Raw genomic sequence first — 57,671 nt, 5'->3', positions numbered from 1 at the left:
GCGCACGCAGGACTACGCGCGCATGAGCGAGATCCAGTACGGGCGCATTCCCGAACTCGAAAAGCAGCTCAAGGCGGCGCAGGAGGCCGAGACCCAAGGCTTCACCCTGCTGCAGGACAAGGTGACCGCCGAGGAGATCGCCCAGGTCGTCGCGCGCTGGACCGGCATTCCGGTCAGCAAGATGCTTGAGGGCGAGCGCGAGAAGCTGCTGGCGATGGAATCCCAGCTGCACACGCGCGTGATCGGCCAGGAGGAAGCGATCAAGGTCGTGTCCGATTCGGTGCGCCGCTCGCGCGCCGGACTCAGCGATCCCGATCGCCCGACCGGCTCGTTCCTGTTCCTCGGCCCGACCGGCGTGGGCAAGACCGAACTGTGCAAGGCGCTGGCCGAGTTCCTGTTCGACAGCCAGGACGCCATGGTCCGCATCGACATGAGCGAGTTCATGGAGAAGCACTCGGTCGCGCGCCTGATCGGTGCGCCTCCGGGCTACGTCGGCTACGAGGAAGGCGGGTATCTGACCGAGGCCGTGCGGCGTCGCCCGTACAGCGTGATCCTGCTCGATGAAGTGGAGAAGGCGCATCCGGACGTCTTCAACATCCTGTTGCAGGTGCTTGACGACGGTCGCCTGACCGATGGCCAGGGCCGCACGGTCGACTTCCGCAATGTCGTCATCGTGATGACCTCGAATCTCGGCTCGCACCAGATCCAGGAGATGAGCGAGCGCGGCACCGATGCCGACAGCGCCGAGGGCTACACGCAGATGAAGGCGGCGGTGATGGGCGTGGTGCAGGCGCACTTCCGTCCGGAGTTCATCAACCGGCTCGACGACATCGTCGTGTTCCACCCGCTGCAGAAAGCGCAGATCCGCGAGATCGCGAAGATCCAGCTGCGTGGTCTCGACAAGCGTCTGGCCGAACGCGGACTGCGCATCGAAGTCTCGGATGCCGCGTTCGATCTGCTCGGCAATGTCGGTTTCGATCCGGTCTACGGCGCGCGCCCGCTCAAGCGCGCGATCCAGCAGCAGCTGGAGAACCCGCTGGCGCAGCGCATCCTCTCGGGCGCGTTCGTCAGTGGCGACACCATCAAGGTCGATGCCGTTGGCGGGCAGCTGGCGTTCGAACAGGGCTGATCGCGTCCGCGTCTGCGCCGGTCCATCGCATCCGCGGTGACCGGCGCTCGGGCACGATGAGGTCGTTGAAAGCGCAGCGCCTTGACGCGTGCTCACGCGGCGGCTGCCACGATGGCGTTCGTCCGCAGTCCGAGGCACGTCCATGCGCATCCTGATCACCGGCGGCAGCGGCTTCATCGGCAGCGCGCTGACCGCCCGTCTGCAGCGCGACGGCGCGCACGTCACCTGGTTGTCGCGGCGCGCGTCGACGCCGTCGCCCGAAGGTGTGGATGTCCGCGACTACGCTTCGCTCTGGGCCGACGACCGCTTCGATGCGGTGGTCAATCTCGCCGGCGCCGGCATCGCCGACAGCCGCTGGAGCGCGTCGCGCAAGCAGACGCTGCGTGACAGCCGGCTGATTCCGACGGGCGTGCTGACCGACTGGATCCGCTCGGCGCACACGCCGCCCAGGGTCCTGCTCAGCGGCTCTGCGATCGGCTGGTACGGCGCGCAGGGCGATGCGCCACTGGACGAAGACAGCGCGCCGCACGACGAATTCCAGCATCGGCTGTGCGCCGACTGGGAAGCCGCGGCGCGAGTTGCCGAGGATCGCGTGCCGGTGGTGCTGCTGCGTACCGGCGTCGTGCTGCATCCGGCCGGCGGCATGCTGCAGCGTCTGCGGATGCCGTTCCAGTTCGGACTCGGCGCGCGTCTGGGCGATGGTCGCCAGGTGCTGAGCTGGATCGCGCGCGAGGACTGGATCGATGCGGCGGTGTCGCTGCTGCGCGCGCATCTCGAGGGCGCAGCCGATGCGCCGACCGGCGCCTTCAATCTCACCGCGCCCGAGCCGGTCGCCAATACCCGGTTCACCCGCGCGCTGGCCGATGCCCTGCGGCGCCCGGCGCTGTTGGCGGTGCCGGCCAAGGCGCTCGAACTCGGTCTGGGCGAGATGGCGACACTGCTCGTCGACGGCCAGTGCGTGCTGCCCGCGCGTCTGCAACAGCGTGGCCACGCGTTCGCCTGGCCGACGCTGGAGCCGTATCTGGAATCCGTGCTGCGCTGAGCCACGTTACGCCGAGGCCGCGCTGCGCAAGATCGGGTACGCGTACCGTCCGCCGGAACCGGATACTCGTGGCAAGCCCATCGCGAGCGCTGCCATGAAAGCCGACACCCGGACCCGTCTCGCACCGCGTATCGCCGCTGTCGCCGGGCACCTGCACGACATCGTCGCCGAGGGCGCGGCGCTGCCGCCGCTGGAGACGCTCGCGCGCCAGGCCAGCCTGTCGCCGTTCCATTTCCATCGTGTGTGGCGCGCGGCGACCGGCGAAACGTTGGGCCGCACCCTGACGCGACTGCGCCTGTCCCGCGCGCTGCAGTTGCTGGCCGCGGGCGAGACGGTCACGCACGCTGCGCTCGCGGTCGGTTATGCCAGTCCGCAGGCTCTGGCCCGCACGTTCCGGCAGACGCTCGACGTCACGCCTGCCCAGTTGCGCGGCCGGACAGCGCAGGCGACTGCGTTGCTGGATCGGCTGCAACCGCCTTCGCCGCAGACGTTCGAACCCGTGACCGTCGAGCTGGTTGAGATCGCGCCGTTCGAGGTCGTGGCGCTGCGCGCGCGTGGCGCGTTCGACGATCTCGACGATGCCTTCGGCCGTCTGTTCGGCTGGGCCGAAACGGCCGGCGTGGTGGAAGGGATCGAAGCGCTGATCGGCGTGCCCTTGGGCGATCACCGCGACCTGCCACCGCACGCGTTGCAGTTCGATGCCGCGCTGCAGCTGTCGATTCCGGCGCGTGTGCCGCGGCCGCTGCGCAGGCTGACGATCGGCGGTGGCCGCCACGCCCGCGTGCGCCACGTCGGTGCGTACTCGGGGCTGGAAGACATGACCGATCGTCTGCTGGCGCAGTGGTGGCCTGCAAGCGGCGAACGCCTGCGCGATGCGCCGCTGCATTACCACTTCCTCGACGATCCCGAGCAGGTGGCCGAAGCCGATCTTCGCGCCGACATCCTGTTGCCGCTGGTCGACTGAGGCGCGGCGCTCAGTCCGCAAGGACGCGCATTGGATCGTCCGGCGTCTGCTGCAGACGCGCCCGCAGTCGCGCCATGCCGGCGGTCGCGGTCAATGACCAGTGCGCGGTCGCACGTGACGACAGCGGCGTCGCCCGCGGATTGATGTCGAGCACCGGCGTGCCTGCGCGCAGTGCGCGTTCGGGCAGGCCGGCGGCCGGCCACACCAGTGACGCGGTGCCGACGACGACCAGCAGATCGCAGGCGTCGACCGCCGCTTCGGCCGCGTCCCAGGCCTCGGCCGGCAATGCTTCTCCGAACCACACGACATCGGGCCGGAATGCTGCGCCGCAGGCCGCACATGCCGGCGGGGTTTCACGCGACCCGCCTTCCGGTGGCGAAGGCGGCGCGAGAATCGGGTCTGGCGTGATGCGTGCACCGCAGCCGATGCAGCGCGAGGCCAGCAGCCGGCCATGCAGGTGCAGCACGTCGCGTGCACCGCCGCGTTCGTGCAGATCGTCGACGTTCTGGGTGATCACGGTCAGCGCGTGCCCGTCATCGGCGAGCGCGGCGACATCGACGTGGGCGGCATTCGGCGCGGCCGCGGCGACCATTGCCGCGCGCCAGCGGTACCAGCCCCAGACGAGCGCGGGATCGGCGCGGAATGCGTCTTCGGTGGCCAGGCGCTCGGCGTCGAAGCGCGCCCACAGGCCGGTCAGCGCATCGCGGAATGTCGGAATGCCGCTCTCGGCCGAGATGCCGGCACCGCTGAGGACGACCAGGCGCATCGTCAGCCCGGCTGCGGCGCCTCGACCGGCACCGACCCCGGACGCACCGGACGGAACGGCGGCGTCGACATCACCATCTCGGCCAGCGAATACGCGAGCTCGCGTTCGGCCAGCACCGCGCCGTCGGCGCCGTGCTGCAGCAGATGTTTGACCTCGCCGTCGCTGTGCGCGCGGGCCAGCACGGTGAGCGCCGGATTGACCGCCTTCATGCGCTCGATCGCCTCGCCGGCCTCCAGCGCCTGCGGAATCGCGAAGATCGCCAGCGCCGCGCGGTCGGGTGCCGCGTCGAGCATCACCGGTTCCGACGCGATGTTGCCGCGCACGACGGTGAAGCCACGTTCGCGACCGCGGCGCACCAGTTCGTTGTCGTCCTCGACAACGACCAGCGGCACGCCGCGCTGCTTGAGCAGATCGGCCAGCTGGCGGCCGACGCGGCCGTAGCCGACGAGGATCGCGTGGCCGTGCAGATCGTCCGGCACGCCGTGTTCGGGCGGCAGCGGCGCTTCGTGCGCGGCCGACGCAGCACGCGCGGCGAGCTCCTGTTTCGCCTGCCAGCGGTCGAGCCAGCCGAACAGCAGCGGATTGACCACGATCGACAGCAGCGCGCCGGCCAGCACCAGATCGCGCCCGGTTTCGGGCAGCAGCTTCAGCGCGACGCCGAGGCCGACGAGGATGAAGGAGAACTCGCCGATCTGCGCGAGGCTGGTCGAGATCGTCAGCGCCGTCGAACGCGGATGCTTGAACAGCCGCACGATGTAATACGCGGCGATCGACTTGCCGACCACGATGATCAGGAAGGTCGCCAGCACCTGCCACGGGTGTTCGACGAGGATCATCGGGTTGAACAGCATGCCCACCGAGACGAAGAACAGCACCGCGAACGCGTCGCGCAGAGGGAGCGAATCGTTCGCGGCCTCGTGGCTGAACTCCGATTCGTTGAGCACCATGCCGGCGAAGAACGCGCCCAGCGCGAACGACACGCCGAACAGCGCGGATGCACCGAAGGCCACGCCGAGCGCGATCGCCAGCACCGACAGGGTGAACAGTTCGCGCTGGCCGGTGCCGGCGATGCGCTCGAGCACCCACGGAATCACCCGGCGGCCGACCAGCAGCATCACCGCGACGAAGGCGCTGACCTTGACCAGCGTCCACAGGATCATCAGCGTGATCGCGCCGGCGCCCGGCGGCGTGTCGCCACCGCGATCGGTGTAGATGTCGGCCAGCACCGGCAGCAGCACCAGCGCCAGCACCATGACCAGATCCTCGACGATCAGCCAGCCGACCGCGATCTTGCCGCGCCGGGTATCCAGCAATCGCCGCTCTTCCATCGCGCGCAGCAGCACCACCGTACTGGCGACCGACAGCGCGAGGCCGAACACGAAGCCGCTGACCATCGGCCAGCCCATCAGCCACGCCAGCACCCAGCCCAGCACGGTCGCGACGGTGATCTGCGCGATGGCGCCGGGAATCGCGATGGACTTCACGTCCATCAGATCCTTGAGCGAGAAGTGCAGGCCGACGCCGAACATCAGCAGCATCACGCCGATTTCGGCGAGCTGGTTGGCGAGGTCCTGATCGGCGACGAAGCCGGGGGTGAACGGTCCGACGATGATGCCCGCGACCAGATAGCCCACCAGCGGCGAGAGCCGCAACTTGTTGGCGAGCGCGCCGAACACGAAGGCCATGCCGAGGCCGACGGCGACGATGTTGATCAGGTCGGTGTTGTGCGGCATCGAGGCTTCGCGCTGGACTGGTCTTGCAGTGTCGCCGACGCATTGCGACAGGGGCAAGCAGCAATGTGTGCGTTCTTCGTCGAATTTCGGTGTTGGCGGCGGGAAAGGTCGGGAACGGGCGGGAATGTGCCGGTCAAACGGACGGGACCGATATTGCAGCGAGCGCCTGCGCTCGGCCTCGGGCATGCGCGGCTGCTGCCAAGTCTCTCTTCGGGGTCCGATGGCAATCGATAAACCAAAGCACCCGAAGCAGTGAACCTGACGACCCGACAGCGGCTGGGCGGGCGCGGGCCGCGCCGAGCGCGCCATGGAGGGCGCGCGCCCGAGTCAGGGCACGACGCCCTGACCGAGGGACGAGCGGTCTGGGCCCGCCCTGCCGCTGCGTTTCCGAAGTGATGTCTTTGGATCTGAGCTCACGAAGCACTCAGGAGAAAATCCGGAACCCCGAAACGACGATGCCCCGGCAAGCCGGGGCATCGAAGCGCAAACGACGAAGCCGATTACCAGTTGTAGGCGACCTTCGCGTAGGCGAACGCGCCGCCGAATCCGAACGGCGAGAGGTTGCTGTAGGGGAACTGCCCGTTGGTCGAGTTGCCGAAGATGTTCTCGTCCGGGTACTCGTTGAGCACGTTGTCCGCGCCCAGTGTCAGGGCCCAGTTGTCGCCCGGCTTGAACGTCGCCGACAGGTCGAGCAGCCACTTGGCGCCGTACTTCTGGTCGAGCGCCGCGTTGTTCGGCGTCGTGCGCACGCTGCCGTAGCGCGTGGTCGACACCGCGAGCGCCCAGTCGTCCACGTTCCAGGTGCCCGACAGCAGCAGCTTGTTGCGCGGGAAGCCATCCTCGATGCGGCCGATCTCGACGCGATCGATGCGCTCGAGGTTCAGACCGTTCTGCGCCAGCTCCTCCGGATTCGCCGCGATGCGGGTGATCTCGGTCTTGGTGTGGTTGTAGCCGGCGGTCAGATCGAGGCTGCTGGCGGCGAGATCCCAGCGGTAGCTGCCGACGACGTCGATGCCGCGCGTGCGCGTGTCGATGGCATTGGTGAAGTAGCGGCCGCCGGTGATGCCGAAGATGCCCTGCGATTCGAGCAGGCGACGCACCGCATCACCGGTGAGGTTGGACGACAGCGCGATACGGTCGTCGACGTCGATCTGGTAGGCGTCGACGGTGACGTAGAGATTGTCGACCGGCTGCAGCACCAGGCCCAGGCTGTAGGACAGCGATTCCTCGGGCTTCAGCGCCTCGGCGCCGAAGGCCTGCGCGACCGGGCTGCTGGCCGGGAAGGTGCGGATCTCGAACGGCGTGGTGATGCCGGCGATGAAGGTCGTGCTGACGGTCTGGAAATACTGCTGCGCCAGCGACGGTGCGCGGAAGCCGCTCGACACCGTGCCGCGCAGCGCGATCGCATCGTTGAACGCGTAACGCGCCGAGAGCTTGCCCGAGACCTGGCTGCCGAAATCGTCGTAGTCCTCGTAACGCGCTGCGGCGCCGGCCGAGAACTGTTCGGTGAGATCCGCTTCCAGGCCCGCGTACACCGCGTGGCTGTCACGGTCGAACGCACCGGCGACTTCCGGCGCGAAGCCGCCGAAGCCCTGCGCACCCGCGCCCGCACCGGGCACGCCGCGGCCGGCGTTCGCGTACGAACCGAACTCGCCCGGCGACTGGTTCCACTTCTCGTTGCGACCTTCCACGCCGAACGACAGCGTCGCCGGATAGGCCAGGCCGAGTTCCAGCGGGCGGCTGATGTCCAGGTTGACGATGTTCTGCGTGGTCTCCAGCGCGCCGTCGTAGAACGACGTCGGCGAGGTCGCGCCCAGGCTCGCGTTGAGCGTGTTACGCGTATAGAACTCGAGATGGTTGTAGCCGTAGTTGTAGCTCAGGTCCCAGTTCCACTCGCCGGCGTGGCCCTTGACGCCCGCGACCAGCGACCGGTCCTTGGAGATGTTGTTGATCTCCGGCAGGAAGCCGTCGGGATAGATGCTGCGGATGTTCTGCGCGGTGTTGCCGGGCGCGCGGAAGAACGCGAACGAGGTGATGTCGCGATTGCTCGCGGTACCGAAGCCGTAGACGCTGATGCTGTCGGTCAGGGCGATGTCGGTGTTGAAACCGACCGCGCCGAAATCGACTTCCGGCTCGCCGATCACGAAGGCCTTCTGGCCGAGCGCGGGCTGGGTGACGCCGGGCGTGCCCGCGAACGGACGCGCGCGGTTGGTTTCTTCCTGCTGGCCGACCTGCGCCGACAGATGCAGGAAGCCGCGCTCACCGAGCGCCAGGCCGGTGTCGCCGGCGATCTGGGTCTGCTTGCCGTCGCCGGCCGAGTACTGGCCCGCGCTCACCGACAGGCTGCCGCCTTCGGACGATCCCTTCAGCACCACGTTGACGACGCCGGCGATCGCATCGGAACCGTACTGCGCCGAGGCACCATCGCGCAGCACTTCGACGCGGTCGATCGCCGAGATCGGAATGGTGTTGAGATCGACCGGCGACGAGCCGCGGCCGATCGTGCCGTTGAGGTTGAGCAGCGACGAGGTGTGGCGGCGCTTGCCGTTGACCAGCACCAGCACCTGGTCGGGCGCGAGGCCGCGCAGCTGCGCCGGGCGGATCGCCGAGGTGCCGTCGGTCAGCGCGGGGCGCGGGAAGTTCAGCGAGGGCAGGGCGCGGGCGAGCGCCGTCGCAAGTTCAGTGGTGCCGGAGGCGGTCAGCGTCTCGGACGTGATGATGTCGATCGGCGATTGCGACTCGGCGACGGTGCGGTCGCTGACGCGGGTGCCGGTGACGATCAGCGTGTCGAGCGTGGAGGTGCGTGCCTGCGTGTCGGCGGGCGACTGCTGGGCGAACGCGGCGGTCGGGAACACCAGTGCCGCGGCGACGGCGAGGGTCAAACGGTGGGGGCGAAGCATCGGGGGAGGCCTGTTGTTGGAAATTCGTAAAGGCGATTGGAGCGCGTCGTCCTGAAAACGTCAATGATGATAAAAATGCGATCCAATCGTTCCTTGTGTAGAACGAAGGTATCGGCCGCACACGACGACGCCCCGGTAGGCCGGGGCGTCGAGGATTCGCGGCATGACGCGCGGGTTTACCAGCGGTAGGCGGCGTTCGCGTAGACGAAGGCGCCGTTGAAGCCGAACGGCGAGCTGCCGCTCCACGGCAGCTGGCCGCCTGTGGAGTTCGCGAACAGCACTTCGTCCGGATACTCGTTGAGCACGTTGTCGCCGCCGACGGTGAACTTCCACTTGTCGAGCGCGTAGGAGAACGCGAGATCCAGCGTCCAAGCCGCGTCGAAGGTCTGGTCGAGCGCGGCGGTGCTGCCGAGCACGCTGAACTCGCCGTAGCGCGTGGCATTGGCCGTCGCTTCGAACCCACCCGCCGTCCAGGTGCCGCCGAGCAGGACCTTGTCGCGCGGCGCGCCGACCTCGAAGCGGCCGCGTTCGACCCGGTCGAAGCGCACCGCGGTCGGATCGATCGCGGTCAGCGTGGCCGGGTTCTCGGCCACCCGGTCGATCGTGGTCTTGTTGTAGTTGTAGCCCAGCGTCAGATCGAGCTGGCTGTTCGCCAGCGCCCAGCCGTAGGTGCCGACCAGATCCACGCCCTTGGTCGTGGTGTCGATGGCATTGGTGAAGTAGCGACCGCCGCCGACGCCCGCGAAGCCGTTGGCCTGCAGGTAGTTGCGCACCGGCGTCGATGTCAGATTGGCCGACAGCGAGATGCGGTCCTCGACCTTGATCTGGTAGGCGTCGACGGTGACGTAGAGGTTGTCGACCGGTTGCAGCACCAGACCCAGGCTGTAGTTGGTCGACTCCTCGGCGCGCAGCGGTTCGGCGCCCAGCGCGATCGCCGCCGGGTTGGTCACGCGGAAGGTCACGATGTCGAACGGCAGCGTGCCCTGCGGCGTCGCGATGAAGTTCGTCGCGGTCGACTGGAAGTACTGCTGCTGCAGCGACGGCGCGCGGAAGCCGGTCGAGGCCGTCGCGCGCAGGGCGATGGCATCGGTGAACTCGTAGCGGCTGGAGATCTTGAAGTTGCTGGTGTCGCCGAAATCGCTGAAGTCCTCGAAGCGACCGGCCACGCCCAGCGACAGCTTGTCGGTGAGGTCGGCTTCCAGGCCCGTGTAGAACGACAGCGCGTTGCGGTCGAACTCGCCGCCGTCGCCGGGACGGAAGCCCGCGAACACCTGCGCGCCCGGCAGCGGCGTGGTCTGGCCGGGCGCGACGACGCCGCCGTTCGCATACGACGCCGGTGCGCCCGGCGATTGGATGAAGCCGTCGCCGCGCCACTCGGCGCCGTAGGACCAGGTCACCGGATAATCGAGGCCCCATTCGAGCTGCTTGCTCAGATCGAGATTCAGCACGTGCTGGCGGACTTCCAGTGCGCCGGCGTAGAACTCGGTCGGCGACGTCGGCCCCAGGCTCCGGTTGAGCGTGTTGAGGATGTCGAACGTCATCTCGCTGTCGCCGTAGGTGTAGCTGAAGTCGATCGCGGTGCCGCCCGCGGTCTCGGCCTTGAAGCCGGCGGTGAAGTGGTGGTCGGTGGTGACGTTGTTGATCTGCGGCAGGAAGCCGTCGGGATAGATCGACGGGATGTTGCGCGGGTCGCCGGCCGGGCGGAAGAAGCCGTTCGAGAGCGAATCGCGCTTGGTATAGATGCCGGTGCCGTAGAACTGCAGGTATTCGGTCACCGGCAGTTCGGCGTTGAACGTCACCGAGCCGTGGTCGACTTCGGGATCGCCCTGGCGCTGCACGACGCGACCGAGCGGCGCGGTGGTCGGGCCGGGCGTGCCGATGAAGGGCCGCGCGCGGTTGGTCTGGTCCTGGTGCGCGCCCTGCGCGGACAGGTGCACGAAGCCGTCGTCGCCGATGCCGAAGCCGGCATCCGCCAGCACCTGGTACTGCGCGCCGTCACCGGCGCTGTACTGGCCGTAGCGCGCGGACACGCCACCGCTGCCGGCGCGTCCCTTGAGCACGATGTTGATCACGCCGGCGATCGCGTCCGAGCCGTACTGCGCCGACGCACCATCGCGCAGCACTTCGACGCGTTCGATCGCCGAGATCGGAATGGTGTTGAGGTCGACCGGCGACGAACTGCGGCCCTGCGAGCCGTTGACGTTGACCAGCGCGCCGGAGTGGTAGCGCTTGCCGTTGACCAGCACCAGCACGTGGTCCGGCGACAGGCCGCGGATCTGCGCGGGGCGCACCGCGTCGGTGCCGTCATTGATTGCCGGGCGCGGGAAGTTCAGCGACGGCAACGCGCGCGACAGCGCGGTCGCCAGTTCCGGCGTGCCGGTGGCGGTGAGCGTCTCCGGCGTGAGGATGTCGATCGGCGATTGCGATTCGGCCACCGTGCGATCGGACACGCGTGTGCCGGTGACGATCAGGGTGTCGAGCGTGCGCGGGCCTTGCCCGGCGGGTGTGTCCTGGGCGAGGACGGGGCCTGCGGCGAGCGATGCGAGCAGGGCCAGATGCAGCGGGTGTCGGGTCATGCGGCGGTCCTCGTGGGGGTAGGAGAGCGATGCGTGCGAAACGACTGCCCTTCGGCTTTAACACGCACGTAACAAACCGGTCAAAGGTTTCATCGGTATCGATGGCCGCTTCTGCCCCGGTTCCGCGTTCAAGCGATCCACGCACGGAATCCGCCGCCGGCACGTGCCGGAAAGCCGCCCGACAGGCGGCGTCCGGTAGAATCAGCGCCATGATCTCTTTCAAGAATTTCGCCCTGCGGCGCGGCGAACGGCTGCTGCTGTCCGAAATGGACCTGACCATGCATGCCGGCTGGCGCGTGGGCGTCGTCGGCCGCAACGGCACCGGCAAGTCCTCCCTGTTCGCGGCCGTGCGCGGCGAGGTCGAGGCCGACAAGGGCGATCTCGACCTGCCCAACCGCCTGCGCCTGGCGAGCATCGCCCAGGAAATGCCGTCGCTGCCGGACCCGGCCATCGACTTCGTGCTCGGCGGCGACGCCGCCGTGGCCGCCGTGCTCAAGGCCGAGGCCGATGCGCTGGCCGCGGAAGACTGGGAAGCCGTCGCCGACGTGCACCTGCGCATGGCCGAAGTCGGCGCCTACGATGCCGGCGCGCGCGCCGGCAAGCTGCTGCACGGTCTGGGGTTTCCTGCGGAGACCCACCAGCGCGCCGTCGCGACGTTCTCCGGCGGCTGGCGCGTGCGCCTGAATCTCGCCCGCGCGCTGATGACGCCCAGCGACATGCTGCTACTCGACGAGCCGACCAACCATCTCGATCTCGACGCGGTGCTGTGGCTGGAGCAGTGGCTGCTGAAGTACCCGGGCACGCTGCTGCTGATCTCGCACGACCGCGAGTTCCTCGACAACGTCTGCACCCACACGCTGCATCTGCATGGCGGCAAGGCCAAGCTCTATTCCGGCGACTACACCTCGTTCGAGCGCCAGCGCTCCGAGCAGTTGCGCCTGCAGCAGATCACCCACGAGAAGTCGCAGGCCGAAAAGGCGCATCTGCAGAAGTTCATCGACCGCTTCAAGGCCAGCGCGGCCAAGGCCAAGCAGGCGCAGTCGCGGGTCAAGCGCCTGGCCAAGATGGCCGACACCGAAGCGGTGCGCGCCGAGCGCGAGGTGCAGATCGATTTCCCCGCGCCGGTGAAGCTGCCGCATGCGCTGCTGCGCATCAATCACGGCACCTGCGGCTATCCGGCCGCGGACGGGCAGGTCGTCATTCTCGACAACGTCGGCTTCGGTCTCGAAGCCGGCGACCGCATCGGTCTGCTCGGCCCGAACGGCGCGGGCAAGTCGACGCTGGTCAAGACGCTGGTCGGCGAACTGCGGCTGCTGGCCGGCGAGCGCTATGCGCACCCGGACCTGCGCATCGGTTACTTCGCCCAGCACACGGTGGAATCGCTGGTCGCCGGCACGTCGCCGATCGACCACCTGCGCGAGATCTCGCCGACCGCGTCGATCCAGTCGTTCCGCGATTTCCTCGGCAAGTGGAGCTTCCCCGGCGATCGCGCATTCGAAAGCATCGACGGCTTCTCCGGCGGCGAACGCGCGCGTCTGGCGCTGGCGCTGATCGCGTGGCTGCAGCCGAACGTGCTCCTGCTCGACGAACCGACCAACCATCTCGATCTGGAAATGCGCGAGGCCTTGGCCGAAGCGCTCAGCGACTTCGCCGGCGCGATCGTGCTGGTCTCGCATGACCGTCACCTCATCGGCCTGGTCAGCGACACCTTCTGGCGTGTGTCCGACGGCGTGGTGATTCCGTTCGACGGCGACCTCGACGAATACGCCGCGTGGCTGCGCGCGCGCGGCAATGCCGGCGAACTGCGCACGCCGCCGCCGACCAAAGCCGCCGCGCCTGTACCTGCCGCCGCACCGGCCGCGGCGCGTCCGAAGGCCAATCCGCACAAGCTGCAGAAGGCCGAAGGGCGCGTGGCCGAACTCGAGCAGGCGCTGTCGGAGATCGACGGCGCACTCGCCGATCCGGCGACCTACGCCGATCCCGACAAGGCCACGTCGCTCGGCCAGCGCCAGGCCGCGCTGCGCGCCGAACTCGAACAGGCCGAGGGCGATCTGCTGGCGCTGTACGAGGCCGCGTGATCACGATCCCCGGGTTCGCCCGGGTTGCCGCTCCTGCGGGTGCCGGTTAGGGTGATGCGATGAACCCGAATCCGCTCCGACTCGCCCTGCTCGCCACCGTGATTTCGCTCGCCGCCTGTGGTGGGAAGGAATCCGCCGAACCCGCGCCGCCCGCCGCGGCCAATCCCACCGCCGATGCCGCCGCCGCTGCCGCGGCGGTCGATGCCGCCACCCAGCGCGTGCCCGCCGACGAATTCCTCGCCGCGATCGCGCGCCACTGCGGCGAAGCCTTCGCCGGCCGCATCATCACCAACGAGCCGGCGCCTGCGCCGGGCGCCGAGCCTGATCCGTTCGAAGGCAAGGAACTGGTGATGCACGTGCGCGACTGCAGCAACCGCAAGGAAGAGCTGCGCATCCCGTTCCATGTCGGCGACGACCACTCGCGCACCTGGATCCTGACCCGCACCGAACACGGCCTGCGTCTGAAGCACGACCACCGCATGCCCGATGGCAGCGACGATCCGGTGACCATGTACGGCGGCGAATCGCAGAACGCCGGCACCGCGCAGCGCCAGGAATTCCCGGTCGATGCCGAATCGATCGCGCTGTTCGAGAAGGAAGGCCTCGACGCTTCGGTCACCAATACCTGGGCGATGGAAATCGAGCCCGGCAAGCGCTTCGTCTACGAGCTGGCCCGTCCGGGCGGCCGCAAGTTCCAGGTCGAGTTCGACCTGACCAAGACCGTCGCCGCCCCGCCGACACCCTGGGGCTACTGATCCGGCACGGGCGCCCTCGATGCGGCGCCCGCTCCGATCCCGCACAATCGCGCCCCCGGCCGGCTTGAACCGGCCCGGGGCGTCCTCATGTCCGTCTCCCTGAATTCCTCGCAGCGTCCCGCCATGCCGATCTATGCCTTCCAGTGCGCCGAATGCGGCCACAGTTTCGACCGTCTGCAGAAGATGTCCGATCCCGATCCCGACACCTGCCCGGAATGCGGCGCGTCCGCGGTCAAGCGGCAGCTCACCGCGCCGTCGTTCCGCCTCGCGGGCAGCGGCTGGTACGAGACCGACTTCAAGAAGGACGGCGACAAGAAGCGCAATCTGGTCGAGAGCAGCGGCACCACGTCCGGCGGTGACAAGCCGGCGGCCGATGCACCTGCGGCCAAGACCGAGTCCAAGCCCGCGGCCAGCGAATCCAAGCCGGCGGCCAAGCCTGCCGCGAAGCCCGCTTCGGCGGACTGACGCCCCGTCAGCCGCGCGTGCCGCGGCGACGCCTTAAACTAGCGGGCTTCCATCCAGCACGACCGTCGCCACGGCGGCCCGTGCGCCCGCGCTTTCGTGTCCGGAGTTCCCATGCGTACCCATTTCTGCGGCCTGATCGACGAATCGCTGATCGGCCAGACCGTCACCCTGTGCGGCTGGGCCGACGTCGCCCGCGACCTCGGCGGCGTCTGCTTCATCGACCTGCGCGACCACGAGGGCATCGTGCAGGTGGTCGCGGAATCGTCGGATGCGGACGGCAACGCCGCCGTCGTCGCGACCGCGGAGCAGGTGGGCTACGAGGATTGCCTGCGCATCACCGGTACGGTGCGCGCGCGGCATTCGGTCAACGCGAAGATCCGCACCGGCCAGGTCGAGATCGTCGCCACGCAGATCGAGGTGTTGAACAAGGCCGAGCCGCTGCCGTTCCACCATCACGAGAACCCGGGCGAGGAAACGCGCCTGAAGTACCGCTATCTCGACCTGCGCCATCCGGAGATGCAGCGCCGGATGCGCACGCGCACGAAGCTGGTCAGCGCGCTGCGCCACTGGCTCGACGACAAGGGTTTCCAGGACATCGAAACGCCGATCCTGACGAAGGCGACGCCGGAAGGCGCGCGCGACTTCCTGGTGCCAGCGCGCATGCATCCGGGCGAGTTCTACGCATTGCCGCAGTCGCCGCAGCTGTTCAAGCAGATCCTGATGATGGCGGGCTTCGACCGCTACTACCAGATCGCGCGCTGCTTCCGCGACGAGGCGCTGCGCGCCGACCGCCAGCTGGAATTCACCCAGCTCGACATGGAGTTCGCGTGGGTGTCGGAGCGCGACGTGCAGGATCTCGTCGAGGCGATGATCCGCGACGTGTTCCGCGATGTCGCCGGCGTCGAGCTCGCCGCCGAATTCCCGCGCATGACCTACGCGGAAGCCATGCGCCGCTACGGGTCCGACAAGCCGGACCTGCGCATCGCACTGGAGCTGGTCGACGTCGCCGATCTGGTCAAGGACAGCCAGTTCGCGGTGTTCACCGGTCCGGCTGCTGATGCCGGCGGCCGCGTGTGCGCGCTGCGCATTCCGGGCGGCGCGAGTCTGAGCCGCAAGCAGATCGACGAGTACGCCGCGCACGCCGCGAAGTACGGCGCGAAGGGCCTGGCCTACATCAAGATTTCGGAGGCGGGCGAGGTCAGCTCGCCGATCCAGAAGTTCTTCGACGAGGTCGCGTTCGCCGCGCTGGTGTCGCACGTCGGCGCCGGCAATGGCGACCTCGTGTTCTTCGGCGCCGGCAAGTATTCGACCGTCAGCGACTTCATGGGCGCGGTGCGACTGAAGGCCGGCAAGGATTTCAACCTGGTCGCCGACGGTTGGGCGCCGCTGTGGGTCACCGACTTCCCGATGTTCGAATGGGACGACGAGGCGCAGCGTTACGTCGCCCTGCATCACCCCTTCACCGCGCCGTCGGTCGACGACGAGGCCGACCTGCGCGCGAACGCCGCGACGGCCGTGTCGCGCGGTTACGACATGGTGCTCAACGGCAACGAGATCGGCGGCGGTTCGATCCGTATCCACCGCTCCTCGATGCAGTCGGCGGTGTTCGAGCTGCTCGGCATCGGCGCCGAGGAAGCGCAGGCGAAGTTCGGCTTCCTGCTCGACGCGCTGAAGTACGGCGCGCCGCCGCATGGCGGCATCGCGTTCGGCATCGACCGCATCGCCGCGCTGATGGCCGGTACCGAATCGATCCGCGACGTCATCGCATTCCCGAAGACCACCGGCGCGCAGTGCCTGATGACCGATGCGCCGTCGCCGATCGCGGATGCGCAGCTGGCCGAAGTGCACATCCAGGTCCGGCCGGTCGCACCGAAGCCGGCGGCCTGATCGCGCGATGACGACGCTCCGCCGCGCCACCGTCGACGATGCGCAGACGCTGTCCACGCTGGCCGCGCGTACGTTCACCGAAACCTTCGGCCATCTGTATCCGCCGGCGGATCTCGCGGCGTTTCTCGCCGATGCGTACGCGGTGGAGAAGCAGTGCACGATCCTCGCGCATCCCGACTACGCGGTCTGGCTGCTGGAACACGAGGGCGAGGCGATCGGCCACGCGGCGGCCGGCCCATGCGGACTGCCGCACGCTGACGTTGCGCCCGGCGACGGTGAGCTCAAACGCCTGTATCTGGTGCAGGGCCACCAGGGCGGCGGCAACGGCACGCGGATGATGGACGCCGCGATGGATTGGCTGCTGCGAGACGGTCCGCGCACGCTGTGGGTCGGCGTGTGGTCGGAGAACCTCGGCGCGCAGCGCTTCTACGCGCGCCACGGCTTCGAGCAGGTCGGTGACTACTTCTTCCCGGTCGGCGCGATCAACGATCTGGAATTCATCCTGCGCCGTCCGGCGCAGGGCTGAGCGGGACGCGCCAGGCGCGTCCCACCCACCTGCGACTTACTCGGCGATCGACAACGTCACGTCGATGTTGCCGCGGGTCGCATTCGAGTACGGGCACACGATGTGCGCGGCGTCGACCAGGGTCTGCAGCTGCTCGCGATCCACGCCGGGCGCCGAGATGGTGAGATCGGCCTGGATGCCGAAGCCGGTCGGAATCTTGCCGATGCCGACCTTGCCGGTCACGGTGGTCTCGGCCGGCAGCGTGACCTTGTGCTGGCCTGCGACGAACTTCAGCGCGCCGAGGAAGCAGGCCGAGTAGCCGGCCGCGAACAGCTGCTCGGGATTCGTGCCCGGGCCGCCGGCGCCGCCGAGTTCGCGCGGGGTCGACAGGGTGACGTCGAGGACGTTGTCGGACGAGGTGGCGCGGCCTTCGCGGCCGCCGGTGGCGCTGGCGGTGGCGGTGTAAAGCACGGTGTCGATGGACATCGGAAAATCTCCTGTCGGACCGGTCACGGGATGCGCCGGCGAGGTGGCCATCGTGCACGGTCGCGGACGACGATTGGTGATACAAAGTCCATCAAACTTGTCCCGGAGTCCTGTCATGGTTGATCGTCTCGCGGCATTGCTCGACCGCTTTCCGATCACGGCGCGTGTCGATCCGCTCGGCGACGGCGCGCCGGGCGCCGCGCTGTGGTTGCTCCGCGACGGCGCCATCGCGCTGCCGGGTACCGGCGCGTGGACGGGCCCCGGGCTGCTGTTGCAGCCGCGCATCGAGGCCCGCGACGCGGTCAGCCCCGAAGCCGGCGCGGCCTGGATGCGCGTGCGGCTGTTGTTCGAAGGCGGCGCCGACAGCCCGCTGGCCACGGCATTGCCGGGCGCGCTGTGGGTCTCGCCGGATGCGTTGCCGGGTTCGCAGGGCCTGCTGGCATTGCTGTTCGAGGAGGCCTTCGACGGGCGCTGCGGGCGCACCGCGCTGATCGAGCGGCTGGTCGAAGCGTTGCTGGTGCAGGTGCTGCGCCAGCAGATGGAGGCGGGCGCGTTGCAGGGCGGATTGCTGGCCGGCATGGCGCATCCGCGGTTGCGGCGCGCGCTGGTGGCGATGCACGAGGCGCCGGCGCAGCCGTGGTCGCTGGAAACACTCGCGGACGCGGCCGGCATGTCGCGCAGCGCCTTCGCCGATGCGTTCCGCGAGGCGATCGGGCAGACGCCGGGCCAGTATCTGCAGGCCTGGCGCATCGGCCTCGCGCAACGCGCGCTGCGCCGCGGGCGGCCGCTGAAACTGATCGCCGACGAGGTGGGTTACGGCAGCGAGGCGGCGCTGTCGCGCGCGTTCAAGGCGCACAGCGGCGTATCGCCGCGGGCCTGGCGACAGGCGCGGGTGGCAAGCGAGGCCGTCGCGTGAGCGCTGCGCCGACGCGCGTGCTGCTGCTGCACGGCATCTGGATGGTCGGCCTGACGATGCGCCGATTCGCGCGTGGCCTGGCCGAGGCCGGCTTCGAACCTGAGATCATCGGTTACCCCAGCATCGCGGGTGGCCCGGATGCGGCGGCCGAACGCCTCGCCGATGCCTTCGCGCAAGGCCCGGCGCACGTCGTCGGCCACAGTCTCGGCGGCCTGTCGGCGCTGCGGGCGGCGGGCGCGGCGCTGGATCTGCCGGTGGGCCGTATCGTGTGCCTGGGCTCGCCGGTGTGCGGCAGCGGCGCGGCGCATGCGCTGTCGCGGGTGCCGATGTCGCATCTGTATTTCGGCCGCAGCGCCGACCTGCTGCATGCCGGCTGCGTCGAATGGCCGGCCGGCCTCGAGGTAGGCATGGTCGCCGGCTGCGTGCCACGCGGACTGGGCGCGCTGCTGGCGCGGTTCGACGGGCCGCACGATGGCACGGTGTCGGTCGAGGAAACCCGGGCGCCCGCGCTGGCCGACCACATCGTGGTGCAGGCCAGCCACAGCGGCCTGCTGCTGTCGGCCGACGCGGTGCGGCAGACCGTCGGATTCCTGCGCCACGGCCGCTTCGAGCACGCGCGACCCGGGCATGCGGAGTAAAATCGCCGGCTTCCAACGCCAACAGACCTGACGACCCATGGGACGAGGACCTTCGATCGAGGCCCGCAAGAACGCGACCGACGCCAAGCGCGGCAAGATCTTCACCAAGATCATCCGCGAAATCGGTGTGGCCGCGCGTGCCGGCGGCGGTGATCCGTCGAACAACCCGCGCCTGCGCACGGCGATCGACAAGGGCATGGCGCAGAACATGACCAAGGATGTGGTCGAGCGCGCGATCAAGAAGGCGACCGGCGAGCTCGAAGGCGTCGAGTACGAGGAAATCCGCTACGAGGGCTACGCGCCCGGCGGCGTCGCGGTGATCGTCGACACGCTGACCGACAACCGCGTGCGTACCGTGGCCGAAGTCCGCCACGCGTTCGGCAAGTGCGGCGGCAACATGGGCACCGAAGGCTCGGTCGCCTTCATGTTCAAGCGCCTGGGCGTGCTGAGCTTCGAGGGCATGGACGAAGACGCGGTGACCGAGGCCGCGATCGAGGCCGGCGCCGACGACGTCGTGGTGTATCCCGAGGACGGCGCGATCGACGTGGTCACCAGCGCGGACGCGTTCGAATCCGTGCGCGATGCGATGGCGGCCGCGGGCATCGTCGCGGGCCACGCGGAGGTGACGTTCCGCGCCGACAACGACATCGCCGTCGACGGCGAGACGGCGGAGCAGGTGCGCAAGATGCTCGACCTGCTCGAGGATCTCGACGACGTACAGGCCGTCTATTCGAACGCGCAGTTCGAGGGCTGAAGACCCCCGTGACCCGCATCCTGGGCATCGATCCCGGTTCGCAGCGCACCGGGGTCGGCATCATCGACGTGGATGCGGCCGGCAAGGTCACGCACGTGTTCCATGCGCCGCTGGTGCTGGTGACCGCGGGTGAGTTTCCTGCGCGCCTGCGACGCCTGCTCGACGGGCTGACCGCGCTGATCGTCGAGCACCGGCCCGACGAGGTCGCGATCGAGAAAGTGTTCATGGCGCGCAATCCGGACTCTGCGCTCAAGCTCGGCCAGGCGCGCGGCGCCGCGATCGGTGCAGTCGTGTTGCGCGATCTGCCCGTCAGCGAATACGCCGCCACCGAGGTCAAGCTGGCGGTGGTCGGGCGGGGCAGCGCCGAGAAGGCGCAGATTCAGCACATGGTCGGGCTGATGCTCGGCTTGAGCGGCAAGTTGCAGGCCGACGCCGCCGACGCCCTGGCGGTCGCGATCACCCATGCGCACGTCAGCGCCACCGCGAAGCGGCTCGGCGTCGGCGTGAAGCAGGCCTGGGGGCGCAAAGGATGAACGCCGGCGCCATCGGACACGCGCATCGCGCTGAATCCATCGCGTGCTGGCCCGTTGCTTGCGTGCCTGTCGTACTCCAATCCCCCTGTTCCATTCGCCCCGAGAGGCACCGCCGATGATCGGACGACTGCGCGGCAAATTGGCCCACAAGGCACCGCCCTGGCTGGTGATCGACGTCAATGGCGTCGGCTACGAACTCGAAGCGCCGATGAGCACGTTCTACGACCTGCCCGAGGTCGGTCGCGAGGTCGCGCTGTTCACGCACTACGCGCAGAAAGAGGACAGCGTGTCGCTGTACGGCTTTCTGCACGAGTCGGAGCGGCGGCTGTTCCGCGACGTGCAGAAGGTCACCGGCATCGGCGCGAAGATCGCGCTGGCGGTGCTGTCGGGCGTCAGCGTCGATGCGTTCGCGCGGCTGGTGCAGACCGGCGACGTCGCGGCGCTGACCAAGATTCCCGGCATTGGCAAGAAGACCGCCGAGCGCATGGTGGTCGAACTGCGCGATCGCGCGGCCGATCTGGCGGGCGCGGGCGGGGCGATCGGTGGCGTGCAGGTGCCGGCCGATCCGATGTCCGAAGCGGTCGTGGCGCTGCAGCAGCTGGGCTACAAACCCGCCGATGCGGTGCGGATGGCGAAGGCCGCGGCGAATGAAGGCGACCCGCCGGAAATCATCATCCGGAAAGCGCTACAGTCCGCGCTTCGCTGACCCCCACTCCCACATCCGTCGGCAAGGTCGACACTACATGTCACACGCCAGCAGCCAGCCCGGCACGGGCCCGCGTACCCACGGTTCGGGACATGGCAAGGTGGGTCTCGCCGGGCTGATCGCCGGTGCGATCGGTGTCGTCTTCGGCGACATCGGCACCAGCCCGCTGTACACGCTACGCGAGGCGTTCTCGCCGCACTACGGGCTGGTGGCCAACCACGACACCGTGCTCGGTGTGCTGTCGATGATCTTCTGGTCGCTGATGATCGTGGTGACGCTCAAGTACGTCACGATCATCCTGCGCGCCGACAACGACGGCGAGGGCGGCATCATGGCGCTGATGGCACTGGCCCAGCGCTGTCTCGCCAAGGGCGGCAAGTCCGCGTATCTGGTCGGCATCCTCGGCGTGTTCGGTGCGTCGCTGTTCTTCAGCGACGGCGTGATCACGCCGGCGATCTCGGTGCTCTCCGCGGTCGAGGGTCTGGAGGTCGTCGCGCCCGGACTGCACGCCTGGATCATTCCGATCACCGTCGTCGTGCTGACGGCGCTGTTCGCCACCCAGCGTTACGGCACCGCCAAGGTCGGTCGCGTGTTCGGTCCGATCACGATGCTGTGGTTCCTGTCGCTCGCCGCGCTCGGCGTGCTCAACATCCTGCACGAGCCGGAAGTGCTCAACGCGATCAATCCGCTGTGGGCGGCACGCTTCTTCTGGGAACACAGCTGGGGCGGTGTCTTCATCCTCGGCGCGGTGGTGCTCGCGGTAACCGGCGGTGAGGCGATCTACACCGACATGGGTCACTTCGGCGCCAAGCCGATCCGCTACGCCTGGTACTTCTTCGTCCTGCCGTCGCTGATGCTCAACTATCTGGGGCAGGGCGCGCTGGTGCTCGAAGACCCGGCCGCGATCCAGAACCCGTTCTACATCGGCGTGCCGCAGTGGGCGCGCTGGCCGATGATCGTGCTGGCGACCTGCGCGACCGTCATCGCTTCGCAGGCAGTGATCACCGGCGGCTTCTCGGTCGCCCGCCAGGCGATGCAGCTGGGTTACATCCCGCGCATGCACGTGCGCCACACGTCCAGCGACACCATCGGCCAGATCTATATCCCCGGCATCAACTGGGCGATGGCGATCGTCGTGATCGCGCTGGTGCTGACGTTCCAGACGTCCTCGGCGCTGGCGGCGGCCTACGGCATCTCGGTGTCGCTGACGATGCTGATCGACACTCTGCTGCTGATCGTCGTCGCCCGCGCGTTGTGGCCCCGCTGGCGGCGCTGGGTGCTGCCGTGCTGCGCGGGCTTCATCCTGATCGACGTGGCGTTCGTCGTCGCCAACGGCGCCAAGGTGCTGCAGGGCGCGTGGTTCCCGCTGGTGCTCGGCATCACGCTGTTCACCCTGCTGCGCACGTGGCGCCGGGGCCGTCAGCTGCTGCACGCCGAAATCCAGAAGGACGGCATCCGCCTCGACACCTTCCTGCCGGGCCTGATGCTCGCCCCGCCGGTGCGCGTGCCCGGTACCGCGGTGTTCCTGACCAGCGACCGCGGCATCGTGCCGCATGCGTTGATGCACAACCTTAAGCACAACAAGGTGTTGCACGAACGCAACGTGTTCCTGACCGTCGAAACGCTGACGCTGCCCTATGCGGCGCCGGACCGGCGCCTGAAGATGGAGTCGATCGGCGACGACTTCCACCGCGTCACGATCCGTTTCGGCTTCATGGAAACGCCCGATGTGCCGATGGCACTGATGCGCTGCGGCGATGTCGAAAGCGGCATCGTCATCGATCCGATGGACACGACCTACTTCACCAGTCGCGAGACGGTTGTGGCGAGTCCGCGGCGCGGCATGCCAGTGTGGCGTGACAAGCTGTTCGCCTTCATGCACCGCAACGCGGCGCCGGCGACGGTGTTCTTCCGGATTCCGGGGAATCGGCTGGTGGAGTTGGGGTCGCAGGTGCAGATCTGATCTGGCTTTGTTTTTCGCATCAGCGCCACGATGCGTGCGACTGGCGCTTCGCTGCCTTTGATTGGCCTTCATGAGGCGTAACGCCGTGCTGCAGCGGCCGACCCATAGGGCGCCGCCCATGGATGGGCGGCGTTTTCCGACCGAGGCAGGATGCCGAGTCGGAAAATCCCTGCGGACTACGAGTCGCGGGCTTCGGACGTGTCGGGGAGACGTTTTTCTTTGGTTCCGTTTCTTTTGGCGTCTACCAAAAGAAATGAACTCGGCCGCGTCAGCGGACGAAAGCAATTAACGTTGCTGTTCTGATCTTTGCCTAGAGCGAACAGGCAAAGTCAAACGCTTCCACTCGCCTTGCGGCGAGCGGGTTCATTTCTTTTGCTGGCCCAAAAGAAACGGAACCAAAGAAAAGGGCCAGCCCCGACGGAGCGAACCCGGCATTTCATTCGTTCCGGGATTTTCCGACTCGCCATCCTGGCTCGGTCGAAAAACGCCGCACATCCATGTGCGGCGCCCTGCGGGTCTACGTGCTTTGCCGGCTCGTCAGCGCCGCGAAAAATCCAGAGCAAAAGCCAGAGCAGAAGCAGATACGGCCCATTGCCTCTTTGACGAGGTGCTCGCCATGGGTGGCCCCGTACGCTGCGATCCGCGTTGAAGGAAGCAAGAGCGCGGCAATGTAGACGCACTGCGGCGCACGGCACCCGCCGAGCTGATCTGGAACAGAGCACCCCACCTCCCACGCTGGTGTTCCCGTCCGGCCGCCCCAAGGTTGAGGGCATCCCCCAGGATGTCCTGCCATGATTCCCTTCTCGATTCTCGATCTCGCCCCGGTCACCGAGGGCAGCACGCCGGCCGAATCCTTTGCCCGGTCGCTCGATCTCGCCCGGCACGGTGAGGCGCTCGGCTACGCGCGCTACTGGCTCGCCGAACACCACAACATGCCCGGTATCGCCAGTGCGGCGACGGCCGTGCTGATCGGGCACATCGCCGGCGGCACGTCGACGATCCGGGTCGGCTCGGGCGGCGTGATGCTGCCCAACCACGCACCGCTGCAGGTGGCCGAGCAGTTCGGCACGCTGGCGTCGCTGTATCCGGGGCGGATCGATCTCGGGTTGGGTCGGGCGCCGGGCACCGATCAGCCGACGACGAAGGCGCTGCGCCGCTATTACGCCGGCGCGGATGCGTTTCCGTCCGATGTCATGGAACTGCTGCGCTACTTCGAGCCCGCGCAGCCGGGCCAGCCGGTGCAGGCCGTGCCCGGCGCGGGGCTCGACGTGCCGGTGTGGATCTTGGGGTCCAGCCTGTTCGGCGCAGGACTCGCGGCCACGCTCGGCCTGCCGTATGCGTTCGCCTCGCATTTCGCGCCGGCGGCGATGTCGGAAGCGCTGGCGCTGTATCACCGCGATTTCCGCCCCTCGAAGCACCTGCGCCAGCCGCACGCGATGCTCGCGCTCAACGTGGTCGCGGCCGATACGCGCGCCGAGGCGCAGCGCTTGTTCACCACGCAGCAGCAGAGTTTCGTGCGCCTGCGCCGCGGCGCGCCGGGGCTGATTCCGCCGCCGATCGACGACATCGAGGCGTTCTGGACGCCGGCCGAGAAGGCGATGGTCGCGCAGTCGCTGGCGTGTTCGGTGATCGGCGATCCGGCCGACGTGCGCGAAGGCATCGCCGAATTCGTCGCGCGCCATCGTCCGGACGAGCTGATGCTGACCGCCAACATCTTCGACCACGGCGCGCGCAAGCACAGCTTCGCGCTCGCCGCGGAGGCGATGCGCGTCTGATCGGGCCCTGTGGGAGCGCCCTTGGGCGCGATGGAGATCGCAGTGCAGGATCACGCCCAGGGACGCCCCCACAGGCGATGCCATGCCCGCGGCGTGCGATCATGCGCGAATGACCGCAGACCGCATCATCGCCGCCGACGCCACCCGCGAGGACGACGCCATCGAGGCGAGCATCCGGCCGCAGCGGCTGGACGATTACCTCGGCCAGGTGCCGGTCCGCGAGCAGATGTCGATCTTCATCGAAGCCGCCAGGCAGCGGCGCGAGGCGCTCGACCATGTGCTGATCTTCGGGCCGCCGGGCCTGGGCAAGACCACGTTGAGCCACGTGATCGCCAATGAACTCGGCGTCGCGCTGCGCGTGACGTCGGGGCCGGTGATCGAGAAGGCCGGCGATCTCGCCGCGTTGCTGACCAATCTGCAGCCGCACGATGTGCTCTTCATCGACGAGATTCACCGCCTGTCGCCGGTCGTGGAGGAAGTGCTGTATCCGGCGATGGAGGATTTCCAGCTCGACATCATGATCGGCGAAGGCCCCGCGGCGCGTTCGATCAAGATCGACCTGCCGCCCTTCACCCTGATCGGTGCGACCACGCGCGCGGGTCTGCTGACCGCGCCGCTGCGCGACCGGTTCGGCATCGTGCAGCGCCTGGAGTTCTACAGCACCGAAGAGCTGACCCGGATCGTGCGCCGCTCGGCGCAGATCCTCGGTCTGTCCTGCGAACCCGATGGCGCCGCCGAAATCGCGAAGCGCGCACGCGGCACGCCGCGTATCGCCAACCGTCTGCTGCGCCGCGTGCGCGACTACGCGCAGGTGCGCGCCGGGGGCCGCATCGATCGCGACGTGGCCAATGCCGCGATGCAGATGCTCAAGGTCGATCCCGAGGGCTTCGACGAGCTCGATCGCCGGCTGTTGCATCTGATCATCGAGAACTTCGACGGCGGCCCGGTCGGCGTCGAGTCGATGGCGGCCGCGCTCAGCGAGGAGCGCGGCACGCTCGAGGACGTCATCGAGCCCTATCTGATCCAGCAGGGCTACCTCGTGCGCACCGCGCGCGGGCGCATGGCGACGGTCAAGGCCTGGCGCCATCTGGGCCTGGAACCGCGCCGCGACGCCACCGCGACCCCCGGCCACCTGTTCTGATGTCCTGCGAGGTGCGGCTTTGACAGTGATTTCCAGCCCTGCGACCGGTCTATTCAGTTGGCCGACACGCGTCTATTGGGAAGATACCGACGCAGGTGGCGTCGTCTATCACGCGCAGTACGTGGCGTTCATGGAACGCGCGCGCAGCGAGTGGTTGCGGGCACACGGCTACGGACAGCAGATGTTGCGCGAGATGCACGGCACGGTGTTCGCGGTCCGTGCGATGCGGATCGATTTCCGCGCACCGGCGCGGCTCGACGATGCGCTGGAGGTCAGCGTGGCGCTGCGACAGTGCCGGCGTGCGAGCGCGGTGTTCGTGCAGGAGGTGCGTCGTGACGGTGATCTGCTGCTCGATGCCGAGGTGCGCGTCGCCGCTTTGTCGGCATCCGATTTCAGGCCGCGTGCGATTCCCGACGCGCTCTACACACAACTCAAGTCACTCGAAACGTCAGCGGAGTAATCCTGGATGAGTCTCATGCCCGTGCTGTTGCAGTCCTCCGCCCAGGTGCAGGCGTTGCCCGAAGAGGCCGCCGCAGGCGCGACCGAGCTCGCGAACACCGGTGCCGCCGCGGCCGCCACCGCACCGCTGCCCAATGACCTCAGCATCCTCGAACTGATCCTGCACGCCTCGATTCCGGTGCAGCTGGTGATGCTGTTGCTGCTGTTCGCGTCGGTGTCGTCGTGGGTGATCATCTTCCGCAAGAAGCGCCTGCTCGATCGCGCCGAGAAGGAAGCCGACCGCTTCGAAGAGCGGTTCTGGTCCGGCGCGGAGATCAGCAAGCTCTACGCCTCGGCGACCGAGCGCAACCGCGAGATCGAAGGTCTGGAAGCGATCTTCGAGGCCGGCTATCGCGAGTACTCGCGTCAGCGGCAGCGACGCGGCGTCGATGCGCGCACGCATCTCGAAGGTGCACAGCGCGGCATGCGCGTCGCCGGCGCGCGCGAACTCGACGGCCTGGAAAGCAATCTCGAGTACCTCGCCAACGTCGGTTCGATCGCGCCCTACGTCGGTCTGCTCGGCACCGTGTGGGGCATCATGATTTCCTTCCACGGCCTGGCCAGCGTCAAGGAGGCGACCATCGCCACCGTCGCGCCGGGCATCTCCGAAGCGCTGATCGCGACCGCGATGGGTCTGTTCGCCGCGATCCCGGCGGTGTGGGCCTACAACCGCTTCGCGACCAAGGTCGAACGCGTCGCCACGCGCTTCGAGGCCTTCTCCGACGAGTTCTCTTCGATCCTCGAACGCCAGAGCGGCACCGACTGATCCGCGCGGCGCGCTCCGGCGCGCCCGACCAGTCCCGTTCGACCGTCCCCGCATCCGGATTCCGCCATGTCGTCGATCTCCCTTCGCCGTTCCAAGCGGCGCAAGCTCAAGAACGAAATCAACGTCGTGCCCTACATCGACGTGATGCTGGTGCTGCTGATCATCTTCATGGTCACCACGCCGCTGATGAATCTGGGCACCGACATCAACCTGCCGGATTCGCGCGCGATGTCGCTCGGCTCGCCGCAGGATCCCGTCGTGGTCAGCGTCTATCCCGACGGCCAGCTGGCGCTGATGGTCGAGCAGCAGAACACCTCGGTCTCGCGTGAGGATCTGGTCGCGCGCCTGCGCGGCATCCACACCCAGAACCCGGACGCGACCATCCTCGTCAGCGGCGACGGCGCGGCCAGCTACCAGCGGATCATGAACGCCATCGACCTCATCAACGAGGCCGGCATCACCAAGGTCAGCCTGATCAGCCGTCCGGCGGAAAGCGCGAACTGAGATGCGCGAGTCGCGTTCCGACAATGTGGTGGCGATCGGACTGTCGATCCTGGTCCATGTGCTGCTGTTCGGGCTGATCATCCTCGGCGCGCTGTGGAGCGCGTCGTCGCGGCCCGAATCGGCGATGGGTTCGCCGGTCTCGGCGGACATCATCGATCCCAATGCGCTGAGCGCCGCCGACCGGCGCGCGCTGGCCAGCAAGCCCGAGCCGCTGCCCGATCCCGAGCCCGCGCCCGAACCGGTTCCCGATCCCGTGCCGGAGCCGGTACCCGAGCCGGTCGAAGAACCCGCGTCCGCGCCGCCGCAGCCGCTGCCCGAACCGCGCCCGGAAGACGCCGTCGAGCAGCGCCAGCCGCAGTTGCAGGAAGTCGTGCCCGAGCCCGATACCGTCTCGCAGGCCGCCGTGCGCCGCGACGCGCTGGCCGCCGAGCAGCGCGAGAAGGAGCAGGAAGAAAAGCGGCGTCAGGCGCAGATCGAACTGGCCGAACAGCAGAAGCAGCAGGAAGCCGAGGAGAAGCGCCGGCTCGCGCGCCAGGAACTCGAGAAGCTGCGCGCCGAGCGCGAGAAGACCCAGCGCGAAGCGCAGCTCGCCGAGCAGCGCCTGAAGCAGATCGCCGAGCGCAATGCGCAGCAGGCCTCCGAGCAGCGCGCCGCCGCGTCCGCCGCGAGTCCGCCGCCCGGTCGTCCCGATGGCGACAGTGGCCTGGCCGCGAAGTACGCCGCCGCGCTGCAGGAGGCGATCCGTCGCAACTGGCGTCGTCCCGACAACGTGCCGCTGGGCCAGCGCTGCCGCCTCTACATCACCCAGTTGCCGGGCGGCGAGGTGTTGAACGTCGAGTTCGACGCGTCCTGTCCTTACGACGCGCAGGGCCGCCGTTCGGTCGAAGCCGCAGTGCGCGCGGCCGAGCCGCTGCCGTATGCCGGCTTCGAGGCGGTGTTCAACCGCAGGCTCAACCTCAACTTCACGGCGCAGGACTGACGCCGGCGCGGCGCGCCGCACGCGCCCGCTTCGCGTCGTGCAGTGTGCGCACGGCTTCGCGTCGTCGCGTCGTGCCGGTATCCCCCCGACGTTGCTGCGGCTTCACCACCACGTTCACCTGCGCGGGGCGATGATTGCGCTGGTATTCATCCTGTTCCCCGGTCCAGCGGCCAAGCTGCCCGGGTTCACTCTCTTCAAACCGGTAAGCCGATGAAACCCATTCTGATCCGTTGCCTGTTGGCTCTGTTCGCGCTCGGCCTGCCCATGCTCGCCAGTGCGCAGCAGCAGGGCCTCGAGATCGACATCACCGGCGGCAGCGCCCAGGCGATGCCGATCGCGGTCGTGCCGATGCCCTACCAGGGCAGTGGCGCCGCGCCCGATACCGATGTCGCCGCCGTGGTACGCGCCGACCTCGACCGTTCCGGCCAGTTCCGCACGCTGCCCGAGCGCGACATCGTCGAGCGTCCGACCCGCGGCAGCGAGGTCCAGTACCCGACCTGGCGCGCGCTGCGTCAGGACTTCCTGGTCGTCGGCCGCGTCGTCGATGCCGGCGGCGGCAGCTACCGGGTCGAGTACGAGCTGTTCGACGTCGCCAAGCAGGAGCGCGTACTCGGTCTCGCGATGACCGCGCGTCCGAATGCGATGCGCGACGTCGCTCACCAGATGGCCGACGCGATCTACGAAAAGATCACTGGCGTGCGCGGCGCGTTCTGGACCCGGATCGCTTACATCACTCAGACCGGCGTCGGTCCGAGTGCGCGTTACGCGCTGATCGTCGCCGACTCCGACGGCCACAATCCGCAGACGGTGGTGCGCTCCAACGAGCCGCTGATGTCGCCGAGCTGGAGCCCGGACGGCCGCCGCGTCGCCTACGTCAGCTTCGAGAGCGGCAACTCGGCGATCTACATCCAGGACATCACCAGCGGTGGTCGCGAGCTGGTCTCGAGCTTCCGCGGCATCAACGGCGCACCTGCGTTCTCGCCCGACGGTCGTCGTCTGGCGCTGTCGCTGTCGCGCAGCGGCAACCCCGAGATCTACGTGATGGACCTCGGCAGCAAGGCGCTGACCCAGGTCACCAACCATTTCGCCATCGATACCTCGCCCTCGTGGGCGGCCGACGGCGGCAGTCTCTACTTCATCTCCGATCGCGGCGGTCGCCCGCAGGTCTACCAGGCGCCGGTGTCGGGCGGCAGCGCCACCCGGGTGACCTTCGAGGGCAGCTACAACGCCGATCCGTCGGTCTCGTTCGATGGCAAGAAAATCGTCGTGGCGCAAGGTTCGGGCAACGTGTACCGTATTGCACTGCTGGATCGCAGCCTGGGGTCGCCCCGCTGGTCCACGCTGTCGCCAGGGTCGCTCGACGAATCGCCGAGCTTCGCCCCGAACGCCGGCATGGTCCTGTACGCGGCGCGTGAGGGGCGCAGGGGTGTGTTGTATGCGGTGTCCTCGGATGGCCGTGTGCGTCAGCGCCTCGTCCTCGCCGATGGCGATGTCCGCGAGCCGGCTTGGGGTCCGTACCGGGAACAGCGCTGACGCTGCCTGCACGTCCCGTCCAATAACAATTGCCCTGTTGCCATAGAAAACCAAGGATCGACGAGATGAAGACGACCACCCGTTTGATGCTGGCCGCGATGCTCTGCACCGCTGCCGTTGCGTGTTCCAAGAAGGTCAAGGAAGAGGCACCGGTCGATACCGGTCCGTCGACCGGCACCGTGGCGCCGACCGCCCCGACCGCGGGTGCGTACACCCCGGCCGACCTCGACAGCGATGCATGCCTGCGTCAGCGCGTCGTCTACTTCGATCTCGATCAGGACAACCTGCGTCCCGAGTTCCAGGCCGTGATGGCCTGCCACGCCAAGTACCTGCGTGACCGCAGCGCTGCGCGCATCTCGCTGGAAGGCCACGCCGACGAGCGCGGCAGCCGCGAGTACAACCAGGGCCTGGGCGAGCGTCGTGGCAATGGTGTGTCCTCGGCACTGCAGGCCAACGGTGGTTCGGCTGCCCAGCTGGCTGTCGTCAGCTACGGCGAAGAGCGTCCGGTCTGCAATGACTCGAACGAAGATTGCTGGGCCCGCAATCGTCGCGTCGAGATCATCTACACCGCTCGCTGATGCGTTCGATGCGTCATTGGCTGGTACTCCCAGTAGCGTTCGCGGCGACCCTCGTGGTCGCCGCGCCCGCATGGGCGCAACGGGCGAGCCTCGCGGACCGCGTGGCCTCGCTCGAAGCGCGCGCGGGTGATACCAGCGCCAACGTCGATCTGCTCAACCAGCTCAACCAGCTGCGGCAGGAGATCGTGTCCCTGCGCTCGCAGGTGGAAGAACTCCAGCAGCAGAACGAGCAGCTCAAGTCCAGCAACCGCAGCCAGTATCTCGACATCGACGGCCGGCTCAACCGGCTCGAGAGCGGGCAGGGCGGCGGTGGCGGTGGTCTGGAACTGCCTGATCCCACCGGCGCTGCAACGCCGGCACCCGCGGCAGGCGCGAATGCGCAGGCCGCGCGTGGTCCCGCGACGGGCGCTGCGCCCGTCGCAACGCAGGCCGCACCTGCGGACGAACGCGCCGCTTACGAGCAGGCGTTCGATGCATTGAAGAATGCGCGTTACGACGAATCCGCCACCCTGTTCCAGGGCTTCCTGCAGCAGCACCCGCAGGGCAGCTACGCGCCGAACGCGCTGTACTGGCTCGGCGAGAGCTATTACGTCACCCAGAATTACGCACTGGCGCAGGAGCAGTTTCTGGCGCTGCTGCAGCGCTATCCGCAGAGCGACAAGGCCCCGGGCGCGATGCTCAAGGTCGGCCTGTCGCAGTACGGACTGAAAGACCTCGACGGCGCCGAGACGACGCTCGCCGATGTCGGCAAGCAGTATCCCGGCACCGACGCGGCACGCACCGCCGCCGACCGGCTCCGCGCGATCCAGCTCTCGCGCCTGCGCTGATCCATGACCGCCGTTGCGCCCGATGCGGTCGCCGCATCCGCGGCCGACCGGCTCAAGCTCACCGAAGTCTTCCTGTCGCTGCAGGGCGAAGCCCGCGACGCCGGATGGCCGACGGTGTTCGTGCGCCTGACCGGCTGCCCGTTGCGTTGCACCTACTGCGACACTGCGTACGCCTTCCACGGCGGCCAGTGGTGGACGATCGACGACATCCTCGCGGAAGTCGCGAAGCACGGCGTGCGGCACGTCTGCGTGACCGGTGGCGAACCACTGGCGCAGAAGCGGTGCATTGGCCTGCTGCGTCGCCTTTGCGACGCCGGCTATCAGGTGTCGCTGGAGACCTCGGGCGCGCTCGACATCGCCGCGGTCGATCCGCGCGTCAGTCGTGTGCTCGACATCAAGACGCCGGCGTCCAACGAAGCGCACCGCAACCGCTGGGACAATCTGCCGCTGCTGACCGCGCACGACCAGATCAAGTTCGTCGTCTGCTCCCGCGCCGATTACGAGTGGGCGCGCGATCTCGTGCTGACCAAGGGCCTGCCGCATCGCTGCGACGTGCTGTTCTCGCCGAGCAAGGGCGAGATCACCGGCCGCGAACTGGCCGACTGGATCGTTGCCGACCGCCTGCCGGTGAAATTCCAGATGCAGCTGCACAAGCTGCTGTGGGACGACGAACCGGGGCGCTGAGCCCGGTCTTCGATCGAAGGCTGCGCTAGCCTGTCACGCGACATCCGAATTTCCGTTTTGCATCCAGATCACCCATGAAAAAAGCTGTCGTCCTGTTGTCCGGAGGCATGGACTCCGCCGCCGTCATCGCCATCGCCCAGGAACAGGGCTTCGATGTGCATGCGCTGAGCGTGCGCTACGGCCAGCGCCACACGTCCGAACTCGATGCCGCCGCGCGCGTCGCCGCCGCGATGGGCGTCACCGTGCACAAGACCGTCGACGTCGACCTGCGCAGCATCGGCGGCTCGGCGCTCACCGACGACATCGACGTGCCGGAGGCGGGCGGCGCCGGCATACCGGTGACCTACGTGCCCGCGCGTAACACGATCATGCTGTCGCTGGCGCTCGGCTGGGCCGAGGTGCTGGGCGCAGCCGACATCTTCTGCGGCGTCAACGCGGTCGACTATTCCGGTTATCCGGATTGCCGTCCCGAATTCGTCGATGCCTTCGAGCGTCTGGCCAATCTCGCGACCAAAGCGGGCGTCGAAGGTGCTGGCATCCGCGTGCACGCGCCGCTGCAGCGCATGGGCAAGGGCGACATCGTGCGCGAAGGCGTGCGCCTGGGCGTCGACTTCGGCCTGACGGTGTCCTGCTACAACGCTGATGCGCAGGGTCTGGCCTGTGGCCATTGCGACGCATGCCGTCTGCGCGCGGACGGATTCGACGCCGCCGGCGTGCCTGATCCCACGCGCTACATCCAGACGACGGCCTGAGGCCGACGCGCGGTCCACATTGCGCTAGAATGCGCCCCCTGCGCCGGCCACTGCTGCCGGCGACTGTCTTCCGGGTCGTTAGCTCAGTCGGTAGAGCATCGGACTTTTAATCCGCTGGTCGATGGTTCGAATCCATCACGACCCACCAGCTTTCCATTGCGCGTTCTCGCCCGTTCGCCCGGTCGCGCACGACTGCGGTTGCCCGCGGTCTACGCAGCGGCGTCGGTGGTCTCGAAGCACGCACATGGTCCGTCTGGTCGTCTTGGCGCGATCGCCGGTGGCGGACGCGCGTGTCCTGCACGATCCACACCGACGCGCGCGCCAGCGGATGAGCGCGCATCCGGCCAGGCAGCCGTCATGAATCTGGCAGCGGCACGCCTGGTCGCATCACGGCCGGTACCTGATGCATGGGCGGGGTCTCGCCGATGCCGATCTAGACAGCCGCACCCGGCGCAGCCTGGCTGCCACGCGGATGGCGCACCCCGACCGCCCATGCGTGTTCGATCTGCGCTTTTTCATTCAGCTTCAGGTCCGGCGATCGAGCGTCTGCGCCCCGAATGCGCCGCTGAAAACTGAATAGCGCCTTACACGCCCCCTGATCTTCCGCCTGCCGTGAGAAAAATCTCAAGCGAAGTCGCAAATCTGTGCCTCTCATCACATAGAATTCGCGATGTTTTAACGTCCGGCGAAAGCAGGGCGGCTTGAAAGGGGCGTCGCCACCGGGTGCACAGCACGCGGTGGCAGACGGAAGCGGACGGCCAGGAGCCGTCCCGGCGACCCGAAAGGGACGCTGGATCAAGGGGCGACACACGTGTTCGACAACGGAACGACCAGCTCGGCCCGGGCGCTTGCCCGTGGCTTCTTCCTTGCGCTCGGCCTCGTGGCCGGCGCTTCGCTCGTCAGCGAAGCAGGCGCGCAGACGTCCGTGGTCAACACCGCAACGGTGACGACGCCAGCCGGCGTGACCGATCCGACGCCGGGCAACAACACGTCGAGCGCGACGCTCAACGTCTCGCCTGCGGTGCCGGCCTACAGCTTCTGCAGCGCGCCGGGCGGCACGGCCGCCAGCAACGCAGTCTTCAGCATCGTCGGCGGCAACAGCGGCGTGCAGATCTGGCGCTACGAAGCAGGCGCCGCCGCGGACGCTGCAGTCCCCGCACTGGCGCTCCCGTCGGTGAACGGCAACGTCAATGGACTGATGGTCGACCCGGTCAGGGACCGGCTGTTGTTCCATGCGACCAACGGATCGATGCTCTGGGCCTACGACGCCGACAATGGCGGTTGGTACCAGGCGTTGTCGTCCGCGATTCCGATCAGCGACCTGCCGCGTGCCGGCATGGACCGCAATGGTGTGGGCTACCTCGTCGCGGGCACCGGTGCACCCACGGTCTACCGCATCACCGCCAATGCGACCGGCTTCGGCTACTCCGCGCAGAATATCGGCAACCTGCAGTACGACGTCGCGCCGACCAATCTCGGCTCCGGCGACATTGCCTTCGACGCCGCCGGATTCGGCTGGCTGTCGGCCGGTGTGGATCTGTATCGCATCGACTTTTCGCTGCCGGGCAATCCGGTTGCGGTCCGTCAGACGCGGCCCCTGCTCAATGGCCAGCCGTCCTCCACCCAGTGGGCGGGTGTGGCCTTCGGCGACGACGGGCGTCTCTACTTCGCCAACAACTCCTCGCCCAGCCGGTACTTCTCCTACGATCGCGCCACGGGTGAGCTGGCCGATCGCGCGCCCACCGGCGCGAACGGTTCCCGCGACCTGGCGTCCTGCGCGTACCCGGCACCGCTGCAGGCAGATCTCTCCGTCGTGAAGTCGCTGTCGCAGGTCAACGGCGTCGCGCCGACCGCGGCAACGCGTGTGCGCGCCGGTGACCAGCTCAACTATGCGATCACATTCACCAACAACGGTGGCGCGGCCGACACGTTGTTCCCGGGCGAAGTCCGCGAGGCCGTACCCGCGAACACGGTCCACGTGGCCGGCCGGGACGGCTTCACCTGCACCGGCACGAGCTGCAGCAATACCGCTGCGCTCAACGTGCGGGCGGGCGGAACCGCCACACTGAACTTCATCGTCGATGTCGTCTCGCCGCTGCCGGGGTCCGCGACCTCGATCGCCAACACGGTGTCCTTCAATGGTGATGTTCTGGACTGCGCCGCCGCTGGTAACGTCTGCAGCGTGACGACGCCGGTCGGCCCCGCGGTGACGGTCTCCAAGAGCGCCGACACCGCGACCAACACGGCGGTCACCGCCGGCCAGACCCTGACGTACACGCTGACGGCGACGATCGCGAACGCGGCGATCCTGTCCGACGTGGTGCTGACCGACACGCTCGGCGACGGCCTCACCTTCGGCGCCGTGGTCGAGCCCGGCAGCTTCGTCGCAGGCGGCGCGGGCGCCGTGCGCACCTTCACTCTCCCGGCCGGCACCGCGCCGGGCACCTATACCGTGCGCTACACCGCGAACGTCGATGCGGATGCGGCCGTGCGCGTGACGAATTCGGTCACTGCCGCCGGCGGTGACGACCCGAGCGCGCCTTCGCCGGTGCCGCCGGTCTGCACCAGCTGCTCCACGAGCCATCCGCTCGCAGCATCGACGGTGACGATCGTCAAGACCGCCGATCCGGCGTCGGGCACCACGGTCGCCGCCGGCGCCACGTTGACCTACACGCTGTCGGCCACCGTCGCCGACGCAGCGACCACCGAGATCGTGACGCTGACCGACACGCTCGGCGCAGGTCTGAGCTTCGGTGCGGTCACGAGCCCGGGCATCCTGACGTGCACGGGCAGCCTGAGCTGCACGCTGCCGTCGGGTACGGTGCCGGGCACCTATACCGTGAGCTACACCGCGACCGTTGATGCCGACGCGGCCGGTACGCTGCGCAACGCCGTCGTGGCGTCCGTGCCGCCAGGTGGCACGCAGCCGACGCCGGTCTGCACGACCTGCTCGACCGAGCACAACGTGCTGCCGCAGATCACTGCGACCGATGATCCGCTGGGTCCGGTCAACGGTGCAGTCGGCAATCCGAACGCCGGCAATGCGTACGACAACGACACGCTCGGCGGCGCACCGGTCGACCCGGCCGACGTCACCGGTCGCGTGGTGACACCGGCGACGCCGATCAACGGTGGGCCGGTGCCGGTGCTGGATCCTGCGACGGGCGTCGTCAGCGTCCCGCCCGGCACGCCGGCGGGCAGCTACGAGATCGAGTACGAGATCTGCGAAGCCCTGAATCCGGCGAACTGCGCCACGGCCACGATCACTGTGACCGTCGATGCGGCGACCATCGCTGCGACCGATGATCCGCTGGGTCCGGTCAACGGTGCAGTCGGCAATCCGAACGCCGGCAACGCCTACGACAACGACACGCTCGGCGGCGCACCGGTCGACCCGGCCGACATCACCGGTCGCGTGGTGACGCCGGCGACGCCGATCAACGGCGGCCCGGTGCCGGTGCTGGATCCTGTAACGGGCATCGTCAGCGTGCCGGCCGGCACGCCGTCGGGCAGTTACGAGATCGACTACGAGATCTGCGAAGTCCTGAATCCGACCAACTGCGCCACGGCCACGATTACTGTGACCGTCGATGCGGCGACCATCGCAGCGACTGACGATCCGCTGGGTCCGGTCAACGGCGCAGTCGGCAATCCGAACGCCGGCAACGCCTACGACAACGACACGCTCGGCGGCGCACCGGTCGACCCGGCCGACATCACCGGTCGCGTGGTGACACCGGCGACGCCGATCAATGGTGGGCCGGTGCCGGTGCTGGATCCTGTAACGGGCATCGTCAGCGTGCCGGCCGGCACGCCGTCGGGCAGTTACGAGATCGACTACGAGATCTGCGAAGTCCTGAACCCGACGAACTGCGCCACGGCCACGATCACTGTGACTGTCAACACTTCGCCGATTGCTGCGACCGACGATCCGCTGGGTCCGGTCAACGGCGCAGTCGGCAATCCGAACGCCGGCAATGCGTACAACAACGACACGCTCGGTGGCGCACCGGTCGACCCGGCCGACATCACCGGTCGCGTGGTGACACCGGCGACGCCGATCAATGGTGGGCCGGTGCCGGCGCTGGATCCTGTAACGGGCATCGTCAGCGTCCCGCCGGGCACGCCGGCGGGCAGCTACGAGATCGAGTACGAGATCTGCGAAGTCCTGAACCCGACGAACTGCGCCACGGCCACGATCACCGTGACCGTCGACGCGCCGGTGATCACCGCGGTCGACGACAGCTACACCGGCGTCAACGGTGCATCGGGCGATCCTTCGGTCGGCAATGTGCTCGACGGCGACACGCTCAATGGCGTGGCGATCACCGATCCGTCGCTGGTCGACATCACGATCGTCGGCACGCTGCCGCCGCAGCTGACGGTGGATCTCGACACGGGTGTGATCGGTGTGCTGCCGGGTACCCCGGCCGGCGATTACACGTTCGAGTACCAGATCTGCGAAGTGCTCAACCCCACCAACTGCAGCACCGCGACGGTGACAATCACGGTGGAAGCGCCGGTGATCACCGCGGTCGACGACAGCTACACCGGCGTCAACGGTGCATCGGGCGATCCTGGGGTCGGCAATGTACTGGATGGCGACACGCTCAATGGTGTGGCGATCACCGATCCGTTGCTGGTCGACATCACGATCGTCGGCACGCTGCCGCCGCAGCTGACGGTGGATCTCGACACGGGTGTGATCGGTGTGCTGCCGGGTACCCCGGCCGGCGATTACACGTTCGATTACCAGATCTGCGAAGTGCTCAACCCGACCAACTGCAGCACCGCGACCGTGACGATCACGGTGGAAGCGCCTGCGATCGTGGCGATCGACGACACCCTCGGTCCGGTCAACGGCGGCAGCGGCAATCCCAACGTCGGCAACGTGCTCGACGGCGACACGCTCAATGGTCAGCCGGTCACCGATCCGTCGCTGGTCGACATCACGATCGTCGGCACGCTGCCGGGCGGCATCACGGTCGATCCGGTGACGGGCGTCATCGGCGTCGCGCCGGGCACGCCGGCCGGTGACTACACGTTCGAGTACCAGATCTGCGAAGTACTCAACCCGAGCAACTGCAGCACCGCGACGGTGACGATCACGGTCGAGGCGCCTGCGATCGTCGCGATCGACGACAGCATCAGTCCGGTCAACGGCGGCAGCGGCAATCCCAACGTCGGCAACGTGCTCGACGGCGACACGCTCAACGGTCAGCCGGTCACCGATCCGTCGCTGGTGACGATCACCATCGTCGGCACGTTGCCGGGTGGCATCACGGTCGACCTGGTGACGGGCGTCATCGGTGTTGTGCCGGGCACGCCGGCGGGCGACTACACGTTCGAGTACCAGATCTGCGAGGTGCTCAATCCGACCAACTGCAGCACCGCGACGGTGACGGTCACCGTCGTCGCGCCGGACGTGACGGCCGTGGACGATGGTGCGACCACAGACCAGAACACGCCGGTCACCATTCCGGTGCTCGACAACGACACGCTCAATGGCGTGCTTGTCGATCCGGACAACGTGACCATCACCGTGACGCCGCCAGGCAACGGCAGTGTGGTCGTGAATCCGGACGGCAGCATCGTCTACACGCCGGCCCCCGGTTTCGCGGGCGACGACAGCTTCACCTACACGATCTGCGAGACCACCAATCCGGACAACTGCGCCACCGCGACCGTGGTCGTGACCGTACGTCCGAACGTGGTCGAGGCGATCGATGACGATGCGGGCACCGCCGAATCCGGCGTGCCGCTGCAGATCGTCGTCGTCGGCAACGATCGCAGCACCGGTGCGCCGCTGGATCCGAATTCGATCACGGTGATCACGCCGGCCGGTCACGGCAGCGTGGTCTGCGCCAACGGCATCTGCACCTACACGCCGGAGTTCGGCTTCGCAGGCGAGGACCGCTTCACCTACCGCGTCTGCGACACCTCGTTCCCGGTGGCGATCTGCGACACCGCGACGGTGACCATCCGCGTCGAGGGCGTGTCGCCGCTGCGCGTGACCAAGACCGCCGCCGTGCGCGAGGTCAAGATCGGCGATCTGGTGCGCTACACGGTGACGGTCGAGAACATCGGCAATGCCGTGGTCTCGGGCGCCAGCGTGGTCGACACACCGCCGGCGGGCTTCAGCTACGTCGACGGGTCGTTGGCCGCCAGCGATGGCCGTGCGCTGTCGGTGACAGGTGCGCGTCCGATCCGCATCGCCAGCCTTGATCTCGCGCCGGGCGACAGCCTGACGATGAGCTACCTGCTGCGCGTGGGTGCCGGCATCCGCGCCGGTGGTCACGTCAACCAGGTGCAGGCGCAGAGCGCAGGGGGCATCGCGCTGTCCAACGTCGCGACTGCGCAGGTGCAGACCGCGTTCGACCCGCTGCTCGACGACAGCCTGGTGTTCGGCACCGTGTTCGACGATCGCAACGGCGATGGCTGGCAGGCGAGCGCAGCGTTGCGCGATGTGCGCGTGCAGGGCGGTTTCGCGCCGGGTGCCTACATCGCGGGGTCGACGACGATCGATCATGGCGACGGCCCGCAGCCGCTCGCCGACGCCAGCGCGCCGCTGCTGCACGGCGTGGTGCTCGACACGATTGCCGGTCGCCAGTCGGTGGCCGATCCGGTCGAAGCGAACCAGGTCGTGATCCGCCAGCGTCTGCGCAGCGCGGACTTCACCGACGACTTCGTGCTCACCAGCGGCGATGGCGCGACGCTGCGCATGTCGGCCGATGGCAGCACCCGCCTGGAGCGCAGTGGCGACGTGGCGAAGGGGCTGTCGGCTGCCGAGCCGGTGGTGACCCGTCGCGTCTCGCAGGACGGCGAGGGCGTGCTGGTCGAGTACGTGATCGGCAACGCCGGCATCGACGAGCGCGGCATTCCGGGCGTGCGCATCGCGTCGGTCGAAGGTCTGCTGATCGAGACCGACCAGTACGGCCGCTACCACCTGGTCGACGTACCGGGCGGCACCGCCGCGCATGGCCGCAACTTCATCCTCAAGGTCGATCCCGCGACGTTGCCGCCGGGCACCACGTTCACCACGGCCAATCCGCTGGTGCGTCGCGTGACCGCCGGCCTGCCGGTGCGCTTCGACTTCGGCGTGCGTCTGCCGGTGGTGGAGCTGCAGGCACCGGGCGAGACCGTCGAGATGACGCTGGGCGAAGTGATGTTCGATCCCGACAGCAGCGCGCTGCGCGCGGACATGCTGCCGGCGATCGAAGCGATGGCGCGCGAGGTCGACCGCCATGGCGGCGGCAGCATCGTCATCACTGGCGAAGGTGGGCAGGAAGCGCTCGCGTTCGCGCGTGCGGCCTCGGTGCGCGATGCGCTGCAGGGCAAGGTGTCGCACGCGGCCGCGCAGGCGCTGCAGGTCGAACTGCGCACGCGGGTCGAAGATCCGCACGCCCTGGTGGCCGGTGTCGGCAACGGCGACGTGCTGCTCGGCACGGTGCTGTTCGATACCGACCGCGCGACGATCCGGCCCGAATTCGCGGCACTGCTCGATGCCGTGGCCGCGCGTCTGGAGACCCTGGGCGGCGGCGTGGTCGGCATCGTCGGCCACACCGACGTGCGCGGCGCGCATGCCTACAACGTCGATCTGGGCCTGCGCCGCGCGCGTGCGGTCTACGACGCGCTCGCAGGGCGCCTGAGTCCGGAGGTGCGTGCGAATACACGGGTCGAGGCCACGCGCGATCCGGCTGCACCGGTCGGGGAGGTGCGCAAGTGAACGGGAACCGCAACATGAAGATGAAACTGCTCGACGCCACCCTGCTGGGCATTCTGGCCAGCATGGCGTCGGCAGCCGCGACGGCGCAGGACGCTGTCGCGACGGACGCGGCTAACGCAGCGCCGACCGGTACCGCGATCGACTGCGACGACTCGGGTTGCCGCGACGGCGATGCGACGCTGTTCCAGCTGCGCACGCGCAGCTTCGACCAGCCGGTGACCACGGGCACGTCCCCGCGCTCGTCGTCGGCCGCGTTGCAGCCCGATCGCCGCGTCAGCGTGGCGCTGGAGCAGCCGGGACGCGCGACCACGCTCGGTCGCTTCTCGGTGCAGCTGCCCGGCGGTGGCGCGATCTGGGCGACCGAAGATCCCGATCTCGGCCAGCCCGAGCTGTCGGTGTCCGGCCCGTCGCTGACGCCGTTCGAAGCCGGCCGCATCACGCGTCCAGTGCGCTTCTACGCGCGCAGCAACTACGTCGACTTCATCGATCGCCTCGAGCTCACGCTGTATCGCGCCAGCGATGCCGATCTGATCGAGCCGATCGCGCAGTTCGACCTGCCGCACGCGGCCGTCGCCGATGCCGAGTGGGACGGCACGTTGCCCGCCGGTCGCCAGTTCCGTCCCGGTGACGAGCTGGTCTACGTGCTGCGTGCCTACGACGCGCAGGGCCACTTCGACGAGACGTACACGCATCGCCTGCAGCTGGTCACGCCGGCCGAGGCCGATCGCGGCGACCAGATGCTGCGCACCGGCACCGAGCGTGCACTCGGCACCGCGCTGACCGCCGACCAGGCGGCCACGCAGTCGCTGGTCGATGCCGTGTTCTCCGGCAACGGCCTGCGTCAGCAGAACATTCCGGTGTACGGCTCGCGCGTGCGCATCCAGGGTCGCAACCTGGCCGACGGCCAGACGCTGCTGATCAACGGCGACAGCTACCCGGTCGATCTGGAACGCAAGTTCGTCGCCGAATACCTGATGCCCGTCGGCCAGCACCGGTTCGACATCGGCCTGAAGAACCGCAACGGCGACACCGCGCACCACGCGCTGGATGTCGACGTCAGTGGCCGCTATTTCTTCGGCGTCGGCATCGCCGATGTCACCGTGTTCCAGAACAAGGCCAGCGGTCCCGGCCGCGAACTGGCGCTTGCCGGCCGCGAAGACGACATCCTCAGCGATGGCCGCCTGGCGTTCTACGGCAAGGGCAAGATCGGTGGCAAGTACCTGATCACCGCGCAGGCCGACACGCAGAACCGGCCGCTCAGTGATCTGTTCGACGGCTTCACCGCTGCCGATCCGCAGGACATCTTCCGCCGCGTCGATCCGGACCTGTACTACCCGAGCTACGGCGACGATTCCACGACGTATCGCGACGTCGACACCATGGGCCGCTTCTACGTGCGCATGGACTGGGACAAGAACCAGGCGCTGTGGGGCAACTTTTCGACCGGCTTCACCGGCACCGAGTACGGCCAGTACCAGCGTGCGCTCTACGGCGCGGCGCTGGCGTGGCGTTCGCGCGCGGCCAACGTCTGGGGCGACCCGGTAAGCGAACTGCGTGCGTTCGGCTCCGAAGCGCAGACCGCGCCGGGCCACAGCGAATTCGTCGGCACCGGCGGCAGCCTGTACTACCTGCGCCACACCGACGTGCTGCCGGGGTCGGAGCAGGTGGTGGTGGAAACGCGCGACCCGACGACGGGCCGCGTCGAAGTCCGCAGCGTGCTGCTGCGCGGCGCCGACTACGAGATCGACGAGCTGCAGGGCCGCATCATCCTGACGCGTCCGTTGATGCCGGTGTCGCGCGACAACGTGCCCACGATCACCCGTGACGCACCGCTCGACGGCTTCGAACAGCGCCTGATCGTCGACTACGAATGGGTGCCTGCGGGCTTCGATCCCGACGAGATCGCCGCGGGCGTGCGCGCCAAGCAGTGGTTCGGTGATCACGTCGGCCTCGGCGCGACCTGGGTCGACGAGAACCGCGCCGGCGAGGACTACACGCTGATGTCGGCCGACCTGACCTTGCAGGCCGGCAAGGGCACCTACCTCAAGCTCGAGCACAGCCGCACCGAGTCCACCGGCGCGCCGGTGTTCTTCTCCGACAACGGCGGTTTCACCTTCACCCAGCTCAACCCGGTCGGTCCGCGCGAAGGCGAGGCGAGTGCGGTCGAACTGCGCGCGAACTTCCGCGAGCTCGGCTGGACCGCGCAGGACTGGAGCACGGGCGCCTGGTGGCGCCGCGTCGATGCCGGCTTCTCGGTCGCACGTTTCGACACCGGCGCCGACATCGAGGAATACGGCGCCGAAGTGCTGGGCGAGTTCACGTCCGACATCGGCTTCTACGCGCGCTACAGCCGCGCCGAGCGTGGCGTCGATGCGCTGGTGCAGGCGCAGGCGACGACCGAATGGCGTTTCTCCGACGTCTCCGCGCTCGCCGCCGAACTGCGTCGCGTGCAGGAAGAGCGCGCAGCAACGGCCGACATCGCCGGCACGCTCGGCGCGTTGCGCTACACGCATCGCTTCGGCACGTCGCTCGACGTCTACGGTGTCGCGCAGCTGACGCTCGACGATGACGACGGTCGTTACGCGGACAACGATGCATTCACGCTCGGCGGCCGCTACAACTTCGCCAACCTCTCGACGCTGGGCGGCGAAGTCACGACCGGCGATCGTGGCGACGCGGCGCAGGTCAACGGCGAGTACCGGCTGTCGCCGCAGCACGCGCTGTACGGCGCCTACACCTACTCGACGGACACCACCGAGTACGACCCGCTGTTCAACCCGACCCGCCAGAACGGCTGGACGCTCGGCCAGCGCTGGCGCCTGTCGAACCAGGTCAACATCTTCAACGAGAGCCAGTTCCTCAAGACCCGGCAGGAGTCGGGCCTGGCGCACACCTACGGCATGGATTTCTATCCGGGCGTGGGCTGGAACCTCGGCTTCACGCTGTCGGACGGAGAGTTGACGACGCGCGATGGCGGCCAGGTCGACCGGCGCGCGATCAGCGTCTCGGGTGGTCGCACGTCCAACGTCACCGACTGGCAGAGCAAGATCGAGTGGCGCGAGGACACCGGCGCGGAACGCCGTACGCAGTGGATCACCACCAACCGCGTGCAGCACCGCCTCAACGAAAGCTGGCGCGTCGCCGCGCGCTTCAACTACGCCGACACCCAGGACGATCTCGATCCGCGCGCCAGCGCGAAGTTCATCGAGAGCAACCTCGGCTTCGCGTATCGCCCGTGGGACGGATCGCGCTGGGGCCTGTTCGGCCGCTACACGTATCTGTACGACCTGGCGACGCTGGGCCAGTTGGGCGGCGCGGATTACGACCAGAAGTCGCAGGTGCTCTCGCTCGAAGGCGTGTACCGCATCGACGACCGCTGGGAAGTCGCCGGCAAGCTCGCACGCCGCGAAGGCGAAGCGCGCTACGGCCGCGGCACCGGTGCGTGGTTCGACTCGGCGACGACCTTCGCCGCCAGCCAGCTGCGCTACGAACTGCTGCACAAGTGGCACGCGCTGGCCGAGTACCGCTGGCTCGACGTCGACGATGGCGGTACGCGCCAGGGCTGGATGGCCGGCGTGGACCGCGACATCGGCCGCAACTTCCGCGTGGGCGTGGGTTACAACTTCACCGATTTCAGTGACGACCTCACCGATCTCGACTACGACCACCGCGGGTTCTACATCAACTTCGTCGGCAGCTACTGATATGCGTAATGCTCGTCTGTTTTCCCGAAACTTCTGGCGCCGCGCCGCAAACGGCTTTGCACTGGCGACCGTGCTGGCGCCGATTGCGCTGATGTGGCCGGCGTCGGCCTTCGCGGCTGCCTACGCCACCGGCGGCACGAGCCCGTACAGGCAGCAGGTCCTGTGGCTGACCTGGGGCGGCGGCACCAACGGCACGAACGGCGTCGCGGTCGGCGACGGCGCGACCAGCACGGCAACGGTCGAGGTCACGCCGGGCCAGAACCTGGTGCTGACGTGTGCATTGGCGAATGCGGGCGCCGCCGGCAGTAGCGGTCTGGAGTCCTACCGTCCGGGCAACTACGGTGGCGATGCGCTCGATGACCTCTACAACATCGGCGGCACCGGCACCGCCAACCAGCTGATCAGTGGCATCATGACGCGGGCCTCGACCCGGAGCTTCCGGGTGAGCTGCACCTCCACCATCGGTGGCCAGCCGTTCCGCGTACCGGGTCTGGTCATGGCGGACGCCGAGTCGATGAACACCGGCGGCACGATCGAAACGCCCGCCGAGATCCTGCAGGCAAGCGCGCTGGGCACGTGGAACGTGGTCGAGATGAATCGCGTTGCCGGACGGACGTATTACGCCCGCAAGACCGCCGGCGCCGGTGGTCTGGAGACGATCCGCTTCGGTCCGGGCGGCGAGGGCGGCGGTACCAGTCCGGCGGCAGTGACGTTCCTCAGCTTCGGCAGCAACGCCTACAGCGGCGGAAACTTCCAGGTGGGCGTGGACTTCCAGATCCGCGGTGGCGGCAACACGGCTATCGCGATCGGCATGCTCGTGCCTTACGCGGACTTTGGCGACGCGCCGACGAGCTACGGCGCCGCGTCCCATCTGATCCAGACGCTGGACGTCACCCCCGATGGACTGCCGGCCAACGGCGTCTCCGTCGACATCAACGCGGCCAGCTTCCAGCTCGGCAGGCTCGCGACCAACCAGAACTTCTTCATCGGCTCGCAGGGCCCGGATGCCGAGAGCACGTCCGCCCACAGCCCCGATGCGCGCGGCGACGACAGCGCCGGCATTGCGGGACCCAACGAGGAAGACGGCCTCCCGGCCAATACGGTGATCTTCCAGCACCAGATCGGCGAGGTGTTCACCCGGAACATCGCCTGTCGCGGCAATGGCACGCTCGCCGGCTGGATCGACTTCAATCGCAATGGCACCTTCGACGCTGCCGAACGTGCGCAGGGCGTGTGCAACGGCACAAGCGCGCCCTTGTCGTGGACGATCCCGACGAACCTGTCGGTCGGTCGCACGTTCGCCCGACTTCGCTACGCCTCCGACCCGGCCGAGATTGCGCTGCCGACGGGCACGGCCCGGGATGGCGAGGTCGAGGATCACGCGATTGAAGTCCAGATCCGTGCCGACGTCTTCGTGACGAAGGCCGTGTCGCCTGGAACGGTCCGGAACGGTGGCGAAGCGACGTACACGCTGACTGTCGGCAACAACGGCGAGAGCTCGGTCAGCGGCACCCTTCTGCGCGATCCGCCGGTCACCGGGCTCGATTGCAGCGCGGCGGTGCCGACGTGCACCGCGACCGCGGGCGCTGTGTGCCCGACCGATTTGTCGATCGGCGCGTTGCAGGGCACCGGCATGGTCATTTCGACATTGCCGCTCGGCGGCGAAGTCCGGGTTGCGCTCACCTGCCGCGTTACCGCGAGCGGCGTCGCGCCGTAACGCGGCAACTGCTGGCCGCGGCTCAATCCGCGTCCAGCACCGTTTCCAGTACGGCATCGCCGTAGCGTTCCAGCTTGCCGGCACCGACGCCGCCGATGCCGCCGAGCTGGCCGTGGCTGATCGGACGCAGGCGTGCGATCTCGCGCAACGTGGCGTCGTGGAAGATCACGTAGGCGGGGACATTCTGCTCGCGTGCCAGACGCCCGCGCAATGCACGCAGCGATTCGAACAGGGGGCGGTCGGCCGGCGCGAGGTCGATGTCGGCGCCGGTCGCGGCGCGTGTGGTCCGTGCGCGCTCCTTCGTGTTCGTCGGCTTGCGCAGCATCACCTGCGTCTCGCCCTTGAGCACGCCGCGGCTGGCCTCGGTCAGGCGCAGGCCGCCGTAGCCTTCGGCGTCGACGTCGAGCAGGCCCTGTGCGACGAGCTGGCGCAGCACGCTCTTCCACACGCGCGCATCGACATCGGTGCCGACGCCGTAGGTGCTGAGCTGGTCGTGGCCGAACTGGCGGATGCGTTCGCTCTCGCTGCCGCGCAGGATGTCGATGATGTGCGCAGCGCCGAACCGCTGGCCGCTGCGATACACGCAACTGAGCGCTTTCTGCGCAGGTACGGTGGCATCCCACGCGGCCGGCGGGTCGAGGCAGTTGTCGCAGTTGCCGCAGGGCTGGCCTGTGCCCTTGGCCGCGTAGTCCTCGCCGAAGTTCGCCAGCAGCACCTGACGGCGGCAGCGCATCGTTTCGCAATAGCCGACCAGCGCGTCGAGCTTGCGGTGTTCGAGCCGCTTGCGTTCGTCGCCCGATTCCGACTGTTCGATCATCTGCCGCAGCAGCACCAGATCGCCGAGGCCGTAGCACATCCACGCATCGGCGGGCTCGCCGTCGCGGCCGCCGCGGCCGGTTTCCTGGTAGTAGCCCTCGATGGATTTCGGTAGGTCGGTATGGGCGACGAAGCGCACGTCGGGCTTGTCGATGCCCATGCCGAACGCGATCGTCGCCACGACCACAACGCCATCACTGCGCAGGAAGCGGCGCTGGTTCGCCGCGCGCAGTTCCGCATCCATGCCGGCGTGGTACGGAATCGCATCGATGCCCTGGCCGGCGAGATACTCGGCCGTCTCTTCGACCTTGCGCCGCGACAGGCAGTAGACGATGCCGGCTTCGCCGCGATGCGACTGCACGAAATCGAGCAGCTGGCGCTTGGCGTTCTCCTTCTGCACCACCGTGTAGCGGATGTTGGGCCGGTCGAAAGAACTGACGAAGCGGCGCGCGTCCTCCAGTTGCAGGCGCTCGGCGATCTCGCGCTGGGTCGGCGGATCGGCGGTCGCGGTCAGCGCGATGCGCGGCACGTCCGGCCAGCGCTCGTGCAGGATCGTCAGCTCGCGATACTCGCGGCGGAAATCGTGGCCCCATTGCGACACGCAATGCGCTTCGTCGATCGCGAACAGTGCCAGCGGCGCGCGGTCGAGCAGCGACAGGAAGCGTGGGGTGAGCAGGCGCTCGGGCGCGACGTAGAGCAGGTCGAGTTCGCCGGCCAGCAGCTCCCGCTCCACGCGTTGCGCGGTCTCGCCATCGAGCGTGGAGTTGAGATACGCCGCGCGCACGCCCGACTGCAGCAGCGCATCCACCTGGTCCTGCATCAGCGCGATCAGCGGCGACACCACGATCGCCACGCCGTCGCGCAGCAGCGCCGGCACCTGGTAGCACATGGACTTGCCGCCGCCGGTGGGCATCAGCACCAGGGCGTCATGGCCGGCGGCCACGTGGGCGACGATCGCGGACTGTTCGCCGCGGAACGCGGCATGGCCGAACACGCGCTGCAGAACATCGAGCGCGCCGGCGTCGGGAGACGAAGACATCGCACAAGGATACCGGCTGCGGCCGGCGCCCTGGCATCGCCGAAGCGCGCATCGAAGCGTCGTCCGGACGGCGTTTGTTAAGCTGACCGGTCTTCCCGCAGGACGACCGCATGACCTCGACGCCCGGATCCGGCGGCATGCCGCTTCACACCAAGATGCTGATCGGCTTCCTCGTCGGCGCGATCGCCGGCCTGGCGATCAATCTGCTGACCGGCCATCTGACCGTCGACGGCGTCCCGCCTGCGTTCTCCGGATGGGTCGAAGGCCTGATCCGCTACGTCACCGAACCGATCGGCCAGTTGTTCCTGCGTCTGCTGTTCATGCTGGTCGTGCCGCTGGTGTTCTCGGCGCTGATCCTGGGCGTGGTGGAGATCGGCGATCCCCGCGCGCTCGGCCGTCTCGGCGGCAAGACGCTGGTGTGGGTGTTCGGTACCACGTTCATCGCGGTGATCATCGGTCTGGTGGTGGTGTCGATCATCCAGCCCGGCGCGGGCATCGACCCCGCGCTGCGCGACGCGATGCTGTCGGATTCCGTCGCCGCGGGCGCCACGATCGCCGAGCCCGCCTCGATCGGCCTCGTCGACATGCTGCTCAACATGGTGCCGCGCAATCCGATCGCCGCCGCCGCCGCGACCGATCTGATCGCGGTGATGGTGTTCGCGCTGCTGTTCGGCATCGCCGCCACCGTGGTCAATTCGCCGGGCACGCGCAGCTTCGTCGGCGCTGTGCAGGGCATCTACGACATCAGCCTGAAGCTGATCGACTGGGTGATCCGGCTGGCGCCCTACGCCGTGGCCGCGCTGCTGTTCACGCTGACCGCGCGCATGGGTCTGGGGCTGATGGTGCAGCTGGGCTGGTTCGTGCTGACCGCGGTGCTGGCGCTGGCGCTGCACTTCTTCGGCACCTTCTCGCTGCTGATCGCGGTACTCGCCCGGCGCTCGCCGCTCGATGTGTTCAGGAAATCGCAGCCGGCGCTGCTGACCGCGTTTTCCACCTCGTCCAGCGCGGCCACGCTGCCGACCTCGCTGAAGACCGCGGAGGAAAACCTCGGCGTGCCGCGACGCGTGGCGCGCTTCGTCTGCACGCTCGGTGCCACCGTCAACATGAACGGCACGGCGCTCTACGAGGGCGTGACCGTGCTGTTCCTCGCCCAGCTGTTCGGCGTCGAGCTCACGCTGCTGCAGCAGGCGATGATCCTGGTGATGTGCATCATGGGCGGCATCGGCGCGGCCAGCGTGCCGGGCGGCTCGCTGCCGGTGATCGCGACGATCCTGGTGATGTTCGGCATTCCGCCCGAGGGCATCGGCATCATCCTCGGCGTCGACCGCTTCCTCGACATGTGCCGCACGACGGTCAACATCGGCGGCGACATGGTCGGCTCGGTGGTCATCGGCCGCGGCGAAGCGGACGAGGACGACGACGCCGAACCGGTGACCGACCAAGCGCTGCCGCGCCCCGCCTGAGGCCGCATCACGCCGCTGCCGGGACATCACCCGGGCAGCGGCGCGGCGCTCGTGGGACAATTGGCGGCTCCCGCCCGCTGCCGCCCGTCTCCGAGCCCATGACCACGTCGACCCGTCGCGAACTCGCCAACGCCATCCGTTTCCTCGCCATCGACGCCGTCGATGCCGCCAAGTCCGGACATCCCGGCATGCCGATGGGCATGGCCGACATCGCCGAAGTGCTGTGGAACGACCACCTCAGCCACAATCCGGCGAATCCGCAGTGGTTCAACCGCGACCGCTTCGTGCTGTCGAACGGCCACGGCTCGATGCTGCATTACGCGCTGCTGCACCTGTCGGGTTACGACCTGCCGCTGGAAGAGCTGAAGAACTTCCGCCAGCTGCACAGCAAGACCGCCGGTCACCCGGAGCGCCACGAGACGCCCGGCGTCGAGACCACCACCGGTCCACTGGGCCAGGGCTTCGCGAACGCCGTCGGCTTCGCACTCGCCGAGCGCCTGCTCGCGCAGCGTTTCAACCGTCCCGAGTTCGCCGTCGTCGACCATCGCACCTGGGTGTTCATGGGCGACGGCTGCCTGATGGAAGGCATTTCGCACGAGGCCGCCTCGCTCGCCGGCACGCTGGGCCTGGGCAAGCTGGTCGCGTTCTGGGACGACAACCGCATCTCGATCGACGGCAACACCGAAGGCTGGTTCACCGACGATACCCCGGCGCGTTTCGAGGCCTACGGCTGGCGCGTGATCCGCGACGTCGACGGCCACGACGCCGAGGCGATCTCGCGTGCGATCGAAGCCGCCACCGCCGAAGACGACAAGCCGGTGCTGGTGTGCTGCCGCACGACGATCGGCTTCGGCTCGCCCAACCGCGCCGGCAAGGAGTCCTCGCACGGCGCGCCGCTGGGCCAGGACGAGTCCGACGCCACGCGCGCCGCGCTCGGCTGGAACCACGGTCCGTTCGAGGTGCCGCAGGCGCTGCGCGACGGCTGGCGCGCGGTCGAAGCCGGCCAGGTGCGCGAGTCGGAGTGGAACCAGCAGTTCGACGCCTACCAGGCCAAGTACCCCGAGCTCGCCGCCGAACTCGTGCGCCGCTCGCACGGCGACCTGCCGGACGGCTTCGTCGAAGCGGCCGATGCCTTCATCGCCAAGCTGCAGAGCGGCGGCCCGACGATCGCCTCGCGCAAGGCCTCGCAGATGGCGATCGAAGCGTTCGCGCCGCTGCTGCCGGAAATCATCGGCGGCTCGGCCGACCTCGCGCATTCCAACCTGACCCTGTGGAAGGGCAGCACGTCCGCGGCCAGCACCGATGCCAACGCGAACTACGTCTATTACGGTGTGCGCGAGTTCGGCATGAGCGCGATCGCGAACGGCCTGGCGCTGCACGGCGGTTTCATTCCGTTCGACGCGACGTTCCTGGTCTTCAGCGACTACGCCCGCAACGCCGTGCGCATGAGCGCGCTGATCCCCGCGCACGCGATCCACGTCTACACGCACGATTCGATCGGTCTGGGCGAAGACGGCCCGACCCATCAGCCGGTCGAGCATCTCGCGAGCCTGCGCTACATCCCGAACAACGACGTGTGGCGCCCGTGCGACGCGGTCGAATCGGCGGTGGCATGGAAGTCGGCGATCACCCGTCAGGACGGCCCGAGCTGCCTGATCTTCTCGCGCCAGAACCTGCCCCACCAGGCGCGCGACGCCGCGCAGGTCGCCGACATCGCGCGCGGCGGCTACGTGCTGAAGGATTCGGTCGGCACGCCGGAGATCATCCTGATCGCGACCGGTTCGGAGATCGGTCTGGCGACCCAGGCGGCCGAACAGCTCGGCGACACGGTGCGCGTGGTGTCGATGCCCTCGACCGACGTGTTCGATCGTCAGGACGCGGCGTACCGCGAATCCGTGCTGCCCAACGCCGTGCGCAAGCGCGTCGCGATCGAAGCCGGCGTCACCGCCTTCTGGCGCGCCTACGTGGGTCTCGACGGCGCCGTGATCGGCATCGACACCTTCGGCGCCTCGGCGCCGGCCGACAAGCTGTTCCAGCACTTTGGCATCACGGTCCAGAAGATCGTCGAGGCGGCGAAGGCGCTTTGATCGGTCGCTGCGATCTGCAGCAGTGAACGAAAAAGCCCGCGCAAGCGGGCTTTTTTCTGGCCCCTCTCCCTCTGGGGTGAGGCGGCACGCTTGCGAGCCACTGGCTCGCGTGTCGACGAACGCCCTCGCGCCAGCGCGAGGGCCGGGGCGCGGAGCGGGGGTTGGGGTGAGGGCTGACGCTCGCGAAGTTCGATCAGCGCGCGGTTCTGCGGCTACAAACGTCGCTGCGCCCCATCCACGAATCAGGAGCGGCGCTTTCCTGCGGCTCACGATTCGCCCTCTGCAAGCAGGGGAGGGCTTCAGATACCGCCCACCGGCGTGTCGTGCTTGCTCCCACCCCGGCAGTGCGGCGAATCCGGCACCTGCACTTCCGCGGCCCATTCGTCAGGCGTGAATGTGTGCAGCGCCAGTGCGTGGATCTGCTGCATCTGCGGGCCGAGCGCGCGATACACCGCCTGGTGCCGCTGCAACGCACGCTTGCCGTCGAACGTCACGCTGACCACGACCGCCTTGTAATGCGTTTCCAGCCCGCGACTGTGCATGTGGCTTTCGTCCTCGACATCGAGGTGGGTGGGCTGCAGCGCGGCGAGGGCGTCGCGGAGCTGGTCGGCGCGGGTGGTCATGGTCGGGTCCTGCACGGGTATCGTCGAACGAAATGGAGGCATGCTGCGATTTCGCAACTCGGCCTCAGGCCGCGGAAGTCGGCGCGATCACATCCTGCGGCGCACTGGGCCGCGCGGTGCGGCGCAGGCCGAGCGACACCAGTCGCGCCATCAAATGTTCGTTGAGGCCGCTGGGCGCCTGCAGCTGCATGCGCGCGAGTGCAGGCGTGTCGTCACCGATCCCCTCGCGCAGCGCGTCAAACACCGTCGCGAGCTTGCCGCGTCGCGTCGCGGTCTGCGTACGCAGCCAGGCCAACGCACGCAGCAGGCGCTGCTCGACGACATCGAAATCGCTGCCCAGCGGATAGTCGGGCAGGCTGCCGTCGGCGCGCAGCGGTGCAAGCGACGTGCGCAGGCTGTCCGGCGTGTTGCGTTGCCACGGCTCGGGAACGACGAAGCGCGCATCGAGCTTGCCTGCTGCCTGCGCACGCTGTACGAGTCCGGCCTGATGCGGGGCTTCGGCGACGCGCACCATCGCGCGCGTGCAGTCCTCGTCGGTCGCGCCGCGGATGTCGGCGATGCCGTACTCGGTGATGTAGACATCGCGCAGATGCCGCGGAATCGTCGTGTGGCCGTAGTTCCAGCGGATGTTGGCCTCGCGGCCGCCGCCGGCATCGCGCGCCGCGCGCAGCAGCAGCACCGAGCGCGCGTCGGGCAGCGCGTGGCCCATCGCGACGAAGTTGTACTGGCCGCCGACGCCGGACACCACGCTGCCGTCCTCCAGCCCATCGGACACCGCCGCGCCCAGCGCGGTCGCCATCATGCAGCTGTTGAAGAAGCGCGCATCGCGGCGTTGCAGGCGCTCGAGGCCTTCGTCGAGACCGTAGAGCTCGTTGACCTCGCCGACGCGTTTCATGCCGATGCCGCGACGGGTCTCGTCGTCGAGTCCGCGCAGCCAGGCGTAGAAATCCGGCGAGCCGAGATAGAACGCGCCGTGCAGGAACTCGCCGTTGCGCTCGATCAGATCGAGATCGAGCGCGCTCGCGGTGCCGTCGTTGGCGCGGCGCATCAGGCTGGCCTTGTCGACGACGCGGCGCTTGATCACGCCGACTTCGACCAGGCGCTTGAAGCCCTCGTTGATCATCTCGCTGCAGCCGTAGAGGCCGATCTCGAACGGGTCGAGTCCACCGACGGCTTGCACCGTGCGATGCGCGGCGAGATCGGGATCGAGCGCGTGCAGCACGCGCCGATAGGCCGCGTTGTCGGTGTGGCGCAGCGCCAGCGCATGGCACAGCGCATCGGCGAGCGCGCCGATGCCGATCTGCAGCGTGCCGCCATCGCGCACCAGCGTGCTGGCGTAGAAACCGATCGCGTAGTCGGCATCCGACACCGGCTGGCGCGGCAGGCCGAACAGGCGCGGGTAGGGCGGTGGCGGCGCGATCACGACGTCGAAGAACGCCGCGTCCACCGCCGCGGTGCCGTCGAGCCAAGGCAGCGCAGGATCGACTTCGCCGACGACCAGCGGGCGCGGGTGACCGGCCGCCACGAGTGCATCGATCGCATCGAAGGTCAGGTCGGTGTTCGACGACAGCGAGAAGCGCGTGCCGTCGTCATTGGCCGCGACCTTCTGCACCAGCACGTTGACGCCGCGGTCGGCGAGCGCGCGCGCCACGTGCGTGTAGTTGAGGCTGGCATAGCGGCGCTGCGCCTGGGACGAGCCCAGCATCGCGCCAGACTGCATGTAGAACTCTTCGACCTCGATATGCGGCGGCAGCGCGTTGCGGCGCAGCGCGTCCACGTACTTCAGATGCACGAAGTCCTCGCCGAAATGCCGCTTCGCGAACGGGCCGATGAAACGGCCTTCGAGATCGTCGCCGCCTTTGGGCGGATCCAGCGAGAGGGCGGTGTAGAGCGTGAACGGCCGTGCGGGATCCGCGATCGCGGCATCGAACAGCGCGTTGAGCAACCGGTGCGGCTTGCCGATGCCGAGCGGCGCACCGATGTGGAGGGCACCGTCGACATGCGCATGGATGCGGCTGACGGCGTCTTCGATGGAGTCGACGTAGGCGGTCATGGCGAGAGGATACGCAGGCCCACGTGAATAGGCGGCCGCCCGGGCGCCAGCGGTGCGCGTGACCATCGTCACGCGCGTGCGTCGGTGCGCCGACGTCCGGAACGTCAGCGCGTGGGCGTCGCCCGCGGTCGCACGCGGATCGCGTCGGGCTCGGCGGTGATCTCCGCATTCGCGTCCTGGCCCAGCAGCGTCAGCACCGCACTCAGCGGCATGCCGTCGAAATGCAGCGAGACCGTGTGATCGAGCGTCACCCCATCGGCGATGTCGAGCGGCACGCCACCGGCGGTCGCGATCTGCTCCAGCACATCGCGGGCACGCGCGTCGCTGACCGACAGCGCGATTTCCGCCTGCGCGCCGGTCGCCGCGTAGCTGGTGCCGGAGGTGAAGCGCACCGCGTCATGCGTGGGCGGCTGGGCAGGCGTGGCGATGGCCGCAGGCGGCGCGGCATCGGCAGCAGGCGCGACGGGCGCCGCATCGCCGTTGGCGCTGCCGCAGCCGGACAGCGAGAGCGCAACGAGCGCCATCGTGCACAGCAGGCTCGGACGTGAAACGCGTGGGTGGCGCATCGGGAGCTCCTTGCGGTCGACGGGGCGGGAGGGCAGGCGATCACACGATACCGCCGTCAGCGGCCGCGTTCACGACTCCAGCATCTCCGGCTTGAACAGCGCCCGCCGCGAACGTTCGTCGCCGCTGACCATGAACTGCCCGTCGCCGCGGTAGTGCACGGTGCGCGGCCATTTCGGACGTCGTGCGGCGTGCGCGGCAACGACGCGCCAGACGAACAGCGGGTAGTCGGCGGTGATGCGGGTCTCGTGCAGGCGGCATTCGAAACGCGCGTGGCATTCGCCGATGCCGGGGGCGTCGACCTCGCTGCCGTCCACCGCGGTCAGGCCGAAGCGTTCGAACTTGTCTTCGTCGGCGCTGCTGCTGTTGCCGATGCGCACGACGGTGTCGAGCATGTCGGCGGTCGGCAGGTTGATCACGCATTCGCGGCTGGCGCGCGCGAGTGCATGGCTGCGGTTGGCCGACCAGATGTAGGTGCCGACGAGGTCGTAGCCCAGCATCATGTGCCAGCCCAGCGTCATGACGCCGCGCTCGCCTTTGTGCGCGGTGGACAGCAGCACGACGGGGCCGGGTTCGAGAAAGCGACGCGTCTGGTCGGGCGGAATCGCGTGGGTGCGGGGCATGGCGCGGACCTGCAAGCGGGCCTGCGATTGCCGCAGGTCGTCGGTGAACGCCGCGTCGCCTGCTCAGGCCAGCGTGTGCACCGCGTCGGCCAGGCGCCGCACGTCGTCGCTGGTGTGGCTGACGTAGAGCATCGGCAGCCGCACCTCGTCGCGCACGCGCTGCAGCCACGGAATCAGTTCCTCGCGGCGCGCCTCGTCGAGTGCGGACAGCGGCTCGTCGAACAACAGCACCGCCGGCTGCGACAGCAACGCACGACCGATCGCCACGCGTTGCGCTTCGCCGCCGGAGAGATTCGCCGGTTGGCGCTGCAGCAGCGCGCCGATGCCGAGCAGTTCGACCACCTGATCGAGTGCGAAGGTGTCGGCGCCCGCGTGGTGGCGGCCGTAGCGCAGGTTGCGCAGCACGTCGAGGTGCGGGAACAGGCGCGCGTCCTGGAACACGTAACCGACACGCCGGCGATGCGCGGGCACATCGATACGCGCGGCGCTGTCGAACAGCACGCGGCCGTCGATCTCGATGCGGCCGGCGCGTGGGCGCACGAGGCCGGCGATCGCATTGAGCACGCTGGTCTTGCCGGCGCCCGACGGCCCGGTCAGCGCGAGCACGCGCTGCGTGGCGTCGATGCGGATGTGGCGCGCGAAGCTGCCGCGGCGCAGGTCGATGTCGACGTGCAGCATCAGTCGTGCACCTCGCCGCGCTGGCGCCGTACCAGCCACTCGGACGCGAGCAGCGCTGCCAGCGAGATCGCCACCGACACGGCGGCCAGACGCCAGATGCCGGCTTCGCCATCGGGCACCTGCATCAGCCCGTAGATCGCCGACGACACGGTCTGCGTTTCACCGGGGATGTTGGAGACGAAGGTGATCGTCGCGCCGAATTCGCCCAGCGCCTTCGCGAACGCGAGTACCGCGCCGGCGATCACGCCCGGCCACGCCAGCGGCAGGGTGATCGTGAAGAACACCCGCCAGGGACTCGCACCCAGCGTGGCCGCGGCCTGTTCGAGCCGGCGGTCGACATTCTCGATCGACAGCCGGATCGTGCGCACCAGCAGCGGGAATCCCATGATCGCGCTGGCCAGCGCGGCGCCGGTCCAGCGGAATGCGAACGAAATGCCCAGCGTCTCTTCGAGCCAGTGACCGATCACGCCGTTGCCGCCCAGCAACACCAGCAGCGCGTAGCCGACGACCACCGGCGGCAGCACCAGCGGCAGATGCACCAGCGCATCGAGCAGCGACTTGCCGAAGAAACGCCTGCGCGCGAGCAGCCACGCGATCGCGATGCCGAACGGCAGGCTGCACAGCGCGGCGGCGGCCGCGACCTTCAGGCTGAGCCGGATCGCGACGAGTTCATCGGGCCCGAAGCCCAGCAGTGTGCCCGGGTCCGCCATCGGTCAGCGGATCGAGAAACCGTGTTCGCGGAAGATCGCCGACGCGGCCTCGCCGTCGAGCCAGCGCACGAAGGCATCGGCCTGGCGGTTGCGGCTGGCGGCGACGCGCGCGACCGGATAGACGATCGCCGGATGGCTGTCGGCCGGGAACGTGGCCAGCACCTTGACCCGCGGTTCGGCCTGGGCATCGCTGCCGTAGACCACGCCCAGCGGCGCCTCGCCGCGCGCGACGAGGGTGAGCGCCGAACGCACGCTGTCGGACTCGGCCACGCGCGGCTGCAGAGCCGGCCACTGGCCCAGCGATTCGAACGCCGCCTTGGCGTACTTGCCGGCCGGCACGCTCGCCGTCAGCGCCAGCGAGAGGCGACCGCGCGCGCCGAGCAGAGGCAGCAGATCGGTCCCGCGCGCGAGTGTCAGCGGCTGCGCGGCGCTGTCGGCCGGCGCCACCAGCACCAGGGTGTTGCCGAGCAGCACGCGGCGCGAGGCGTTATCGATGAGGTTGCGTGTCTGCAGCCAGTCCATCCATTCCAGATCGGCGGACACGAATACATCGGCCGGCGCGCGCTGTTCGATCTGCCGCGCGAGCGCGGAACTCGCGGCGTAGGAGACGCGGACCGGTTGGCCGGTGTCCTGCTGATAGCGCGCGGCCGCGGCGTCCATCGATTCCTTGAGGCTGGCCGCGGCGAAGACGGTGATCGGCGCGCGTTCCTGGGCGACGGCCGGCAGGACGGCGAGCGCAACGAGAGCGGTGAGCAGCACGGCGGCAAAGGTGCGCAGCCAGCGGCGGGAACGGAGCATGTGCATGGCGATTCCGGCAGGAGGGCGACAGGATCAGGGCGCGGCGATGATGGTGATGCGTTCGACCTGGCGTACGCCGCGTGCCGGGCGCGTGTCGTCGGGCACCAGCAGACGCAAGGGGCCGTTGTCGGCATCGAGCGGGGCACCGTCGCAGCGGTCGACCAGATAGACGCCGCGATTGCCCAGCGTCGCGTCGAGTTCGCCGAGCGAGAACACCGCGCGGTAGCCGTCACGCGC

44 protein-coding genes and 1 tRNA gene (2 of these 45 running past the window's edge) are annotated in these 57,671 nt (G+C 68.5%); 31 read left to right on the top strand and 14 right to left on the bottom strand.

The features are described from left to right. The 3 genes from clpB to AC3A5T_RS12045 form a co-directional block, all read left to right on the top strand. Nucleotides 1–1,129 carry the 3' end of an ATP-dependent chaperone ClpB gene (clpB, locus tag AC3A5T_RS12055; RefSeq protein WP_487628772.1) on the top strand. 1,469 nt of this gene lie to the left of the window's left edge, so only the last 1,129 of its 2,598 coding nucleotides appear in the window; its start codon lies beyond the left edge, outside the window; it ends in the stop codon at nt 1,127–1,129. Between the two features lie 142 nt (nt 1,130–1,271). After that, the gene (locus AC3A5T_RS12050; protein ID WP_487628771.1) at nt 1,272–2,171 is read left to right on the top strand and encodes a TIGR01777 family oxidoreductase; all 900 of its coding nucleotides are present in this window, start codon (nt 1,272–1,274) and stop codon (nt 2,169–2,171) included. A gap of 94 nt (nt 2,172–2,265) precedes the next feature. Beyond that, entirely contained in the window at nt 2,266–3,135 is an 870-nt protein-coding gene (locus tag AC3A5T_RS12045; RefSeq protein WP_487628770.1) for an AraC family transcriptional regulator, read from the top strand. A 10-nt stretch (nt 3,136–3,145) separates the two neighbouring features. Here AC3A5T_RS12045 and AC3A5T_RS12040 read toward each other — a convergent pair whose 3' ends face one another. The 4 genes from AC3A5T_RS12040 to AC3A5T_RS12025 all read right to left on the bottom strand — a co-directional run bounded on the left by AC3A5T_RS12040 (nt 3,146) and on the right by AC3A5T_RS12025 (nt 11,110). Beyond that, entirely contained in the window at nt 3,146–3,901 is a 756-nt protein-coding gene (locus AC3A5T_RS12040) for an SIR2 family NAD-dependent protein deacylase (protein WP_487628769.1), read from the bottom strand. A gap of 2 nt (nt 3,902–3,903) precedes the next feature. After that, on the bottom strand, nt 3,904–5,634 hold the full coding sequence (gene ybaL / locus AC3A5T_RS12035; protein WP_232138238.1) for a YbaL family putative K(+) efflux transporter: 1,731 nt from the start codon (nt 5,632–5,634) through the stop codon (nt 3,904–3,906). A 500-nt stretch (nt 5,635–6,134) separates the two neighbouring features. Beyond that, nucleotides 6,135–8,534 (bottom strand): TonB-dependent receptor plug domain-containing protein, encoded by a 2,400-nt coding sequence (locus tag AC3A5T_RS12030; RefSeq protein WP_487628768.1) that lies wholly within the window; start codon nt 8,532–8,534, stop codon nt 6,135–6,137. A gap of 176 nt (nt 8,535–8,710) precedes the next feature. Continuing rightward, nucleotides 8,711–11,110, bottom strand: a complete 2,400-nt coding sequence (locus AC3A5T_RS12025; RefSeq protein WP_487628767.1) for a TonB-dependent receptor plug domain-containing protein — start codon at nt 11,108–11,110, stop codon at nt 8,711–8,713. 209 nt (nt 11,111–11,319) lie between these two features. On the opposite strand from AC3A5T_RS12025, the gene AC3A5T_RS12020 reads away from it, so the two are divergent. The 5 genes from AC3A5T_RS12020 to AC3A5T_RS12000 all read left to right on the top strand — a co-directional run bounded on the left by AC3A5T_RS12020 (nt 11,320) and on the right by AC3A5T_RS12000 (nt 16,821). Next, nucleotides 11,320–13,188 (top strand): ABC-F family ATP-binding cassette domain-containing protein, encoded by a 1,869-nt coding sequence (locus tag AC3A5T_RS12020; protein ID WP_487628766.1) that lies wholly within the window; start codon nt 11,320–11,322, stop codon nt 13,186–13,188. Between the two features lie 59 nt (nt 13,189–13,247). Then, nucleotides 13,248–13,943, top strand: coding sequence for a hypothetical protein (locus AC3A5T_RS12015; protein WP_332078355.1), 696 nt, complete (start codon nt 13,248–13,250; stop codon nt 13,941–13,943). Between the two features lie 123 nt (nt 13,944–14,066). Continuing rightward, on the top strand, nt 14,067–14,408 hold the full coding sequence (locus AC3A5T_RS12010) for an FmdB family zinc ribbon protein (RefSeq protein ID WP_487628765.1): 342 nt from the start codon (nt 14,067–14,069) through the stop codon (nt 14,406–14,408). 111 nt (nt 14,409–14,519) lie between these two features. Beyond that, the gene (aspS, locus tag AC3A5T_RS12005) at nt 14,520–16,295 is read left to right on the top strand and encodes an aspartate--tRNA ligase (protein ID WP_487628764.1); all 1,776 of its coding nucleotides are present in this window, start codon (nt 14,520–14,522) and stop codon (nt 16,293–16,295) included. 7 nt (nt 16,296–16,302) lie between these two features. Continuing rightward, nucleotides 16,303–16,821 carry a GNAT family N-acetyltransferase gene (locus AC3A5T_RS12000; protein ID WP_487628763.1) on the top strand — a complete coding sequence of 173 codons (519 nt, stop codon included), beginning with the start codon at nt 16,303–16,305 and terminating at the stop codon, nt 16,819–16,821. A 36-nt stretch (nt 16,822–16,857) separates the two neighbouring features. Here the strand turns inward: AC3A5T_RS12000 and AC3A5T_RS11995 are convergent, their stop codons facing one another. Next, nucleotides 16,858–17,286: an organic hydroperoxide resistance protein gene (locus tag AC3A5T_RS11995; RefSeq protein ID WP_487628762.1), complete on the bottom strand. Its 429-nt coding sequence runs from the start codon at nt 17,284–17,286 to the stop codon at nt 16,858–16,860. A gap of 115 nt (nt 17,287–17,401) precedes the next feature. Between AC3A5T_RS11995 and AC3A5T_RS11990 the strand changes: the two genes are divergently transcribed. From AC3A5T_RS11990 to AC3A5T_RS11890, 21 genes are all read left to right on the top strand, one after another. Beyond that, a complete protein-coding gene (locus tag AC3A5T_RS11990; protein WP_487628761.1) occupies nt 17,402–18,202 on the top strand; it encodes a helix-turn-helix domain-containing protein in 801 nt (266 codons plus the stop codon). Beyond that, complete coding sequence (locus AC3A5T_RS11985; protein ID WP_487628760.1) at nt 18,199–18,840, top strand: esterase/lipase family protein; 642 nt, start codon at nt 18,199–18,201, stop codon at nt 18,838–18,840. The genes AC3A5T_RS11990 and AC3A5T_RS11985 overlap by 4 nt, the downstream gene beginning before the upstream one ends. A 37-nt stretch (nt 18,841–18,877) precedes the next feature. Further along, entirely contained in the window at nt 18,878–19,594 is a 717-nt protein-coding gene (locus AC3A5T_RS11980) for a YebC/PmpR family DNA-binding transcriptional regulator (protein WP_487628759.1), read from the top strand. Between the two features lie 8 nt (nt 19,595–19,602). Further along, nucleotides 19,603–20,127 (top strand): crossover junction endodeoxyribonuclease RuvC, encoded by a 525-nt coding sequence (gene ruvC, locus AC3A5T_RS11975; RefSeq protein WP_487628758.1) that lies wholly within the window; start codon nt 19,603–19,605, stop codon nt 20,125–20,127. Nucleotides 20,128–20,242: 115 nt separating this feature from the next. Further along, nucleotides 20,243–20,833 (top strand): Holliday junction branch migration protein RuvA, encoded by a 591-nt coding sequence (gene ruvA, locus AC3A5T_RS11970; protein ID WP_487628757.1) that lies wholly within the window; start codon nt 20,243–20,245, stop codon nt 20,831–20,833. Nucleotides 20,834–20,870: 37 nt separating this feature from the next. Then, on the top strand, nt 20,871–22,796 hold the full coding sequence (locus tag AC3A5T_RS11965) for a potassium transporter Kup (RefSeq protein WP_487628756.1): 1,926 nt from the start codon (nt 20,871–20,873) through the stop codon (nt 22,794–22,796). Nucleotides 22,797–23,587: 791 nt separating this feature from the next. Then, nucleotides 23,588–24,571: an LLM class flavin-dependent oxidoreductase gene (locus AC3A5T_RS11960; protein WP_487628755.1), complete on the top strand. Its 984-nt coding sequence runs from the start codon at nt 23,588–23,590 to the stop codon at nt 24,569–24,571. A 109-nt stretch (nt 24,572–24,680) separates the two neighbouring features. Further along, entirely contained in the window at nt 24,681–25,712 is a 1,032-nt protein-coding gene (gene ruvB / locus AC3A5T_RS11955) for a Holliday junction branch migration DNA helicase RuvB (protein ID WP_487628754.1), read from the top strand. A gap of 28 nt (nt 25,713–25,740) precedes the next feature. Then, a complete protein-coding gene (gene ybgC / locus AC3A5T_RS11950) occupies nt 25,741–26,172 on the top strand; it encodes a tol-pal system-associated acyl-CoA thioesterase (RefSeq protein WP_487628797.1) in 432 nt (143 codons plus the stop codon). A 6-nt stretch (nt 26,173–26,178) separates the two neighbouring features. Beyond that, on the top strand, nt 26,179–26,976 hold the full coding sequence (tolQ, locus tag AC3A5T_RS11945; RefSeq protein WP_487628753.1) for a protein TolQ: 798 nt from the start codon (nt 26,179–26,181) through the stop codon (nt 26,974–26,976). Nucleotides 26,977–27,042: 66 nt separating this feature from the next. Beyond that, entirely contained in the window at nt 27,043–27,480 is a 438-nt protein-coding gene (locus AC3A5T_RS11940) for an ExbD/TolR family protein (protein WP_159677951.1), read from the top strand. Between the two features lies 1 nt (nt 27,481). Beyond that, on the top strand, nt 27,482–28,459 hold the full coding sequence (gene tolA, locus AC3A5T_RS11935; protein WP_332078371.1) for a cell envelope integrity protein TolA: 978 nt from the start codon (nt 27,482–27,484) through the stop codon (nt 28,457–28,459). A gap of 210 nt (nt 28,460–28,669) precedes the next feature. Then, complete coding sequence (gene tolB, locus AC3A5T_RS11930) at nt 28,670–29,992, top strand: Tol-Pal system beta propeller repeat protein TolB (protein ID WP_332078372.1); 1,323 nt, start codon at nt 28,670–28,672, stop codon at nt 29,990–29,992. A gap of 65 nt (nt 29,993–30,057) precedes the next feature. Then, entirely contained in the window at nt 30,058–30,570 is a 513-nt protein-coding gene (pal, locus tag AC3A5T_RS11925; protein WP_332078373.1) for a peptidoglycan-associated lipoprotein Pal, read from the top strand. 8 nt (nt 30,571–30,578) lie between these two features. Next, nucleotides 30,579–31,397, top strand: a complete 819-nt coding sequence (gene ybgF / locus AC3A5T_RS11920) for a tol-pal system protein YbgF (RefSeq protein WP_487628796.1) — start codon at nt 30,579–30,581, stop codon at nt 31,395–31,397. A 3-nt stretch (nt 31,398–31,400) separates the two neighbouring features. Beyond that, entirely contained in the window at nt 31,401–32,081 is a 681-nt protein-coding gene (queE, locus tag AC3A5T_RS11915; RefSeq protein WP_487628752.1) for a 7-carboxy-7-deazaguanine synthase QueE, read from the top strand. A 74-nt stretch (nt 32,082–32,155) separates the two neighbouring features. Then, a complete protein-coding gene (gene queC, locus AC3A5T_RS11910; RefSeq protein WP_487628751.1) occupies nt 32,156–32,833 on the top strand; it encodes a 7-cyano-7-deazaguanine synthase QueC in 678 nt (225 codons plus the stop codon). 72 nt (nt 32,834–32,905) lie between these two features. After that, nucleotides 32,906–32,981, top strand: a tRNA-Lys gene (locus AC3A5T_RS11905). 663 nt (nt 32,982–33,644) lie between these two features. Then, entirely contained in the window at nt 33,645–40,559 is a 6,915-nt protein-coding gene (locus AC3A5T_RS11900; RefSeq protein WP_487628750.1) for an Ig-like domain-containing protein, read from the top strand. 14 nt (nt 40,560–40,573) lie between these two features. Continuing rightward, nucleotides 40,574–44,263, top strand: coding sequence for an outer membrane protein (locus tag AC3A5T_RS11895; RefSeq protein WP_487628749.1), 3,690 nt, complete (start codon nt 40,574–40,576; stop codon nt 44,261–44,263). 70 nt (nt 44,264–44,333) lie between these two features. Then, nucleotides 44,334–45,980 (top strand): CshA/CshB family fibrillar adhesin-related protein, encoded by a 1,647-nt coding sequence (locus tag AC3A5T_RS11890; RefSeq protein WP_487628748.1) that lies wholly within the window; start codon nt 44,334–44,336, stop codon nt 45,978–45,980. 22 nt (nt 45,981–46,002) lie between these two features. Here AC3A5T_RS11890 and recQ read toward each other — a convergent pair whose 3' ends face one another. After that, nucleotides 46,003–47,835 (bottom strand): DNA helicase RecQ, encoded by a 1,833-nt coding sequence (gene recQ / locus AC3A5T_RS11885; RefSeq protein WP_487628747.1) that lies wholly within the window; start codon nt 47,833–47,835, stop codon nt 46,003–46,005. A 137-nt stretch (nt 47,836–47,972) separates the two neighbouring features. On the opposite strand from recQ, the gene AC3A5T_RS11880 reads away from it, so the two are divergent. Both AC3A5T_RS11880 and tkt read left to right on the top strand, forming a co-directional pair. Then, nucleotides 47,973–49,298, top strand: a complete 1,326-nt coding sequence (locus tag AC3A5T_RS11880) for a dicarboxylate/amino acid:cation symporter (protein ID WP_487628746.1) — start codon at nt 47,973–47,975, stop codon at nt 49,296–49,298. Between the two features lie 98 nt (nt 49,299–49,396). Further along, nucleotides 49,397–51,385, top strand: coding sequence for a transketolase (gene tkt / locus AC3A5T_RS11875; RefSeq protein WP_487628745.1), 1,989 nt, complete (start codon nt 49,397–49,399; stop codon nt 51,383–51,385). 299 nt (nt 51,386–51,684) lie between these two features. Here tkt and AC3A5T_RS11870 read toward each other — a convergent pair whose 3' ends face one another. From AC3A5T_RS11870 to AC3A5T_RS11835, 8 genes are all read right to left on the bottom strand, one after another. After that, nucleotides 51,685–52,008 (bottom strand): BolA family protein, encoded by a 324-nt coding sequence (locus AC3A5T_RS11870; protein ID WP_487628744.1) that lies wholly within the window; start codon nt 52,006–52,008, stop codon nt 51,685–51,687. Nucleotides 52,009–52,072: 64 nt separating this feature from the next. Further along, nucleotides 52,073–54,061: an acetyl-CoA hydrolase/transferase C-terminal domain-containing protein gene (locus AC3A5T_RS11865; RefSeq protein ID WP_487628743.1), complete on the bottom strand. Its 1,989-nt coding sequence runs from the start codon at nt 54,059–54,061 to the stop codon at nt 52,073–52,075. Nucleotides 54,062–54,165: 104 nt separating this feature from the next. Continuing rightward, nucleotides 54,166–54,627 carry a hypothetical protein gene (locus AC3A5T_RS11860; RefSeq protein WP_487628742.1) on the bottom strand — a complete coding sequence of 154 codons (462 nt, stop codon included), beginning with the start codon at nt 54,625–54,627 and terminating at the stop codon, nt 54,166–54,168. 69 nt (nt 54,628–54,696) lie between these two features. Further along, a complete protein-coding gene (locus AC3A5T_RS11855) occupies nt 54,697–55,248 on the bottom strand; it encodes a flavin reductase family protein (RefSeq protein WP_487628741.1) in 552 nt (183 codons plus the stop codon). A gap of 63 nt (nt 55,249–55,311) precedes the next feature. Beyond that, on the bottom strand, nt 55,312–55,926 hold the full coding sequence (locus tag AC3A5T_RS11850) for a molybdenum ABC transporter ATP-binding protein (RefSeq protein ID WP_487628740.1): 615 nt from the start codon (nt 55,924–55,926) through the stop codon (nt 55,312–55,314). Further along, nucleotides 55,926–56,636 (bottom strand): molybdate ABC transporter permease subunit, encoded by a 711-nt coding sequence (gene modB / locus AC3A5T_RS11845; RefSeq protein WP_487628739.1) that lies wholly within the window; start codon nt 56,634–56,636, stop codon nt 55,926–55,928. The genes AC3A5T_RS11850 and modB overlap by 1 nt, the downstream gene beginning before the upstream one ends. 3 nt (nt 56,637–56,639) lie before the next feature. After that, nucleotides 56,640–57,434, bottom strand: a complete 795-nt coding sequence (gene modA, locus AC3A5T_RS11840) for a molybdate ABC transporter substrate-binding protein (RefSeq protein ID WP_487628738.1) — start codon at nt 57,432–57,434, stop codon at nt 56,640–56,642. A 33-nt stretch (nt 57,435–57,467) separates the two neighbouring features. Next, nucleotides 57,468–57,671, bottom strand: partial view of a hypothetical protein gene (locus AC3A5T_RS11835; protein ID WP_332078389.1) — the 3' end only. Its footprint extends 306 nt past the window's final position; 204 of the gene's 510 nt are visible here — the last part of the coding sequence; its start codon lies off the right edge, out of view; the stop codon is at nt 57,468–57,470.

The organism is Luteimonas sp. Soil_C_16 (genome assembly GCF_057657295.1).
The sequence above is the reverse complement of the archived record's forward strand: the minus strand, read 5'-3'. Positions and strand labels throughout refer to the sequence as shown.

Coding starts and splice junctions, on each gene's coding strand:
- AC3A5T_RS12050 (WP_487628771.1), top strand. CDS start 1,272: ATGCGCATCCTGATCACCGGCGGCAGCGGCTTCATCGGCAGCGCGCTG.
- AC3A5T_RS12045 (WP_487628770.1), top strand. CDS start 2,266: ATGAAAGCCGACACCCGGACCCGTCTCGCACCGCGTATCGCCGCTGTC.
- AC3A5T_RS12040 (WP_487628769.1), bottom strand. CDS start 3,901: ATGCGCCTGGTCGTCCTCAGCGGTGCCGGCATCTCGGCCGAGAGCGGC.
- ybaL (WP_232138238.1), bottom strand. CDS start 5,634: ATGCCGCACAACACCGACCTGATCAACATCGTCGCCGTCGGCCTCGGC.
- AC3A5T_RS12030 (WP_487628768.1), bottom strand. CDS start 8,534: ATGCTTCGCCCCCACCGTTTGACCCTCGCCGTCGCCGCGGCACTGGTG.
- AC3A5T_RS12025 (WP_487628767.1), bottom strand. CDS start 11,110: ATGACCCGACACCCGCTGCATCTGGCCCTGCTCGCATCGCTCGCCGCA.
- AC3A5T_RS12020 (WP_487628766.1), top strand. CDS start 11,320: ATGATCTCTTTCAAGAATTTCGCCCTGCGGCGCGGCGAACGGCTGCTG.
- AC3A5T_RS12015 (WP_332078355.1), top strand. CDS start 13,248: ATGAACCCGAATCCGCTCCGACTCGCCCTGCTCGCCACCGTGATTTCG.
- AC3A5T_RS12010 (WP_487628765.1), top strand. CDS start 14,067: ATGCCGATCTATGCCTTCCAGTGCGCCGAATGCGGCCACAGTTTCGAC.
- aspS (WP_487628764.1), top strand. CDS start 14,520: ATGCGTACCCATTTCTGCGGCCTGATCGACGAATCGCTGATCGGCCAG.
- AC3A5T_RS12000 (WP_487628763.1), top strand. CDS start 16,303: ATGACGACGCTCCGCCGCGCCACCGTCGACGATGCGCAGACGCTGTCC.
- AC3A5T_RS11995 (WP_487628762.1), bottom strand. CDS start 17,286: ATGTCCATCGACACCGTGCTTTACACCGCCACCGCCAGCGCCACCGGC.
- AC3A5T_RS11990 (WP_487628761.1), top strand. CDS start 17,402: ATGGTTGATCGTCTCGCGGCATTGCTCGACCGCTTTCCGATCACGGCG.
- AC3A5T_RS11980 (WP_487628759.1), top strand. CDS start 18,878: ATGGGACGAGGACCTTCGATCGAGGCCCGCAAGAACGCGACCGACGCC.
- ruvA (WP_487628757.1), top strand. CDS start 20,243: ATGATCGGACGACTGCGCGGCAAATTGGCCCACAAGGCACCGCCCTGG.
- AC3A5T_RS11965 (WP_487628756.1), top strand. CDS start 20,871: ATGTCACACGCCAGCAGCCAGCCCGGCACGGGCCCGCGTACCCACGGT.
- AC3A5T_RS11960 (WP_487628755.1), top strand. CDS start 23,588: ATGATTCCCTTCTCGATTCTCGATCTCGCCCCGGTCACCGAGGGCAGC.
- ruvB (WP_487628754.1), top strand. CDS start 24,681: ATGACCGCAGACCGCATCATCGCCGCCGACGCCACCCGCGAGGACGAC.
- tolQ (WP_487628753.1), top strand. CDS start 26,179: ATGAGTCTCATGCCCGTGCTGTTGCAGTCCTCCGCCCAGGTGCAGGCG.
- AC3A5T_RS11940 (WP_159677951.1), top strand. CDS start 27,043: ATGTCGTCGATCTCCCTTCGCCGTTCCAAGCGGCGCAAGCTCAAGAAC.
- tolA (WP_332078371.1), top strand. CDS start 27,482: ATGCGCGAGTCGCGTTCCGACAATGTGGTGGCGATCGGACTGTCGATC.
- tolB (WP_332078372.1), top strand. CDS start 28,670: ATGAAACCCATTCTGATCCGTTGCCTGTTGGCTCTGTTCGCGCTCGGC.
- pal (WP_332078373.1), top strand. CDS start 30,058: ATGAAGACGACCACCCGTTTGATGCTGGCCGCGATGCTCTGCACCGCT.
- ybgF (WP_487628796.1), top strand. CDS start 30,579: ATGCGTCATTGGCTGGTACTCCCAGTAGCGTTCGCGGCGACCCTCGTG.
- queE (WP_487628752.1), top strand. CDS start 31,401: ATGACCGCCGTTGCGCCCGATGCGGTCGCCGCATCCGCGGCCGACCGG.
- queC (WP_487628751.1), top strand. CDS start 32,156: ATGAAAAAAGCTGTCGTCCTGTTGTCCGGAGGCATGGACTCCGCCGCC.
- AC3A5T_RS11895 (WP_487628749.1), top strand. CDS start 40,574: ATGAAGATGAAACTGCTCGACGCCACCCTGCTGGGCATTCTGGCCAGC.
- recQ (WP_487628747.1), bottom strand. CDS start 47,835: ATGTCTTCGTCTCCCGACGCCGGCGCGCTCGATGTTCTGCAGCGCGTG.
- AC3A5T_RS11880 (WP_487628746.1), top strand. CDS start 47,973: ATGCCGCTTCACACCAAGATGCTGATCGGCTTCCTCGTCGGCGCGATC.
- tkt (WP_487628745.1), top strand. CDS start 49,397: ATGACCACGTCGACCCGTCGCGAACTCGCCAACGCCATCCGTTTCCTC.
- AC3A5T_RS11870 (WP_487628744.1), bottom strand. CDS start 52,008: ATGACCACCCGCGCCGACCAGCTCCGCGACGCCCTCGCCGCGCTGCAG.
- AC3A5T_RS11865 (WP_487628743.1), bottom strand. CDS start 54,061: ATGACCGCCTACGTCGACTCCATCGAAGACGCCGTCAGCCGCATCCAT.
- AC3A5T_RS11860 (WP_487628742.1), bottom strand. CDS start 54,627: ATGCGCCACCCACGCGTTTCACGTCCGAGCCTGCTGTGCACGATGGCG.
- AC3A5T_RS11855 (WP_487628741.1), bottom strand. CDS start 55,248: ATGCCCCGCACCCACGCGATTCCGCCCGACCAGACGCGTCGCTTTCTC.
- AC3A5T_RS11850 (WP_487628740.1), bottom strand. CDS start 55,926: ATGCTGCACGTCGACATCGACCTGCGCCGCGGCAGCTTCGCGCGCCAC.
- modB (WP_487628739.1), bottom strand. CDS start 56,636: ATGGCGGACCCGGGCACACTGCTGGGCTTCGGGCCCGATGAACTCGTC.
- modA (WP_487628738.1), bottom strand. CDS start 57,434: ATGCTCCGTTCCCGCCGCTGGCTGCGCACCTTTGCCGCCGTGCTGCTC.